A 53,621-nucleotide genomic window follows, 5' to 3' on the forward strand; every position below is an offset into this window, starting at 1 on the left:
TCCCCCCTCCCAATGGCCTAGACTGCATCCATTGCAGTATTTGCGTCCGCTCGCCCAAGGCCTTTGCATGTCCGACCCCCGCTATCAGATCGACGTCAGCGTCGTGACCCGCTACCTCAAAGAACAATCCGACCCGGAAAACAGCCGTTACGCCTTTGCCTACACCATTACGGTGCAGAACAATGGCTCCCTCAAAGCCAAGCTCCTGTCCCGCCACTGGCTGATCACCAACGGTGATGGCGAAGTCGAGGAGGTGCGTGGCGATGGTGTCGTCGGCCAGCAGCCGACCCTGGAGCCCGGCAAGAGCCACACCTACAGCAGTGGCGCGGTGATCGCCACCCGAGTGGGCACCATGCAGGGCAGCTACCAGATGCTTGCCGAAGACGGCAAACGCTTCGACGCCGAGATCACCCCGTTCCGCCTGGCCGTGCCGGGGGCCCTGCACTGATGGCCAGCTACGCCGTCGGCGACCTGCAGGGTTGCCTGCAGCCGCTCAAGTGCCTGCTCGAGCGGGTCGCCTTCGACCCGGCGGTGGATCGCCTGTGGCTGGTCGGCGACCTGGTGAACCGCGGCCCGGAGTCGCTGGAAACCCTGCGTTATCTCTATTCGATACGCCACTCACTGGTCTGCGTACTGGGCAACCACGACCTGCACCTGCTGGCCGCCTGGCACAACGTCGAGCGGCTGAAGAAAAGCGACACCCTGCGCGAGATTCTCGAAGCCCCCGATGCCGCCGATCTGCTCGACTGGCTGCGCCAGCAGAAGCTGCTGCATTACGACGAGCCACGCGGCGTGGCCATGGTGCATGCCGGCATCCCACCGCAATGGACCCTGGGCAAGGCCCTGGAGCTGGCGGCCGAGGTCGAGCAGGTATTGCGCGACGACAGCCGCCTGCAGCTGTACCTCGCCGGCATGTACGGCAACGAGCCGAACAAGTGGAGCAACAAGCTCAGTGGTGTCGAGCGCCTGCGGGTGATCACCAACTGCCTCACGCGCATGCGCTTCTGCACCGAGGACGGCAAGCTCGACCTCAAGAGCAAGGAAGGCCTGGGCACCGCGCCCAAGGGCTACAAGCCGTGGTTCGCGCACAAGGGCCGGCGCTCGCGGCACGTGAAGATCATCTTCGGCCACTGGGCGGCGCTCGAAGGCAAGGTCCGCGAGCCCGGCATCGTCGCCCTGGACACCGGCTGCGTCTGGGGCGGTGCCATGACCCTGTACAACATCGACAGCGGCGAATATCACCGCTGCGCGTGCAGCGACGACGGCCACGTTCGCCCGCCCGCAGCATCGGCTAAACTCAACGACCAACCCTGAAGGAAAGCCACACCCATGAGCGAGTTCAAGCGCATCCCTCCCGAACAGGCCCTGGCCCTGCGGGCGCAAGGTGCGGTCGTCGTCGATATTCGCGACCCGCAGGCTTTCGCCGCCGGCCATATCACCGGTGCCCAGCATCTGGATAACCACTCGGTCGCCGAGTTCATCCGCAACGCCGACCTCGACGCCCCGACCCTGGTGGTGTGCTACCACGGCAACTCCAGCCAGAGCGCGGCCGCGTACTTGGTTGGCCAGGGCTTTTCCGACGTATACAGCGTCGATGGCGGCTTCGAGCTGTGGCGCGCCACCTACCCGGCGGAAACCGCCCAAGGCAGCGCCGAGTAATTTTTTCATTTTTACTGCAGCCCGCGTCCCACGCGGGTTCGCGCCGCACCTGACGAACGGTAGTGGGCAACTTCTGCCTCCGTCGCCCTTGACCTTGCGTATTACCAACTATCCTTAAGCCCAGGCCATCCAAAAAAGGGGAGAGCCGGTACACCGGCGTGCGGGTCATCGGTAGCGTTTCAGGGTGTTCTGGGGGGTATACAGCAATCGGCGAACCCGGTTGCATGCCAGCATCAGCTGACTGATCCGGCGTCGTCTCCACGTATCGAGCGAGGTGACGTCATGAGCATTTTTAGCCACTTCCAACAACGTTTCGAATCAACCCGCCAAGAAGAACTATCGCTGCAAGAGTACCTCGAGCTGTGCAAAGAGGATCGCAGTGCCTATGCATCGGCGGCTGAACGGCTGTTGCTGGCCATCGGTGAGCCGGAGCTGATCGACACCTCCACCAACTCCAGACTGTCGCGGATCTTCTCCAACAAGGTAATCCGCCGTTATCCGGCCTTTGCCGACTTCCATGGCATGGAAGAGTGCATCGACCAGATCGTCTCGTACTTCCGCCACGCCGCCCAAGGCCTGGAAGAAAAGAAACAGATCCTCTACCTGCTGGGCCCGGTAGGCGGCGGTAAATCGTCGCTGGCCGAGAAACTCAAGCAGCTGATGGAAAGGGTACCGTTCTACGCCATCAAGGACTCGCCGGTGTTCGAGTCCCCACTGGGGCTGTTCAACGCCACCGAAGACGGGGCCATTCTCGAGGAAGAGTACGGCATCCCGCGGCGCTACCTGAACACCATCATGTCGCCCTGGGCCACCAAGCGCCTGCAGGAGTTCGGCGGTGACATCAGCAAGTTCAAGGTGGTCAAGCTCTACCCGTCCATTCTCAACCAGATCGCCATCGCCAAGACCGAACCGGGCGACGAGAACAACCAGGACATCTCCGCCCTGGTGGGTAAAGTGGATATTCGCAAGCTCGAGGAATTCCCGCAGAACGACGCCGACGCCTACAGCTACTCGGGCGCGCTGTGCCGGGCCAACCAGGGCCTGATGGAATTCGTCGAGATGTTCAAGGCGCCGATCAAGGTCCTGCACCCGTTGCTCACCGCCACCCAGGAAGGCAACTACAACAGCACCGAAGGCCTCGGGGCGATCCCCTACTCCGGGATCCTGCTGGCCCACTCCAACGAATCGGAATGGCACACCTTCCGCAACAACAAGAACAACGAGGCGTTCATCGACCGGATCTACATCGTCAAGGTCCCGTACTGCCTGCGCGTCAGCGACGAGATCAAGATCTACGACAAGCTGCTGGTCAACAGTTCGCTGGCCAAGGCGCACTGCGCACCGGACACGCTGAAGATGCTCGCCCAGTTCACCGTGCTGTCGCGCCTCAAGGAGCCGGAAAACTCCAACATCTATTCGAAGATGCGCGTGTACGACGGCGAAAACCTCAAGGACACCGATCCGAAGGCCAAGTCCATCCAGGAATACCGCGACTCTGCCGGCGTCGACGAAGGCATGAACGGCCTGTCGACCCGCTTCGCCTTCAAGATCCTGTCCAAGGTGTTCAACTTCGACCCACACGAAGTCGCTGCCAACCCGGTACACCTGCTGTACGTGCTGGAGCAGCAGATCGAACAGGAGCAATTCCCGGCCGAGGTGCGTGAACGCTACCTGCGCTACCTCAAGGAATACCTGGCCCCGCGCTACATCGAGTTCATCGGCAAGGAAATTCAGACCGCCTACCTCGAGTCGTACAGCGAGTATGGGCAGAATATCTTCGACCGCTACGTGCTGTACGCCGACTTCTGGATCCAGGATCAGGAGTACCGCGACCCGGAAACCGGCGAGATCCTCAACCGCATCGCCCTCAACGAAGAGCTGGAGAAGATCGAGAAGCCGGCCGGTATCAGCAATCCGAAGGACTTCCGCAACGAGATCGTCAACTTCGTGCTGCGCGCCCGTGCCAACAACAACGGCAAGAACCCGAGCTGGCTGAGCTACGAGAAGCTGCGGGTGGTGATCGAGAAGAAGATGTTCTCCAACACCGAAGACCTGCTGCCGGTCATCAGCTTCAACGCCAAGGCCAGCAAGGAGGACCAACAGAAACACAACGACTTCGTCACGCGGATGGTGGAGCGTGGCTACACCGACAAACAGGTGCGCCTGCTGTCGGAATGGTACCTGCGGGTCAGGAAATCGCAATAAGGCGGCAAGCTACACGCCGCGCGCCCAACGCTGGCCTGCCAGCCGCGGGCGGCGGCAGCTGCTTTGCTGCTTCAATGTGCAGCAGTTCGTAGCTTGAAGCGTGCAGCTGTTCCCAGCTACCGGAGGGGTCATGAGCTACGTAATCGACCGACGCCTGAACGGCAAGAACAAGAGCACGGTCAACCGCCAGCGCTTCTTGCGGCGTTACCGTGAACACATCAAGAAAGCTGTCGAGGAGGCCGTGAGCCGCCGCTCCATCATGGACATGGAGCATGGCGAGCAGATCAGCATCCCTGGACGCGACATCGACGAACCGGTGCTGCACCACGGCCGTGGTGGCAAGCAGACCATCGTGCACCCCGGCAACAAGGAATTCACCGCCGGTGAGCACATCGCCAGGCCGCAAGGCGGCGGGGGCGGCGGCGGGCGCGGCAAGGCCGGCAACTCCGGCGAGGGCATGGATGACTTCGTCTTCCAGATCACCCAGGAGGAGTTCCTCGAGTTCATGTTCGAGGACCTCGAACTGCCCAACCTGGTCAAGCGCCACCTGACCGGCGCCGACACCTTCAAGACCGTGCGTGCGGGCATCGCCAACGAGGGCAACCCCTCGCGCATCAACATCGTTCGCACCCTGCGCTCGGCCCATGCCCGGCGCATCGCCCTGACCGGCAGCAGCCGCGCACTGCTGCGCGAAGCGCAAAAGGAGCTGGCGCGGCTGAAGGTCGAGGAACCGGACAACTTCACCGACATCCAGGAAACCGAGCAGGAAATCGAACGGCTCAAGGCACGCATCAACCGCCTGCCGTTCCTCGACACCTTCGACCTCAAGTACAACCTGCTGGTCAAGCAACCCAACCCCAGCTCCAAGGCGGTGATGTTCTGCCTGATGGACGTGTCCGGCTCCATGACCCAGGCCACCAAGGACATCGCCAAGCGCTTCTTCATCCTCCTGTACCTGTTCCTCAAGCGGAACTACGACCGCATCGAAGTGGTGTTCATCCGTCACCACACCAGCGCCCGGGAAGTGGACGAGGAAGAGTTCTTCTATTCGCGGGAAACCGGCGGCACCATCGTCTCCAGCGCGCTGAAAATGATGCAAGAGATCATGGCCGAACGCTATCCGGCCAGCGACTGGAACATCTATGCCGCGCAGGCCTCCGACGGCGACAACTGGAACGACGACTCGCCGATCTGCCGCGAGATCCTCTCCAAGCAGATCATGCCGCACGTGCAGTACTACACTTACGTTGAGATCACACCCCGCGAGCACCAGGCGCTCTGGTACGAATACGAGCGTATCGGCGAGGCCTTCCCCGACACATTCGCCCAGCAGCAGTTGGTTTCGGCCGGTGATATCTACCCGGTCTTCCGTGAACTCTTCCAGCGCAGGTTAGCCACATGACCGCCAGAGCACAGAGACGCCAACCCATTTCCACCGGGTCCGAGTGGACGTTCGAGCTGATCCAGACCTACGACCGGGAAATCAGTCGCCTGGCCGAACGCTACGCCCTGGACACCTACCCCAACCAGATCGAGGTGATCACCGCCGAGCAGATGATGGACGCCTACGCCTCCGTCGGCATGCCGCTCGGTTATCACCATTGGTCCTACGGCAAGCAGTTCCTCAGCACCGAGAAGTCATACAGCCGAGGCCAGATGGGCCTGGCCTATGAAATCGTGATCAACTCCGATCCGTGCATCGCCTACCTGATGGAAGAGAACACCATGTGCATGCAGGCACTGGTGATCGCCCACGCCTGCTATGGCCACAACAGCTTCTTCAAGGGCAACTACCTGTTCCGCACCTGGACCGACGCCACGTCGATCATCGATTACCTGGTGTTCGCCAAGCAGTACATCGCCCAGTGCGAGGAGCGCCATGGCATCGACGCGGTAGAGGACCTGATCGACTCCTGCCATGCCCTGATGAACTACGGTGTCGATCGCTACAAGCGCCCCTACCCTATTTCCGCCGAAGAAGAGCGTCGGCGGCAGAAAGACCGCGAAGAACACCTGCAACGGCAGATCAACGACCTCTGGCGGACCATTCCCAAGGGTGCCGAGAAAGGCGGCGAGCGCGACGATGCACGCTTCCCCGCCGAGCCACAGGAGAACATTCTCTACTTCATCGAGAAGAACGCACCACTGCTCGAGCCCTGGCAGCGCGAAGTGGTGCGGATCGTGCGCAAGATCGCCCAGTATTTCTACCCGCAGCGCCAGACCCAGGTGATGAACGAAGGCTGGGCGACCTTCTGGCACTACACGCTGATGAACGACCTGTATGACGAAGGCCTCATCACCGAAGGCTTCATGATGGAGTTCCTGCAGTCGCACACCAGCGTGGTGTTCCAACCGGGCTTCGACAGCCCGTACTACAGCGGCATCAACCCCTATGCACTGGGCTTTGCGATGTATACCGACATCCGCCGCATGTGCGAAAACCCCACCGAGGAGGATCGCCGCTGGTTCCCCGACATTGCCGGCAGTGATTGGCTTTCTACCATCAAGTTCGCCATGAGCAGCTTCAAGGACGAAAGCTTCATCCTGCAGTACCTGTCACCCAAGGTCATTCGCGATCTCAAGCTGTTCAGCATCCTCGACGACGATCAGCGCGAAGACCTGCTGGTGCCGGCCATCCATGACGAGGACGGCTACCGGACCATCCGCGAGCAACTGGCGGCCCAGTACAACCTGGGTAACCGGGAACCGAACGTGCAGATCTGGAGCATCGACCGGCGTGGCGACCGCTCCCTGACCCTGCGTCACCAGCAGCACAACCGCAAGCCCCTGGGCGACTCCACCGAGGAGGTTCTCAAGCACTTGCACCGCCTGTGGGGCTTCGATATCCACCTGGAAACCGTCCAGGGCGACCAAGTGGTCAAGACCCACCACATGCCACCGCGTGGCGAACACGGCGAAAGCGGCGACTATGGCCGCATGGACCTGGCCGTCATTCACCACCTCTAGCATCCAGCCAACGCCGTTACTGCCGACAGGGTATCCTGTGGGCAGTAATGGAGGCTGCACATGCAAATCTACAAAGTTGGCGGCGCGGTGCGTGACCGCCTGCTCGGGCGCCCAGTCAGCGATATCGACTGGCTGGTGGTCGGGGCCACGGTCGAAGACATGCACGCCAAGGGCTATCGGCCGGTCGGCGCTGATTTCCCCGTCTTCCTGCATCCGAAGACCGGTGAGGAATATGCCCTGGCGCGCACCGAGCGCAAGAGCGGGCGGGGTTACGGCGGCTTCACCTTCCACGCCAGCCCCGACGTGACCCTGGAAGAAGACCTGGTGCGCCGCGACCTGACCATCAATGCGATGGCCGAGGATGAACAGGGCACGGTGTATGACCCCTACAACGGCCAGGAAGACCTCAGCCAGCGAATTTTACGCCACGTTTCCCCCGCGTTCGCAGAAGATCCCTTGCGGGTACTGCGCGTCGCTCGCTTTGCTGCACGCTATGCGGCACTGGGTTTTCAGGTTGCCGATGAAACGCTGGCGTTGATGCGCCAGATCAGCGCGTCAGGCGAACTGCACGCACTGACGGCCGAACGCAGCTGGAAAGAAATCGAACGTGCCCTGATGGAGGACCAACCTCAGGTCTTCATCCAGGTATTGCGCGCGTGCGGCGCGTTGCCCGAGTTGATGCCCGAGCTCGAAGACGGCGCCGATACCCTGCCGGCGCTGCAGCAGGCTGCCGCGCACCATCAGCCGCTACACGTGCGCTGGGCCTGCTTGCTGCGCGGCTTGGAGCCGACCGCGATCAAAGCGCTGAACCAGCGATTCAAGGCGCCACGGGAGTGCCAGGAACTGGCCCTGCTGGTAGGGGAGTTTGCCGAACGGGCCGACCAGGCCATGGCGCTGGACGCGACAAGCCTGCTGGAGATGCTGCAGAAGTTCGATGTGTATCGGCGGCCGCAGCGCTTCGAGGATTTCATTGCGGCGTGCGAGATGGCCGTATCTGGAGATTACCCACAGGCCGATTATCTTCGCGGAGCTGCGGCGGCGGCACGGGCGGTTGACGTGAAGCCACTGGTCGAAGCGGGACTGACTGGCCAAGGTCTGGGCGAGGCGCTCAAAGGTGAGCGACTGAAAGCGCTCGAGGCTTACAAGCTCAATTGAACATACCGGCCCTTTCGCGGCTAAAGCCGCTCCTACAGGTTCCACACCCCCTGTAGGAGCGGCTTTAGCCGCGAAAGGGCCAGTACAGGCTCAACCCGGGGTCAGCTGCAACCCACGCCACTCGAAGGCAACCGGTGCCAACACCTGCTCGATCCGCGCTTCCTGCCACAACTGCGCCATGCTTTTCCCCACCCCCGGATGCACCAGCTTCGGCGCCAATAGCGACAACGGCCACAGCACGAAGGCATTCTTCAGGATCTCGGCCCTGGGCAACACCAGCCCATTGAAGGTGCCGTGCAGGTCGTCGTACATGAGTACGTCGATATCCAGCGGCAAGCCCTTGCGTTCAGGCGCATAGCGGCCATTGTCCGCCTCGATGAACTTGAGCCGACGGTCCAGCTCCATCAGCGGCAGCTCGGTAGTACCCGTCACCACGAAGTTGATGAACGGCCCGCTCTTGATACCCACCGCCTGGCTCTCGAACGCCGGAGAGCAGCGCATGTCGCCCAGAATCGCCGCCAGGGCATCGAGCCCGGCGCACAGGTGCGCATGGCGGTCGATATTGCTGCCAAGACCCAGGTAAACCCTGCTCAGAGACATCCGCGCTCGATCTCCACGCCAACACCGCCACGGGCCGCCGGCACGGCGCCTGGCTTGGTCAGTTTCAGCCGCACCCAGGGGATCTGGAACTCGGCCATCAGTACCGCGACCAGGCGCTCGGCGAAGGTTTCCACCAGCTCGAAGCGCGCCTGCTCGGCAAATGCCTGGACCCGCGCCGAGACACTGGCGTAGTCCAGCGCCAGGCTCAGGTCGTCACCGGCCGCGGCTGGGCGGTTGTCCCAGGCGAAACTCAGGTCCAGGCGCAGGCACTGGCGAATATCCCGCTCCCAGTCATAGGCACCGATGACGGTATCGACTTCCAGGCCTTCGATGAACACTCTGTCCAAGCACTTCTCTCCACAGCACGACAAGGGCGACTGGCGCCGTTAGAATCAGGGCGTCCTCGCCCGGAATAGTTAGCATGTTTTGGTTATTGGCGCTGCTCGCCTACCTGCTCGGCTCGCTGTCCTTCGCCATCCTCCTCAGCCGCCTGTCAGGCAGCCCGGACCCGCGTTCCAGCGGCTCGGGCAACGCCGGCGCCACCAACATGCTACGCCTGGCCGGTCGCAAACTGGCGATCCTGACCCTGCTTGGCGACCTGTGCAAGGGGTTGCTGCCCGTCCTGCTTGCCCGCGCCGCCGGCCTCGACCTGCAGGAGCAGGCCTGGGTGGGCGTATGCGCGGTACTCGGCCACCTGCTACCACTGTACTTTCGCTTCCAGGGCGGCAAGGGTGTCGCCACCGCCGCCGGCATGCTCATGGGCCTGTACTTCCCGGCCGCCCTGCTCGCCATCGCTGCCTGGCTGCTGACCTTCTACCTGACCCGCACCAGCTCCCTCGCCGCGCTGATCGCAACGCCGCTGACCCTGCCCCTGCTGGCGTGGCGCCAACCTGAAGCGCTGCTGCCGATCGCCGTGCTCACGGTGATGATCGTATGGCGCCACCGCAACAATCTGCGCGATCTGTTTGCCGGGCGTGAAAGGCATTTCTGACGCGCCCGGCGCAAATCAGACCGGCGGCAGCTGCTCCATCGGCCAGCGCGCCTGCACGCTGATCGCCAGGTCCTGGCGCTGCCCGGCCAACAGACGCTGGCAGCCGGCATAGGCGATCATCGCGCCGTTGTCGGTACAAAACTGCGGTCGAGCGTAGTAAACGTTGCCCTTGATACTGGCCAGCATATCTTCCAACGAGGCGCGCAGGGCCTTGTTGGCGCTGACGCCACCGGCAATCACCAGGCGCTTGAGGCCGGTCTGCTTGAGAGCACGCTTGCACTTGATGGTGAGAGTCTCCACCACCGCCTGCTGGAACGCCAGGGACAGGTCGCAACGGGTTTGCTCGCTGTCGTCACCGGCATTGCGGCACTGCTGCCAGGTGTTCAAGGCGAAGGTCTTCAGGCCGCTGAAGCTGAACTCCAGGCCCGGACGATCGGTCATCGGCCGTGGGAACACGAAGCGCCCCGGGGTCCCCTGCTCGGCCAGGCGAGCGATTTCCGGACCGCCTGGGTAATTCAGGCCGATCAGCTTGGCGGTCTTGTCGAAGGCCTCGCCGGCGGCGTCGTCCAGGCTCTCGCCGAGCAACTCGTACTGGCCGATGCCATCGACGCGCACCAGTTGGGTATGCCCACCCGACACCAACAAAGCGACGAACGGAAACTCAGGCGGGTTTTCCTCCAGCATCGGCGCCAGAAGATGGCCTTCCATGTGGTGCACGCCGATCGCCGGGATGTCCCAGGCAAAGGCCAGCGCCTGGGCGCACGAGGCACCCACCAGCAGCGCGCCAACCAGGCCGGGGCCGGCGGTGTAGGCAATGGCGTCGATCTCGGTCGCGACACAGCCGGCCTCGTCCAGCACCTGGCGGATCAGCGGCAGCATGCGCTTGACGTGATCCCGCGAGGCGAGCTCGGGCACCACGCCGCCGAATACGCGGTGCAGGTCGATCTGGCTGAACAGCGCGTCGGCCAACAAACCGCGCTCGCTGTCGTATAATGCGACGCCGGTTTCGTCGCAGGATGTTTCCAATCCCAGTACTAGCATGGGCTCGTCCCTTGTGGGGGCTGAATTCGAAGCCGCGCATGATAGTCCCCGTGCCGGGTGCCGACCAGCGGTTTTCGATCAGAGGCTTTGCATTCCGGCTTGCTAAGGGTTAACATCCGCAACCCTTGAAAACCGACGTTCTCCAGCACACCTTTTGTTTTGCCAGGAGCACGTCTACCCCGGTAATGAATTAAGGTAGCCCTGGATGCCAGCCGTCAAAGTTAAAGAGAACGAACCCTTCGACGTAGCTCTGCGTCGTTTCAAGCGCTCCTGCGAAAAAGCCGGTGTACTGGCTGAAGTTCGTAGCCGCGAGTTTTACGAGAAGCCGACCGCCGAGCGCAAGCGCAAAGCAGCTGCCGCTGTTAAGCGTCACGCCAAGAAAGTTCAGCGCGAACAGCGCCGCGCCGTTCGTCTGTACTAATACAGACGTTCTACGCAAAGCTTCTGCCCCGCCCGGCTCTGCGCCGGGCCGATGGCAGCGGTTGCTTCAAAATGCTTCAAACCTTGAGCAGCTAGCCCAAGGCGCCCTTTGCCAGTGCTTCTGCACCTGCAAGGCGGCATACGCCTGAAACGTCAGAGCTGGTCCAAGACCAGTCGTGCACGTCCTGTCTGACGAGCCCCTGTGGCTGGCGACGAGCACACTCCCTCGCACTTTCCTGTTTACAGCACTCGCCCCTACCTTCGCGTTAGCGTTTAGACTTGCCAGCTGCCAGATGACGAGACTGCCATGGCCGGGCTGATTCCCCAGAGTTTCATCGATGACCTGATCAACCGCCTCGACATCGTCGACGTGGTGAGTTCGCGCGTCCAGCTGAAAAAGACCGGCAAGAACTACTCCGCCTGCTGCCCGTTCCACAAGGAGAAGACCCCCTCCTTCACCGTCAGCCCCGACAAGCAGTTCTACTACTGCTTCGGCTGTGGTGCCGGCGGCAACGCCCTCGGCTTCGTCATGGACCACGACAACCTGGATTTCCCCCAGGCCGTCGAGGAACTGGCCCGCGCCGCTGGCATGGAGGTACCCCGCGAAGAGGGCCGGCGCAGCCAGAAGCCACGCCAGCCGACCGACTCGCCGCTGTACCCGTTGCTCGAGGCGGCTGCCGAGTTCTATCGCCAGGCCTTGCGCAGCCATCCGACCCGCAAGTCGGCGGTCGAATACCTCAAGGGCCGAGGCCTGTCCGGCGAGATCGCCCGCGACTTCGGCCTGGGCTTCGCCCCTCCGGGCTGGGACAACTTGCTCAAGCACCTGGGCGCCGACAGCCTGCAGCAGAAGGTGATGATCGACGCCGGCCTGCTGATCGAGAACGCCGAGAGCGGCAAGCGCTACGATCGCTTCCGCGACCGGGTGATGTTCCCCATCCGCGACAGCCGCGGGCGCGTCATCGCCTTCGGCGGCCGGGTACTGGGCGACGACAAGCCCAAGTACCTGAACAGCCCGGAAACCCCGGTGTTCCACAAGGGCCAGGAGCTGTACGGGCTGTACGAGGCGCGCAAGCACAACCGCAATCTCGACGAGATCATCGTCGTCGAAGGCTACATGGACGTCATTGCCCTGGCCCAGCAGGGCCTGCGCAACGCCGTCGCCACGCTCGGCACGGCCACCAGCGAGGAACACCTCAAGCGACTGTTTCGTGTGGTGCCCAGCGTGCTGTTCTGCTTCGACGGCGACCAGGCTGGGCGCAAGGCCGCCTGGCGCGCCCTGGAGTCGACCCTGTCGGCCCTGCAGGATGGGCGCCGCGCGCGCTTCCTGTTCCTGCCCGAAGGCGAAGACCCGGACAGCCTGGTGCGCGCCGAGGGCACCGACGCCTTCAGGGCCCGCATCAACCAGCACGCCCAGCCACTCGCCGATTACTTCTTCGAGCAACTGAGCGCCGAGGCCGACCCGCGTTCGCTGGAAGGCAAGGCGCACATGGCGACCCTGGCCGCACCGTTGATCGAAAAGATCCCCGGCGCCAATCTGCGTCAGTTGATGCGCAATCGCCTGAAGGAAATCACCGGTCTCGACCCGCAGCAGGTCGAGCAACTGGCCCAGCAGGCGCCCGTCACCAGCAGCGTGCCGGACTACGACCCGGGCTACGACTACGATGCGATGGCCAGCTATACCCCCGACTACGGCGACATGCCGCAGCCGGACTACGCCCCGGTACACCAGGAGCCACAGTGGCAACCGAAACAGGGCGGCGGCAAGAAGCCGTGGAGTGACAAGCCCTGGGACAAGAACCGCAAAGGCGGCAAGCCCTGGCAGCAACGCGACGAAGCCCCTCCGCGGGTGCCGGCGCCGGTCGAGCCGCCTACCCTGGCCGCCCTGCGCACCCTGCTGCACCACCCGCTGCTCGCCGGCAAGGTCGAGGACGCCAGCCACTTCGCCGACGAAGAGCACCTGTACAGCCAGCTGCTGGTGGCGCTGATCGAGGCCGCGCAGAAAAATCCTGGTCTAAGCTCTATGCAGCTGATCGCACGCTGGCACGGCACCGAACAAGGCCGCCTGTTGCGGGCCCTGGCGGAAAAGGAATGGCTGATCGTGGCGGACAACCTTGAACAACAGTTTTTCGACACCATAACTAGCTTGTCTGCCCGCCAACGCGAGCGCAGCCTGGAACAACTGCTCAGGAAATCACGTCAAAGCGAATTGACCAGCGAGGAAAAATCCCAGCTCCTCGCCCTGCTGAGCCGGAATGTTCCCGCACAAACGCCGACCTCATCTGGCGCGTGAGGCCCATGCTCGGGTATAATCCTCGGCTTGTTTTTTGCCCGCCAAGACCTTCAGTGGATAGGGTGTTATGTCCGGAAAAGCGCAACAGCAGTCTCGTATCAAAGAGTTGATCACCCGCGGTCGTGAGCAGGGCTACCTGACTTACGCGGAGGTCAACGACCACCTGCCTGAGGATATTTCAGATCCGGAACAGGTGGAAGACATCATCCGCATGATCAACGACATGGGGATCAACGTATTCGAGAGTGCTCCGGATGCGGATGCCCTTCTGTTGGCGGAAGCCGACACCGACGAAGCCGCGGCCGAAGAAGCCGCTGCTGCGTTGGCGGCAGTTGAAACCGATATCGGCCGCACGACCGACCCGGTGCGCATGTACATGCGCGAAATGGGTACCGTCGAGCTGCTGACCCGCGAAGGCGAGATCGAAATCGCCAAGCGTATCGAGGAAGGCATCCGTGAAGTCATGGGCGCCATCGCCCACTTCCCGGGCACTGTCGACTACATTCTCGGCGAATACGACCGCGTCACCACCGAAGGTGGCCGCCTGTCCGATGTTCTCAGCGGTTACATCGACCCTGACGACAACATCGCCGCCCCGACCGACGAAGTACCGGTGCCAGGCGCCAAGGCCCCTGCGGCCAAGGAAGAGTCGGACGACGAAGAAGAAGAAAGCGAAGGCAGCGACGACGAGGAAGAGACCGAAAGTGGTCCTGACCCGGTCGTTGCAGCCCAGCGTTTCGGCGCCGTTGCCGATCAGCTCCAGGCCACTACCAAGGTCCTGAAGAAGAACGGCCGTGACGTCAAGGAAAGCATCGAGGCCCTCCAGGCCCTGGCTGACCTGTTCATGCCGATCAAGTTGGTGCCGAAGCAGTTCGAAGTCCTGGTCGAGCGTGTCCGTGATGCCCTGAGCCGCCTGCGTCAGCAAGAGCGCGCGATCATGCAGCTGTGCGTCCGTGACGCACGCATGCCTCGTGCCGACTTCCTGCGCCTGTTCCCGAGCAACGAGACCGACCAGACCTGGTCCGGCGACCTGGCCAAGCGCAACACCAAATGGGCTGCCGCCCTGGGTGAAAAGGACGCCGCCATCGTCGCCTGCCAGCAGAAGCTGATCGACCTCGAGACCGAGACCGGCCTGACCGTCGCTGAAATCAAGGAAATCAACCGTCGCATGTCCATCGGCGAGGCCAAGGCCCGCCGCGCCAAGAAGGAAATGGTCGAGGCGAACCTGCGTCTGGTGATCTCCATCGCCAAGAAGTACACCAACCGTGGCCTGCAGTTCCTCGACCTGATCCAGGAAGGCAACATCGGCTTGATGAAGGCGGTAGACAAGTTCGAATACCGTCGCGGCTACAAGTTCTCGACCTACGCCACCTGGTGGATCCGCCAGGCGATCACCCGTTCGATCGCCGACCAGGCGCGCACCATCCGGATTCCGGTGCACATGATCGAGACGATCAACAAGCTCAACCGTATTTCCCGCCAGATGCTGCAGGAAATGGGCCGTGAACCGACCCCGGAAGAGCTGGGTGAACGCATGGAAATGCCTGAGGACAAGATCCGCAAGGTATTGAAGATCGCCAAGGAGCCGATCTCCATGGAAACCCCGATCGGTGACGACGAAGATTCGCACCTGGGCGACTTCATCGAGGACTCGACCATGCAGTCGCCGATCGACGTGGCCACGGTCGAAAGCCTCAAGGAAGCCACCCGCGACGTGCTTTCGGGCCTGACCGCGCGCGAAGCCAAGGTGCTGCGCATGCGTTTCGGCATCGACATGAACACCGACCACACCCTCGAAGAGGTGGGCAAGCAGTTCGACGTGACCCGTGAGCGGATCCGTCAGATCGAAGCGAAGGCGTTGCGCAAATTGCGCCACCCGACTCGCAGCGAGCACCTGCGCTCCTTCCTCGACGAGTGATGACGAACCCCGGCCCAGGCCGGGGTTTTTCTTTTCCGTGACCGGGCGATTTAGCCCTGACACAGGGGCCGATGCGCGACTACACTCGATTCAGACTACCTGAATGCGAGGCCGCTATGCCGCCAATGCCGGCCATCCTGTTGCTGATCCTGCTCCTGTGGAACACAACGGCCGGCGCCCTGACCCTGACAGACGAGGAAAAAGCCTGGCTCGCGGCCCATCCGCAACTGAGCCTGGGCGTCGATGCCTCCTGGCCACCGTTCGAGTTCCGCGACCAGGAGGGCCGATACCAGGGATTGGCCGCCGATTACATCGCCTTGCTGCAGCAGCGCCTGGGCGTTGCGCTGACGCCGGTAGAGCCGAAAAGCTGGACCGAGGTACTGGAGCAGGCGCGCAACCATCGCATCGACCTGCTGCCAGGCATCATGTCGACCCCCGAACGCCAGGCCTACCTGGCGTTCACCCGCCCCTACCTGGACTTTCCCATCGTCATCCTCGCCCACGAGGGCGGCGCGCAACCGCGCACCCTGAACGACCTCTACGGCTTGAAGATCGCGGTGGTGGAAAACTACGCGCCCCACGAACTGCTGCGCACCCACCATCCCGACCTCAACCTGGTAGCCATGCCCAACGTCAGCTCGGCCCTGCAGGCCCTGGCTACCGATGCCGTGGACGCGGTGGTGGGCGACCTCGCCTCGAGCATCTGGAGCCTGCGCCAGCTCAAGCTCGACGGCCTGTACGTCAGTGGCGAGACGCCCTACCGCTACCAGTTGGCCATGGCCACGCCGCGTGACAATCCAATGCTGGTCGGCATCCTCGACAAGGCCATGGCCGACCTCGGTGAAAGCGAGGTCAACCAGCTCCAGCAACGCTGGGTCGGCAATGTGGTCGACAAACGCACGTTCTGGCACGACTTGCTGCTCTATGGCCTGCCTGCGGTGCTGGTGCTGTTGGCCATGCTCGCCGCGGTGATGCGTATCAATCGGCGCCTGAGCTCGGAAATTTCCCGGCGCATCTCCCTGGAACAGGAGCTGCGCAGCAGCGAATACCATTACCGCAGCTTGATCGAAAGCCTGTCGGCGATCGCCTGGGAAGCGGACGCCAACGACTTCACCTACAGCTACGTCTCGCCCCATGCCGAGGACCTGCTCGGCTATCCCATCCAGAGCTGGCTGCGCCCCGGCTTCTGGCGCAGCATCCTGCACCCGGAGGACGCACTCTGGGCCCAGGCCTATTGCGAGAGCGAAACCGCCGCCGGCCGCGACCACAGCCTCGACTACCGGGTGATCCGCGCCGATGGTCAGCCCCTGTGGGTACGCAACATCGTCAGCATGATCGAGCATGGCCACCGCCCGGTGATGCGTGGCCTGATGATCGACATCAGCGAGACCAAGCGCACCGAGGACGCCCTGCGCCTGTCGGAGCAAAAGTTCGCCTCGGTGTTCCAGCAGTGCCCGGACATCCTGCTGATCGCCCGGCACAGCGACGGCGTGCTGCTGGAGGTCAACGAAGCCTTCGAGGAGCAGATCGGCCTGACCCCGGGCCAGGTGATCGGTCGCACCGCAACGCAACTGGGCCTGTGGGGCGTCAGCGGGAGTGGCCCGGCGCTGCTCGAGCGCCTGCACCGGGGCGGCATCCGCAACCTCGAGATGACCTTCCGGCGCAGCAACGGCCAGTTGTTCACTGGCCTGACCTCGGCGGAAACCTTCGAGCTCGATGGCGTCCTCGCGCTGGTGGTGGCTGTGCGCGACATCAGCCAGCTCAAGGAAACCCAGGAACAACTGCAAACCTCCGAAGAGAAATTCGCCAAGGCCTTCCACGCGTCCCCTGACGGCCTGTTGCTGTCGCGCCAAAGCGACGGCCTGCTGATGGAGGTGAACGAAGGCTTCTGTCGCCTGACCGGCTACGACCTCAACCCGTCCATCGACCAGACCTCCTTCGACCTGGGCATCTGGGTAGACCTCAACGAGCGCAAGCGCCTGATCGAGCAACTCAGCCGTGACGGCTTCGTGCGTGACTTCAGTTGCCACCTGCGGCGCAGCGACGGGCAGATCCGCCTGTGCGAGCTGGCCGCCCGGCCGTTGCCGATCGGTGGCGTCGATTGCATGCTGACCATCGCCCGCGACATCACCGAACGTCACCTGATGCAGGAAAAACTCCAGCTGGCGGCAACCGTGTTCGAGAACACCGCCGAGGGTGTGCTGATCACCGATACCGACCAACGCATCAGTGCAGTCAACCGGGCCTTCAGCGAGATCACCGGCTACAGCGAAATCGAGTCCCTGGGCCAGACCCCGCGTCTGCTCGCCTCCGGCCAGCACGACAGCGCCTTCTACGCCGCCATGTGGCACCAACTCACCGACGAAGGCCACTGGCAGGGCGAGATCTGCAACAAACGCAAGAACGGTGAGCTGTACCCCAGCTGGTTGACCATCAGCGCGGTGCGCAACCTGGAGCGCGAGGTCACCCACTTCGTCGCCGTGTTCGCCGACATCTCCAGCCTCAAGCATGCCCAGGCCAAACTCGACTATCAGGCCCACCATGATCCGCTCACCGGCCTGCCCAACCGAGCTTTGTTCGAAAGCCGTCTGCAGAACGTACTCACCTGCCCCCAGGTGTCGAGCCGCCAGGGCGCCGTACTGTTCCTCGACCTCGACCGTTTCAAGCATATCAACGATAGCCTCGGGCACCCGGTGGGCGATCTGCTGCTCAAGGGCATCGCCCAGCGCCTCAAGGAGCAAGTGCGTGACGTCGACACCGTGGCCCGCCTGGGTGGCGACGAGTTCATCATCCTTCTGCCCGGCCTGCACCGCCCCAGCGACGCCAGCACCATCGCCAACAAGCTGCTGGCGTGTTTCAACGCCCCATTCCAGGCAGGCGAACACGAGTTCTTCACCAGCGCCAGCATCGGTATCAGCCTCTACCCCCAGGACGGCTCCGACGTCGCGTCGCTGATCCGCAACGCCGACGCCGCGATGTACCGCTCCAAGGCCAAGGGGCGCAACCGTGTCGAAGTCTACACCCGCGACCTCACCGCCCAGGCCAGCGAACGCGTCGCCCTGGAACACGAGCTACGTCGCGCCATCGAACGTAACGAACTGAGCCTGAACTACCAGCCCAAGCTCAGCCTCAAGACCCAGCGACTGGTCGGCGCCGAGGCGCTGATCCGCTGGTGCCATCCCAGCCTGGGCGAAGTGCCGCCGGAGCACTTCATCCACCTGGCCGAAGAGAATGGCACCATCCTGCAACTGGGCGACTGGGTGCTGGAACAGGCCTGCATGCAGATGCACGCCTGGAAGAAGCGCTACCAGGCGTTCGGCCCGCTCTCGATCAACCTGGCGGGCGCGCAGCTGCGCCACCCCAAGCTGGCCAAGCGCATCGAACACCTGCTCAAGACCTATCAGCTCAAGGCCGGCGACCTGCAGTTGGAGATCACCGAGAACTTCATCATGAGCCAGGCCGAGGAGGCCCTGGCGGTGCTGCACGAACTCAAGCAGCTGGGCGTGCAGTTGGCCATCGATGACTTCGGTACCGGCTATTCGTCACTGAGCTACCTCAAGCGCCTGCCGCTGGACATCCTCAAGATCGACAAGTCATTCATCCGCGGCCTGCCCGACGACCCGCACGACGCCGCCATCGCTCGGGCCATCATTGCCCTTGGCCGCAGCATGCAACTGACGATCATCGCTGAAGGCGTGGAGAACCAGGCACAACAGCGCTTCCTGACCAACGAGGGCTGCGAGCAGATCCAGGGCTACATCGTCAGCCTGCCGCTATCACCGGACGAATTCGCCGCGTCCTTTCTTCGTATAGCACTGTCCGATCTTTCGGATGGCACCCTTTCAAAACCCTCGTTATAATCCGGCCTCCTGCTGAGGGCCTATAGCTCAGTCGGTTAGAGCAGAGGACTCATAATCCTTTGGTCCACGGTTCGAGTCCGTGTGGGCCCACCAAGTACAAAAGCCGCGCATTGCGCGGCTTTTGCGTTTATGGCGGGATCGCCTCAGATACGGAATGCTCATTTGCAACTCGTAAACCCGCGTGCGATCCGGGTCCTTTCCTCATCCGTTTTTGTGGGGCTGGCATCGCCTACGCCGCCCGGCCTGACGTTCGCTCGACGACTATTCGCACCCAATCTACTCGTCAGCCGGCTCGAAGCGCTCGCCACGAAACACCCGACGTGGATTGCCACGCTCGATGCGGTGATGGAACAAGCGCCGCTCCGCGCGCAGTTCGCTGTCGACCTGCTCTGCCTGTTGCGCCAGGCGTTGACCGATGAGCAGCAGCGCCAAGCGCTTGTTGGCGTGCTGGCTACGCTCGCTCTGTACCTTGACGCTGACGCCGCTGGCCAGGTGCGTGGCGCGCACTGCCGAGTCGGTGGTGTTGACATGCTGACCACCCGGCCCGGACGAACGCAAGGTCTCGAAGTGGATCTCGCTCGCCAATTCCGGTGCCGGTGGCGCAAACCGTGCGCCCCCAAAGAACCAGTTCTTACGCGCATGCCCCGGCCGGTACGGACTGCTGCACGTCCATTGCAGCGAGCCCGTCCAGTGATCCGCCAGGCGCTCGGCCTGCTCGCCATCCAGTGCCAGCAACACCGAGCGCAAGGTACCGCGCCGCAGCCCCGGCTCTTCTTCGAGTATCCGTACCGCCACGGCCTGAGCATCCGCTTCGGCCTGCAGCCTGAGCAATGCTTTGGCCACTGCCAGGGCACATTCTTCCGGCCCCTGAGCCGCCGAGAGTTGCAGTAGGATCATCAGCAGCACCCCCCGCGTGTCTTGTAGGTGAGTACCGGTTTCAGTCGCGCCAGCACGCGAACCAATCCCGCTTCACGCAAGGCACCCACCACCGAGTCGATAGCCTTGTAGGCCTGCGGCGCTTCCTCGTAGATCAGCGCCCGGTCGGCGCAGATCACGCGGCTGCCTAGTGCCGTACGACTCAGTTGCTCGACGCTGTAGCGCGAGGCGAGGCGGTCCTTGCACTCGCCGCGCATCCATTTGCGCCCGGCGCCATGGGCCAGGGACAACAGGCTGCGCTCGTCGGCGATCGGCTGTACCAAGTAGCTGTAGTCGCCGCGCGAACCAGGGATCACCACCGCCCCCTGATCCGCCGGTGTGGCGCCTTTGCGATGCAGCCAACCATCGAGCCCGTCGACCTGCGCTGGCGACACCAGGTTGTGGTTGATGTCGAGCAGTACATCGCCATCGGCACGCAAGCGTTCGAGCATGCGCCGGGCAATCAACTGACGGTTGGCTTCGGCAAAACGCAGCGCGCCGTCGTGCCGGCCCAGATAATGAGTGCTGGCCTCGCTGCCCGCCTCCAGTCCGTGATGACCGAACAGGTCGACCTGCTCACGCAAGATCGCCTCGCCCAATCCACGCGAGCCGCTGTGCACCAGCAACAGCAGGTGTTTGCGCTCGATGCCCAAGGCTGCCAGGGCCGCATCGTCGTAGTTTTCATCGAGTTGCTGCAGCTCGGCGAAGTGGTTACCACCACCAATGGTGCCTAGAGAACGCTCGTGCCCCGTAGCAGGCAAACCGAAGCTGGCGACGGCCTCCTGCCACGTCTCGTCGAGCGGCAGTTCGAGGCTGCCAAGGCGTTTCTCCAGCTTGTCCAGCTGCAGCTTCGCGGTCGGGATATCCGTGCGCCACAGCGCCATGCCACAGCCGATGTCATTACCGACCAGCGCCGGGTACAAACGCCCCACGGAAAAGAATGCCGCGCCGACCGGATAGCCACGCCCCGGATGCAGGTCCGGCATGCCGGCCACCCGATGCATGCCCCCTAGGCGAGCGGTGGTTTCGAGTTGTTGGATCGCTTTTCCTTCGATCCAGGTGTCGTCCGCGGCGACCAATACGGCGCCGTCGGACAAATTGCGGATGCAAGTGCCCATAGTCCAATCCTGATGGGTTGAAACAAAAAGATGTTCGGATTGGCAGGCCAGAGGCCGGGCGTTGCGGTACCGCTAACCAGTAACGGCGAATGCGATCAAGCCAGGCGCGACCTGCAAAGGGTGATCAACTGTTGCATGATGTACCTCCTTTGCTGTCGGGTGAGAGAAGGCGGGCATGTTAGGTGTGTAAGTGCCACCTTGCAACAACCTTGATCACATTTTTACCAGGAGAACAACGTCATGGCCGAAAAACCTGACCGCTCCGCGGTACAAAAAACAATACACTGGCGGTACAGTGCCCAGCTTCCACCCATTTCGCCAAATTATGCTAAACACCAGTAACTACGCTACGTCCAGCTAACTATGCCTACGCACGGTTTTACTGGGTTTGCAGCGTCTCCAGGCAATTAATAATCCTTTGGTCCACGGTTCGAGTCCGTGTGGGGCCCACCAGATACGAAAGCCGCGCCTTGAGCGCGGCTTTGTCATTTCAAGAAAGGGGAATTGAGCGCTGATAGCAATGCAAATCCTCCTCCCGATAATCCAGGTGCCTGGGCCGCCCCCACCACCTTGGCATGTGGCCACGGCAAAGCAACGCCCGCCAGGTGCAACGCCCGGCTGTCAATTAACGCCGCCCAAGGGGGTAGCTGGTTCGCCAGCGATGAAGCCAGCCCAGGCGAAACTTGGCATCCATGCAGAGGCCTTGGTGCCCGTGTAGGAGCGGCGGTTCGCCGCTGCGATTTACCCGCGAAGAGGCCCACTCGGACACCGCAAGCTTCAGCTCAATGCAACGCTCGTGGATTTGCCGGCATCTGTATCTGCACCAACGCCGAATCAATCAGCGTTTCCAGCGCTTCAAGCTCATGCATCGAGGCCCTCATCAGCAGCGTGACCGGTGAGCGAGGCTGCAACAGAATGGCCTGTTGCATGACGGCTTTGGCACAGAGGGCATTGTCTGCGGTTTTCTGGAGGGTGTCTTCGAGGGAAGTGATGTTCTGCGGTGGGTCAGGAACGATATCAAGCATCTCATGCATCCGTTAGTGGTGCGGCCACCAAACTGCTGTCAAACAGTCAGGTGGCAGCTGTACATGGGTTGACAGACCGGCGGATACATGAAGCTCCGGCGCACGCGAGCGTGCCCCATGCACAGCCACCATAACGGCAGAGCTGCATAGCAAATGTATCTCGTCGCGGCCTGTCAAAGCCGTGTCGTCGATGTGTGACGACAGCCTGAGACTAGAGCGCGGGTGCGTAGGACCGCAACGGACAATGGCTGTGGGAATTATCTTTGGGAAATGGAGCGCATGTAAGGGGACAAGTCTGATGAGCGACTGACAACCGCATGGGAACGCTCTGCTGCATGGCAGCCGCCTTCAAACGAATTGTTACAAAGACTTAAATATTGTTTTACACACTGCTCGATTTATTTCAGAGCCCACGCGCCCTTAAACTTCAAATCGCGCCAAGCCCCTGCCTCCAGGCCTTGATATAGAACATATCTGCAGCTTCCTTTGAGCCGTTCGTAACAAAGAGAGCGTGCTGACCTGCCGTCAGCGTCAACGCCATGCCAACTCTCACGCTGATGCCCAAGACTGTCGTTTGCCCTCGGCGAACACGCGCAGCGAGTTCCTCTACCCAAACGCCTGGAAGGCCCATTCCAGGCAGGCTAGGCGCGCCCTGAAGGACCAGCCCTGCATTCACCAAAAGAGCTTAAACACCCATGACGGATGAAACGTGTTCCAAACCTGACAGGCGCTCATTGAGTAGTGCCGCGCGCGTACTTTTTTCGCTGCTCGTCATTATCGTGGCGGTGGCATTGATCTACGGCGGTGGCAAACTTCTGGCACTTGGCGGGTCAAGTTACTACTTGCTTGCGGGGTTGGCCTACGCCGCACTTGCAGTGCTCGTATTCCTGCGCAAACGCATCAGTATTGCCCTGTCGGTGCTGATATTCCTGGCGACCTGCGCCTGGGCATTCTATGAAGTCGGGCAGTTCAGCTACTGGCAACTGCTGCCTCGCCTGGTCGTTCCGGCCATCATCCTGACCCTCAGCCTGTGGGTCGGCGCAGCGCTGCCGGGCACCCGCGCAAGCACGCGCAAAACCGCCAATCGATTCGGCTTTGCCGTGTTCCTGGCATTGATCGCGACATTCGTCGCCGCGTTCTTCCCGCATGGCGGGATATCCAACCCCATCGCGGCGAGCGGCCCGGCGAATCCCGACGCTACGTCCGCCGCCCCGCAAGACTGGGAATTCTTCGGGCGCAACGCGTCGGGCACACGATTCGCGCCTTACACCCAGATCACCCCCGATAACGTCAAGGACCTGCAAGTCGCCTGGACCTACCGCACGGGCCGCAGAACCACCGGCCCAGGTGCTGGCGTGGATGAGAACACGCCCCTGCAGATCGGCAGCACCCTGTACTCCTGCACGCCGGAAAACCTGATCACCGCGATCGATGGCGATACCGGCAAGCCCCTCTGGAAGTTCGACCCCCACGCGAAAAGTGCAGAGCATGTCACCTGCCGCGGTGTCGGTTACTACGACATCGACAAGGACGACAGCCTGAGCGCTGATGCCAAGGCTTCGTATGCCAACCAGCAGCAATGCCGCCAGCGCATCCTGGTGTCGTCGGTCGATGCCCGCCTGTTCGCCTTGGACGCGCACACTGGTGAACTGTGCGCCAGCTTCGGCGAAAACGGCTATGTGGACCTCAAGAAAGGCATGGGCCCAACGGAAAACAGCAAGCGCTACCACCCGACCTCGCTGCCCGTGGTCATGGGGCATCTCACCGTGGTCGGTGGCTGGGTACGCGATATCGTTGCAGGCGAGCCTTCCGGTGCCGTGCGCGCATTCGATGTGCTGACCGGCTCGCTGGTGTGGGCCTGGGACGTTGGCGCGCCGGATGGCGCCGATACCGCTGCAGCAGATCATCAGTTCGCCCTGGAAACGCCCAACGTCTGGACCGTGCCGACCTACGACAAGGAACTCAACCTGGTCTACCTGCCAACCGGCAATGGTCCACCCGACTACTGGGGCGGTGACCGTAACCAGGCGAAGGAGAAGTACGGCACTGCGGTGGTCGCGGTCGACGCCTCGACCGGCAAGGTCAAGTGGGTGTACCAGACCGTTCACCATGACGTGTGGGACTACGACCTGCCCTCGCAGCCGGTGCTGTACGACCTCAAGAATGCGCAAGGGGAAAAGACCCCGGTCCTGATTCAGACCACCAAGACCGGCAACATCTTCGTACTGGATCGCCGCACTGGCCAGCCAGTGACCGAAGTCCAGGAGCGCCCTGTACCCACTTCGCCAGCGGCAGAGGGCGAACACCTGTCGCCGACTCAACCTTACTCGGCAGGCATGCCGGTGATCGGCGCGGAACCCTTGACCGAACAGTCGATGTGGGGCGTGTCCACCTTCGACCAGCTTTACTGCCGGATCATGTTCAAGGATTCGGTCTACGTCGGCCCGTTCACGCCGCCCACCGAAAAGCCCTACATCGAATGGCCGGGGCTGCTGGGCGGCATGAACTGGGGTGGCATTTCCATCGATGAGAACACCGGCACGATGTTCGTCAACGACATGCGCATGCCGTTGCGGATGTCGCTGGTCACCCAGGAGAACACCCGCAAGTACAAGGTGTCGACTGACGAAGTGCCCGGCTTCATGGGCACCATTCGCCCGCAGGTCGCAGGCATCTATGGCGGCGTCAAGATCGACATTCTGCAGTCGCCCCTGGGCGTGCCCTGCAACACGCCGCCGTTTGGCAGCATGAGCGCAATCGACCTGAACACCCAGAAACTGATGTGGCAGGTGCCGCTGGGCACGGTGCAGGATACCGGCCCGCTCGGGATCAAGACGCACCTGCAGATCCCGCTGGGCATGCCGACCCTCGGTGGCCCGACCTCGACGGCCTCCGGCCTGGTGTTCTTCGCCGGTACCCAGGACTACTACCTGCGTGCCCTCGACTCGGCAACCGGCAAGGAAGTCTGGAAGGCCCGCTTGCCGGTGGGCGCCGTCGCGGCACCGCTGATCTACACGTCCCCCGCGACCGGCAAGCAATACGTGGTCATCTCCGCCGGTGGCATGAGCCACTCGCCGGATGTCGGTGACTACATCATTGCCTACGCCCTGCCGGACAGCAGCAAACCGTAACCGCTCGCCAATGCCCGACAAACAATCCCCGCTCGCGGGGATTGTTTGCCCCTCCAGTTCAGCAGACCACACGAAAGCCCGCACCGCCCGATGGCTTTTCGTGCAAGGGAGCAACCCACCATGCCATCAACGCTTCGCACCCTGCTGACCAGCAGCCTGTGCAGCGGCCTGTCCTTATGCGTGCTGCCAACCCCCAGCGCGCTGGCGGATACGTCCGACCTGCTGACCCGCCCCACGCTCACCGGTGACTGGGGCGGACAGCGCCAGCAACTGGCGGACCAAGGCGTCAAGCTGACCGGGGACTACATCTCCGAGACCGTTTCCAACCTGCATGGCGGTATCAAGCGCGGCACGCGCTATGCGCAGCAAATACGCCTGGGCGCGCAGTTCGACCTGAGCAAGCTGCTCGGCATCGCAGATGCCGGGCGCATACAGATTCTGCTCAACGACCGGCGCGGTCACAGCGCCACGGAAGATCTGCTCGGCAACCGGATGTCCGCCCAGGAGATCTACGCCGGCGAGTACACGCGCCTGACCGAGTTGAGCTACCAGCGCAACCTGTTTTCGCCCGACCTGTCGACCAAGGTCGGTTACATGGTCATGGGCACCGAGTTCGGCGGCATGCCAATCCTGGCCAACTTCATGAGCGCCGGCTTCTGCGCGCACCCATTGACCATGTCCAGCGGCAGCGGCTGGGGTAACTACCCGACCGCACACTGGGGCGGTGAACTGCGCTACGACGTCAACCCGTCGCTGTCGTTGCAAACCGCCGTGTTCCAGGTCAACCCGGACTACAACGCGCGCGAGTCCAAGGCCTTCGCCATGCCCAGCAATGGCACGACGGGCGCGATCCTGCCCCTGGAGGCGATCATCAACAACCTGGCGTTTCTCGATGGGCAATACAAGGTCGGCTGGTACTACGACACGTCCGACTACCCCAAGATCGGCGGCACCGGCAAAAGCAGCAGCCGCACGGGCGCCTACCTGCTGGTGGACCAGGCGATCTGGCGCGATGAACAGGACCCGGCAAGTGCGCTACGCCTGTTTGCGCAGGCCGCAACCAGCAATGCCGCCACCTCGCCCATGCGCCGCTGGTACTCGGTGGGCCTGGTCAGGCAGAAACCTTTCGCCAGCCGCCCCCACGATGTCATTGCCTTCGGCTATGGCCGCGCCGTGATCAACTCGCGTACGCGGGAGGTGCAGGAAGCGGGCGCGCTGACGCCTGATGACGCCGCCATGATCGCCGACCTCGACAGCGGCGAGCAGGTGCTGGAACTCAACTACGGTGCCCAGGTGACGCCGTGGCTGCTGCTGCGCCCTGGCCTGCAGTACTACATCGAACCCGGCGCGTTTTCCGCTGAGCAACGCAGCAACGCGCTGGCTGCCGGGCTGCAGGTCAAGATGACCTTCTAGCAGGCTCGCTCTCCATCGCCTCATCAGGAACCAGCCGCGCGATCGCGCGGCTTTTCCTGCCCAGGATCAACCTGTTGCCGCTGCCGGGTCAGGCCCTTATTTTCGAGGGTAGCGCCTTACGCCTGGCACCTTCGTGTTCACCGGACCTTCTTGTCTTTGGCTTCCCGGCGTGGAGGGCATCCCATCCCTTCATGGCAAGCGCGACTGTGCGCGGTACCGGTTTCTCACCGCTTCGGTAGTAAGCGAGCATTCGCCGGCTCAGCCCCAACTCCTGGGCTGCCCGGTCCAATGTCAGTTCATTCCTGGCCATCCAGTTCCAGAGACGCTCGTGAGAACACTCACCTGTCTGTTCGACTGCGAGCGCTCGGAGGTTGTCGGCGGCCAGTTCCAGGTTGTCATCGTCGGCCCAGATGACAGTGTCTTTCCACTCCCCGATCGCCGCGCTCGCGAAGACCTCGGGGTCGGTAAGCCGATGCAACGTAGGCTGCCGGGTGATGATCTCGTCCAGACTCACGGAAAATTGCTCGCCGTCTGCGAACGTCAGCAATAAAGAACTTGGGCCTGTTACAGCAAGGTCGTGCAGCAGGAAATGCTTGTTCGTCATTGATTCAACTCCTTCCACTTGGCAAGCAGTTGAGGTCCATTCTGCGAAGCCCATTCAATCGCTTCACTGAGCTCTCGCTTGGAGACGCGAGAACCACCAAAGCCCGTCAGGACCGAAAAATCCCCAATTGCTATCAATGCCTGACGGCCATCACTTAACCTCACATGAAAATGAGGCGGCGCATGATCGTTCGCGTACATGCAAATCGAACAGGTCGGTAACCGATGGAGCGTGGGCATAGGAGGAGTATAGAGTGCAATGATTGCACCGCAAAATATCATTCGGTCCCAAACTGTTCATCCTGAAAGATGTAAACGGTCCTTACTGAACATTACAAGCCCCGATACCTGATCCCCCTGTCCAGACTAGGTCTTGCCGCGGGGCCTGTCGTCTGGCTAGGCTAAAAGCCCACCGACCGAGACTCGCCATGCCAGACTCCCGCACCATCACCCTCGACGAAATCGACCGCCAGCTCATCGCCCTGCTGCAGATCAACGCCCGCGAAAGCGTCGCCACTCTGGCTCGCCAGCTGGGCATCGCCCGCACCACGGTGAACTCGCGCCTGGCGCGGCTGGAGAAGGGCAAGGTCATCACCGGCTATGGTGTGCGCCTGGGCCAGCGTCTGGTCGACGGTGGCCTGCAAGCCTATGTCGGCATCAAGGTCCAACCCCGCTCGGGCAAGGAAGTGGTCCGCCGCCTGAGCGCCATGGGGCAGGTGCAGCAGCTATGCACGGTGAGCGGCGAGTTCGATTATGTGGCCTGGCTGCGCAGCGATTCGCCGGAGCAACTCGACGAGCTGCTCGACCAGATCGGCAACGTCGAGGGTGTGGAGAAAACCACCACGTCGATCATTCTCAGCAGCAAGGTCGACCGGGGTCAGCCGAGCTAAAGCCATAAAACGCCTGACACCCCTGACTTGATCGTCAAAACAAACTCACCCCTCGTCATTACGACGAAACAAAATACATTCCGCCATCACTCTGCATCTTAATTACGAACACCCCGCTTCATAAAATGACCCTCAGCCATCTCCTATACTCAGGCTCCGCCCTCCGCGCAGCCGCTCTGGCAAGGTCATTTCATGAACAAGAACAACCGCCACCCCGCCGACGGCAAGAAGCCCATCACCATCTTCGGCCCGGATTTCCCCTTCGCCTTCGACGATTGGCTGGAGCACCCGGCCGGGCTGGGTAGCATCCCGGTCGAGCGACACGGCGAGGAAGTCGCCATCGTCGGTGCCGGCATCGCCGGCCTGGTGGCGGCCTACGAGCTGATGAAACTGGGGCTCAAGCCGGTGGTGTACGAGGCTTCGAAACTCGGGGGCCGCCTGCGCTCGCAAGCCTTCAATGGCACCGATGGGGTCATCGCCGAACTCGGCGGCATGCGCTTTCCGGTGTCTTCCACGGCCTTCTACCACTACGTCGACAAGCTCGGCCTGGAAACCAAGCCGTTCCCCAACCCGCTCACCCCGGCCTCCGGCAGCACCGTGATCGACCTCGAAGGCCAGACCTACTACGCCGAGCATGCCAAGGACCTGCCACAGCTGTTCCACGAAGTGGCCGAAGCCTGGGCCGACGCGCTGGAAAGCGGCGCCCAGTTCGCCGAGATCCAGCAGGCGATCCGCGAGCGTGACGTGGTGCGCCTGAAAAACCTGTGGAACCAGCTGGTTCCGTTGTGGGACGACCGCACCTTCTATGACTTCGTCGCCTCGTCCCAGGCCTTCGCCAAGCTGACGTTCCGCCACCGCGAAGTGTTCGGCCAGGTCGGCTTCGGCACCGGCGGCTGGGACTCGGACTTCCCCAACTCGATGCTGGAAATCTTCCGCGTGGTGATGACCAACTGCGACGACCACCAGCACCTGGTCGTCGGTGGCGTCGAGCAAGTGCCACAAGGCATCTGGCGCCACATACCGGAACGCTGCGCGCACTGGCCCACCGGCACCAGCCTGAGCGCGCTGCATGGCGGCGCCCCACGCACCGGGGTCAAGCGCATCGCCCGCGCCGCCGATGGGCGCCTGGCGGTGACCGACACCTGGGGCGATACCCGCCACTACGGCGCTGTGCTCGCCACCTGCCAGAGCTGGCTGCTGACCACCCAGATCGACTGCGAGGAGTCGCTGTTCTCGCAGAAGATGTGGATGGCCCTGGACCGCACGCGCTACATGCAGTCGTCGAAAACCTTCGTGATGGTCGACCGACCGTTCTGGAAGGACAAGGACCCGCAGACCGGCCGCGACCTGCTGAGCATGACCCTGACCGATCGCCTGACCCGCGGCACCTACCTGTTCGACAACGGCGATGACAAGCCCGGGGTGATCTGCCTGTCCTACGCCTGGATGAGCGATGCGCTGAAGATGCTGCCGCACCCGGTGGAAAAACGCGTGCAGCTGGCGCTGGACGCACTGAAGAAGATCTACCCCCGGACAGACATCGCCGGCCATATCATCGGCGACCCGATCACCATTTCCTGGGAGGCCGACCCGCACTTCCTCGGCGCCTTCAAGGGTGCACTGCCCGGCCACTACCGCTACAACCAGCGCATGTACGCGCACTTCATGCAGCAGGACATGCCGGCCGAACAACGCGGCATGTTCATCGCCGGCGACGACGTGTCGTGGACGCCCGCCTGGGTGGAAGGCGCGGTGCAGACTTCGCTGAATGCGGTGTGGGGTATCATCAATCACTTCGGTGGCAAGACCCACCCGGACAACCCAGGCCCGGGCGATGTGTTCGACACCCTCGGGCCGATCGCCCTGCCGGACTGATACAAAGGAGAAGCGATGCGCATCGCCCTGTTCCAAGGTGAACCCAACCCGCTCGACGTGGCCGGCAACCTGCGACGCCTGCAGCAGCAGGCCCAGGCCGCAGCCGAGCGTGGCGCGCGGTTGCTGGTGTGCCCAGAGATGTTCCTCAGCGGCTATAACATCGGCCTCGCCCAGGTGCAGCGGCTGGCCGAGGCAGAGGATGGGCCATCGGCTGCGGCCGTGCGGGCGATCGCCCAGGGCCAGGGCATCGCCATCGCCTACGGCTACCCGGAGCGTGCCGACGACGGGGCGATCTACAACAGCGTGCAACTGATCGACGCCCAGGGCCGCCGCCTGTGCAACTACCGCAAGACCCACCTGTTCGGGGCGCTGGACCGCTCGATGTTCAGCGCCGGTGCCGATCATTTCCCGGTGGTCGAGCTGGACGGCTGGAAGGTCGGGCTGCTGATCTGCTACGACATCGAGTTTCCGGAGAACGCCCGGCGCCTGGCGCTCGATGGCGCCGAGTTGATCCTGGTGCCGACGGCCAACATGACGCCCTACGACTTCGTTTGCCAGGTGACCGTGCGCTCACGCGCGCAAGAGAACCAGTGCTACCTGGTGTATGCCAACTATTGCGGCGCCGAGGGGCAGATCCAGTATTGCGGACAGAGCAGCATCATCGGGCCGGATGGCAGCCTGTTGGCCATGGCTGGGCGCGAGGAGTGCCAACTGCTCGCGGATATCGATTATGAGCGGGTGGTACAGGGGCGCGAGGCGTTTCCGTACCTAGCGGACCTGCGTCAGGAGTTGCATCGGCTCAAAGGCTGACCGGGGCCGCTCTGCGGCCCATTCGCGGGCAAGCCCGCTCCCACAGGCCCCGCAAAGAGGCGGGGCCTGCCAAATGGGTTAGCATGAACACCTGCCCCGGAGTTCCCATGCCTGACGCCACCCGCCACCTCACCCTCGCCAACGGCCTGCAACTGACCCTGCGCCATGCCCCGCGCCTCAAGCGCTCGGCCGCCGCCCTGCGGGTGCATGCCGGCAGCCACGACGCACCGGCGCAGTGGCCGGGCCTGGCCCACTTCCTCGAGCACCTGTTGTTTCTCGGCACCGAGCGCTTCCCATTGCCTGATGGCCTGATGCGCTACGTGCAGGCCCTCGGTGGCCAGGTCAACGCCAGCACCCGCGAGCGCACCACCGACTTCTTCTTCGAGGTACCTCCCAGTGCGCTTGACGGCGCGCTGGAGCGCCTCTGCCAGATGCTCGCCGAACCGGAGCTGGGCATCGCTCGCCAGGGCAACGAGCGCGAGGTGATCCATGCCGAGTTCATCGCCTGGTCGCGCAACCCGCAGGCACAACGACAATTCGCCCTGTTGCAGGCGGCAGCGCCTGGGCACCCGTTGGCCGGCTTCCACGCCGGAAACCGCTACACCCTGGCGTTGCAGGACCCGGCCTTCCAACAGGCGCTGAAGCACTATCACCAACGCTTCTACCAGGGCGGCCAGATCACCTTGAGCCTGTGCGGGCCACAATCGCTGGCTCAACTCGAACACCTGGGCCGCCAGTTCGCCAGCCTGTTCCCGGCAAGCGGCCGTTCGCCGCATCCGCATCCCCCCGCCCTGCCGAAAAGCAACCAGCCGCTGGTGTTCGCCCACGATGGCCTGCCCGCCGGCAGCGAGCACGCGCTGGCACTGTTGCTCGCCTGGCTCGACGACAGCCGCCCAGGTGGCTGGCTGGCTGAACTGCGCCAGCGCGGCTGGCTGCGATCCTGCAAGGCACAGGCGCTGTATGCCCACGCCGGGCAACTGTTGTGGCAGGTCGACCTGCAACTCGGCGATGCGACCTGCATCGATGAGGCCCAGCGCCTGCTGCACGGCTGGTTCGGTTTCATGCGCCAGGCCGACCCCGAACAACTCAACGCTGGCTTCGCGGTATTGGAGCAACGTCGCGAGCACGCCGCCAGCGCACTCGAATTGGCGCGCCGAGACAGCACCGGCAGGCCCTTCGCGGCGCTCGACGCACAAGGCCTGCTAGCGCTTCGCGCGCTGCTCGATGACCTGCCCGGCAACGCAAGCGGACCCTGGCACTTGCCTGCCAGCGATCCCTTGCTGTGCAACGAACTGCCCACCGCGCCCGACACCTCGCTGCCCCCGGCCATGACCGTCAGCAGCGCCCTGCCCGCAACGCGCCAGCATGCCGAGGTGAACCTGCGCTGGCAGATCCGCTCGCCCTTGCGCCAGCGCTTGCATGCCGTGCTCGAGCAGGCCTTGACGCCGCTGCGCGAGAGGGCCGAACACGCGTCCCTGCAACTGGACTTCAACCTGGTGGGCGAGTACTGGCATCTGCGCTGCGCAGGCCTGCCAGGCGCAGTGCTGCGCGCCAGCGCAGAGGCATTCGGGGTACTGCGTAGCATTGCCGACGAATCGCTCGCCAGCGTGCCACCCCAGGCACCGCCATCGATCCCGATCCGCGCGCTGCTCAAGCACCTGCCAGACGCCTTGCACGGCCTGGCCGCCGAGCCCCTGCCCGCGTGCACCCTGGATGCGAGCCAACTGCAGCGGATCTGGCAGCACGCGCCCTGGCACGGTCTGGCCACGGGCTTCGGTGCCGCCGGCCTGAGCGTCCTGGCCGATGTCCTGCAGCAATGCCCAGGCCAGGCTTGCAGCGCCAGGCCGTTGCCACCGCCCCCGGCGCGCCGCTGGCAGCAAGCAGCAATGGCCGGCAGCGAGCAGGCGCTGGTGCTGTTCTACCCGCTGACCACCACCCCGCAGGGCGCCGGCCGCCTGCTTGGGCATCTGCTGCAAGGCCCGGTGTATCAACGCCTGCGTGTGGAACTGCAACTGGGCTACGCCGTTTTCAGCACCTTCCGTCAGGTCGAAGGCATCGCCGGCCTGCTGTTCGGCGTGCAATCCCCCCATGCCAGCCACCGCGAAATCATCGGCCATCTCCACGACGTGCTACGCCAGGGCGTGACCCTCGAGTCCAGCGCGCACCAGACCCTGGCCGCACAAGTCGTCGAGACGGCCATGACCAACGACGATGTGGCGCACTGGGCGTGGCAGGCCTACCTGGGGCGGCAAACGGATGAGCTGCCCGCCGTACAGCGGTCTATCCTGAATACGCAGCAAGCGGACCTGGACGCCTTGCTGCGGGAAATGCTCGCCGCCGACGCGCCCTGGCTATGCCTGGCCAACGCAGCGGCAGCGATGGACGAATGGCCCTGAAACCGGCGCGATTGTTACGTCGCCTGCAAGGGCGCATTTCAAATAATTAACCTTTTGGTACAGTTATTTCTTGTAAGATAGCGCAATCCCAGTCTATGGAACCTCCTTGTCGAGGGGGCGCCAAAGATACTGGCTGGAACCCAACCCCCTATCCGGAAGGAGCTAATCCATGTGGACCAAACCTGCTTACACTGACCTGCGTATCGGCTTCGAAGTGACCATGTACTTCGCCAACCGCTAAGCCCTGCTTGCACCTCGACGCCTCGGCCCGCCGAGGCGTCGTCGTTTTCTGCATAAGGGTCTTCGGATAAAGGAGTGGCCATGTACATCCAGATTCTCGGTTCCGCCGCTGGCGGTGGGTTCCCCCAATGGAACTGCAACTGCGTCAACTGCAAGGGCTTTCGCGATGGCAGCCTGCGCGCCACGGCACGCACCCAGTCCTCGATCGCCTTGTCCGACGACGGTGAGCACTGGATCCTGTGCAACGCCTCGCCCGACATCCGCGCCCAGTTGCAGGCCTTCGCGCCGATGCAACCGGCCCGCGCCCTGCGTGATACCGGCATCGATGCGATCGTGTTGCTCGACAGCCAGATCGACCACACCACCGGCCTGCTCAGCCTGCGCGAAGGCTGCCCGCACAAGGTCTGGTGCACCGACATGGTCCACCAGGACCTGACCACCGGCTTCCCGCTGTTCAACATGCTCAGCCACTGGAACGGTGGCCTGCAGTGGAACCGCATCGAACTCGAAGGCAGCTTCGTCATCGACGCCTGCCCCAACCTCAGGTTCACACCCTTCCCGCTGCGCAGCGCCGCGCCGCCCTACTCGCCGCACCGTTTCGACCCGCACCCGGGCGACAACCTCGGCCTGCTGGTCGAGGACACACGCACCGGCGGCAAGCTGTTCTATGCCCCGGGCCTGGGCCAGGTCGACGACAAGCTGCTGGCGATGATGCACGGCGCCGACTGCCTGCTGGTCGACGGCACCCTGTGGGAAGACGACGAGATGCAGCGCCGTGGTGTCGGCACCCGCACCGGTCGCGAGATGGGCCACCTGGCACAGAACGGCCCCGGCGGCATGCTCGAAGTGCTCGATGGCTTCCCACGCCAGCGCAAGGTGCTCATCCACATCAACAACACCAACCCGATCCTCGATGAAGACTCCGCCGAACGTGCCGAGGTCCAGCGCCGTGGCGTTGAAGTGGCCTACGATGGCATGAGTATCGAGTTGTAGGAGGCCCGATGAGCGAAGCATTGCCGATGTCCCCTGCCGAATTCGAGCAGGCCCTGCGCGCCAAGGGCGCCTACTACCACATCCATCACCCCTACCACGTGGCGATGTATGAAGGCCGCGCCAGTCGCGAGCAGATCCAGGGTTGGGTGGCCAACCGTTTCTACTACCAGGTCAACATCCCGATGAAGGATGCCGCGATCCTGGCCAACTGTCCCGACCGCGAGATCCGCCGCGAGTGGATCCAGCGCCTGCTCGACCACGACGGCGCGCCCGGCGAGGACGGCGGCATCGAGGCCTGGCTGCGCCTGGGCCAGGCTGTTGGCCTGGACCCAGACCAAGTGCGCTCCCAGGAGCTGGTGCTGCCAGGCGTGCGCTTCGCCGTCGATGCCTATGTCAACTTCGCCCGCCGCGCCAGTTGGCAGGAAGCCGCCAGCAGCTCGCTGACCGAGCTGTTCGCGCCGCAGATCCACCAATCGCGCCTGGACAGCTGGCCGCAGCACTACCCGTGGATCGACCCGGCCGGCTACGAATACTTCCGCACCCGCCTGGGCCAGGCCCGACGCGACGTGGAGCACGGCCTGGCGATTACCCTGCAGCACTACACCACCCGGGCCGGCCAGGAGCGTATGCTGGAGATCCTGCAGTTCAAGCTGGATATCCTGTGGAGCATGCTCGACGCCATGAGCATGGCCTATGAACTGAACCGCCCGCCCTACCACAGCGTCACCGGCGAGCGCGTCTGGCACAAGGGGATCGCCCTGTGAGTTTCGACCGTAACCAAGTACCGGCCTGGCGCCCAGGCTATCGTTTCCAGTACGAGCCAGCGCAGCAGGGCCACGTTCTGCTGTACCCCGAAGGCATGATCAAGCTCAACGACAGCGCCGGCCTGATCGGCGGGTTGGTCGATGGCCAGCGCAGCGTCGCTGCCATCATCGCCGAGCTCACCGAGCAATTCCCCGATGTGCCCGAGGTCGCCGACGACATCGAGCAGTTCATGGAGGTGGCCCGTGCCGAACACTGGATCACCCTCGCCTGAGGTCCCGGTCGGCCTGCCGCTGTGGCTGCTGGCCGAGCTGACCTACCGCTGCCCGCTGCAGTGCCCATACTGTTCCAACCCGCTGGATTTCGCCCAGCAAGGCAAGGAACTGGACACCGCGCAGTGGTTCAAGGTGATGGCCGAAGCGCGTGAAATGGGCGCGGCTCAGATCGGTTTTTCCGGGGGCGAGCCATTGGTGCGCCAGGATCTTGCCGAACTGATCGGCGAAGCCCGCAGGCTGGGCTACTACACCAACCTGATCACCTCCGGCATCGGCCTCACCGAGCAGCGCATCGCCGCGTTCAAGCAAGCCGGCCTCGACCATATCCAGATCAGCTTCCAGGCCAGCGACGAGCAGGTCAACAACCTGCTGGCCGGCTCGAAGAAGGCCTTCGCGCAGAAGCTGGAGATGGCCCGGGCGGTGAAGGCCCACGGCTACCCGATGGTGCTCAACTTCGTCACCCATCGGCACAACATCGACAAGATCGACCGCATCATCGAGCTGTGCATCGCCCTCGAGGCGGACTTCGTCGAGCTCGCCACCTGCCAGTTCTACGGCTGGGCCCACCTCAACCGCCTGGGCTTGCTGCCAACCCGTGAACAACTGGAGCGGGCCGAGCGCATCACCAACGAATACCGCGACAAGCTCAAGGCCGAAGGCAACCCCTGCAAGCTGATCTTCGTCACCCCCGATTACTACGAGGAGCGCCCCAAGGCCTGCATGAACGGCTGGGGCAGCCTGTTCCTCACCATCACCCCGGACGGCACCGCCCTGCCCTGCCATGGCGCCCGCCAGCTGCCGGTGCAGTTCCCCAACGTGCGCGACCACGACCTGCGGCATATCTGGTACGACTCGTTCGGCTTCAACCGTTTCCGCGGCTACGACTGGATGCCCGAGCCCTGCCGCTCGTGCGACGAGAAGGAAAAGGACTTCGGCGGCTGCCGCTGCCAGGCCTTCATGCTCACCGGCGATGCCAGCAAGGCCGACCCGGTATGCGCCAAGTCGGCCGACCACGGCATCATCCTCAAGGCTCGCGAGGAAGCGCAAACCGCGCAACTCGCCATTGAACAGATGACCTTCCGCAATGAACGAAACTCCCGCGTCATCGCCCGCGGCTGAATTCACTGCCGAGCAGGCCGTGGCCGCCGGTACCGACTTCGCCGAACTCAAGGTCGGCCCGGACGGCTTGTTCTGGGTCGAGTTCCGCCCGGCCGACGGCGCCTGCCGCATCTGGCACTGGCTCTACCACCAGGCACGCTGCCTGACGCCCGCGGGCTTCAGCGTGCGTAGCCGGGTGTACGAGTATGGCGGTGGCAGCTTCTGCCTGGGCGGCGACGGGGTGCTGTTCGTCAACGAGCAGGACCAGCAGGTCTACAGCCAGGCGCTCGATGGCTCGACGCCCCAGGCGCTGACCGCAGCCAGCGATTGCCGCTACGGTGACCTGCAGTGGCACGCTGGCGTGGTACTGGCGGTCGAGGAGCAACACGCAGCACAGGTCGAGCACCGGCTGGTGGCCCTGAGCGACGGCCGCCGCGAAGTGCTCGCCGAAGGTGCCGACTTCTACGCCTCGCCCACCTTGAGCGCCGATGGTCGGCGCCTGGCCTGGATCGAGTGGGACCGCCCGGCCCAGCCCTGGACCGTAACCCGCCTGATGTGCCGCGAGCGCCAGGCCGATGGCTGGGGCCCGGTGCGGTGCGTGGCCGGCACCGACGAATCACTGCAGCAGCCGCGCTTCGATGCCGACGGCCGCTTGTACTGCCTGTCCGATCGCAACGGCCACTGGCAACCCTGGGGCGAGCAGGACGGACGCTGGCAGGGGCTACCGGCGAGCGCCGCCGACCATGCGGCCGCGCCCTGGCAGCTGGGCGCCAGCACCTGGCTGGCCCTGGGCCCGGACCGCTACCTCGCGACCTGGTTCGACAACGGCTTCGGCCAGTTGGGCCGGTATGACGAAAGCGGCGCAACCGAGCGCTACGCCAGCGCCTACAGCCGCTTTCGCAGCCTGGCGCTGGACGATGAACAGATATACGCCATCGCCGCCTCACCGATCAGCCCGCCGGCGGTAATCGCCATCGACCGGCGCAGCCACGAGGTGCAGATCCTCGCCGGCGGCGCCGACGTGCTCCCGGTCGAGCGCATCAGCCAGCCGCAGGCGATCAGCTACCCCAGCGGCGAGGGCCAGGCCCATGGCTTCTTCTACGCCGCCCAGGGCGGAAAAGGCCCGGCACCACTGGTGGTGTTCATCCATGGCGGCCCGACCTCGGCCTGCTACCCGGTGCTGGACCCACGCATCCAGTACTGGACCCAACGCGGCTTCGCCGTCGCCGACCTGAACTACCGCGGCAGCACCGGCTATGGCCGGGCGTATCGGCAGGCACTGCACCTGCGCTGGGGCGAAAGCGATGTGCAGGACGCCTGCGCGGCGGTCGAGCACCTGGCCGGGCGTGGCCTGATAGACCGCGACAAGGCATTCATCCGCGGCGGCAGCGCCGGCGGCTACACCACCCTCTGCGCCCTCGCCTTCCATGACGCGTTCCGCGCTGGCGCCAGCCTGTATGGGGTAAGCGATCCAATCGCCCTGGGCCGGGCCACGCACAAGTTCGAAGGCGACTACCTGGACTGGCTGATCGGCGACCCGCTACGCGATGCCGAACGCTACCGTCAACGCACGCCTCTGCTGCATGCCTCGCAGATCACGGTGCCGGTGATCTTCTTCCAGGGCGAATTGGACGCGGTGGTGGTGCCGGAGCAGACGCGCTCGATGCTGGCGGCCCTGCAGGCCAATGGCATCGAGGCCGAAGGACATTTCTATGCTGGCGAGCGGCATGGGTTCCGCAACGCTGCGAATCTGGCGCATGCGCTGGAGCAAGAGTGGAGGTTTTATTGCCGGGTGTTGAAGCGATGACCCGCGGGGCCGCGTTGCGGCCCCGGCATTCTCAGCGCTTGGCGATGATGTACACCGCATGCACGATCCCCGGGATATACCCCAGCAGCGTCAGCAGGATATTCAACCAGAACGCCCCACCGAAGCCGACCTGGAGAAACACCCCGAGCGGCGGCAGGATAATGGCGATGATGATACGAATGAAGTCCATGGTGGTCTCTCCTTGAGGGGTTTGAACAGAGACTAGCCGCACCCGCCAGAGGTTCCACCGCTTGCACGCCACACAAAAAAATGCCCCGAGCCAATTCGATCGGCCCAGGGCGGTGCGCAGAAACGCAAGACGGTTCGGTTCGATTCGGATCAGGCCGGGACTTCCCGGCGGTTGTGCTGGCTGGCGTGCAAGCGGGCGAAGGCTCGGGCCAGGCGCAGCAGCATTTCGTCGATGTTGCCCCGGCTCACGGTGAGGGCTGGCGAGAAGCGCAGCACATCCGCTTGCGGGGCGTTGAGCAGCAAGCCCTCATGCAAGGCCGCCTGGACCAGCTCCTGGGCGATGCTCTCGCGTAGTTGCAGTGCCCACAGCAAGCCCTGCCCACGCACCTCACCCTGGCCATAACGGCCGGCCAGGCGCGCCAGGCCTTCACGCAGATGGCGGCCGCTGTCCTGCACCTGCTCGAAGAAACCAGCTTCCAGCACGGTGTCGAGTACGGCCAACCCGGCCGCGCTCATCAGGGCATTGCCATGGTGGCTGCCTTCCAGCTCGCCCGGCTCGGCGCAGCAAGCGCTGCCACGGGCCAGCAGGGCGGCCAGCGGCACTCCGCCACCCAGGCCTTTACCCAGGGTGATGATGTCGGCGCGCACGCCGTAGGTCTGCTCGGCGAGCAAGGCACCACAGCGGCCGATGCCGGTCTGCACTTCGTCGAGGATCAACAGGATGCCCAGTTCACGGCACAGCGTCTCCACACCCTTGAGGTACTCACGGGTGGCGGGGATCACCCCGGCCTCGCCCTGTATCGGCTCGAGCATGATCGCCACGGTGCGCGAATCGACCTGCGCATGCAGCGCCGCCAGGTCGTTGAACGGCACCTTGCTGAAGCCTGGCAGGCCAGGTTCGCAGCGGTTGCATGGCAGCGGGTCGGAGGCCGACAGCGCGCCCAGGCTACGGCCATGGCAGGCATGACTGGCGGTGATGATGTGATAGGCGCCGTTGCGGTGCAGCTGGCCCCACTTGCGTGCCAGCTTGATCGCCCCTTCGCAGGCTTCGGCGCCACTGTTGAGCAGGTAGGCCTGGTCGCTGCCGGTGCTCTGGCACAGGCGGTCGACCAGTGCCAGCAAACCGCGGCTGTGGTAGCCCGCGCCGGGGTTGATCAGTGCCTGGGCCTGGTTGCCGAGCGCCTTGGCCAGCGCGCTGGGGCTGTGGCCCAGGCTGTTGACCGCGCCACCCTGGGTGAAATCCAGATAGGCGTGGCCTTGGTCATCCCACAGCCACGAGCCCTGGCCACGCACGAACACCTGCGAGGCGCGCTCGCTGCTGCCCGGCATCAGGCGCTCGCGCGACAACTGCGGGGCATCCGCCTGGGTGACCGGCGCACACTTGGGCTCGGCGACGGCGGCAGGAGCCGATCGGCGCAGGTTGAACAGGTTCATGGGGGCTCCAACCAATCACGGTAACGGGCATTCGGGGCCTGGTCTTGATGCCGGCGCTCGATAATTTTGCCCTGCCTATCAAAAGTGTTTCTCAGCAGCGGTAACAATCAGCCGCTGTCGCGCTGTAACCCGCTGCTATACGGCGATAGACTAGGCTTCCGAGGCGCTTGCGACCATTCCGTTTTTCCAGCTTTTTCGATAAGTATTTCTTATGGATTTTCGCCAACTGCGTTATTTCGTCGCGGTCTATGAAGAAGGCCATGTCGGCCGTGCCGCCGAGCGCCTGTCGCTCTCCCAGCCGGCACTGTCACAGCAGATCCGCCAGCTCGAGCACAGCCTCGACCTGAGCCTGTTCGAGCGCAGCAACAAGCGCTTGCTGCCGACGCTGGCCGCCCACACCTTGTACAACCATGCCCAACCACTGCTCGATGGCTTGCAGCGCGCCCACGACGCCATGCGCAACTTCAAGGGGCAATCGGTACGCACCCTGGCCATCGGCGTGCTGCAGACCGTGCGCCCGGGCCTGGTGCCACAATTGCTCGAACGCGTGCGCAAGGCGCAACCGCATCTGGTGGTGCAGATCTACGAACTGTCGGGGCTGGAGATCGAACGGCGCCTGCTCAACGGCAGCCTGGACATCGGCATCAGCTACCTGCCGCCGCGCCAGCCGGGGCTGCACGGCCTGCTGTTGTACGAAGATGAGTTGCAATTGGTGATCCCGGACACCCATCCACTGAAGGATTTCAAGAAAGTGTCCATCCGCCAGGCGGCAGAACTGCCGATGCTGATGCTCGGCGAGGAGTTCCAGATACGCCAGATCTGGAAGGAACAACTGGCCAACCAGGGGCGTCGGCCGCAGGTGCAGGCGGAGATGAACAACATGGCCGGCATTCTCGACAGCCTGTCGCATACCGCGCTGGCGACCATCCTGCCTGGCCGCGCCAAGGAGGCCGCCGAGGATGACCAGGGCTTGCTGTGGAAGCCGCTGAGCGAGCCGCGGGTGCCGCTCAAGGTCGGCCTGGTGTACCGCGATGCCCAGCGCCAGCAGGCATCGGTTGAGCTGCTGCGGACCTTGCTGGAAGAAGAGGTGCACGGCTGAAAAACACGCACACAAAGAAAACCCCGCCGAAGCGGGGTTTTCCAGACTGTTTCCCTATGACATCCCTATCGCCCCACCTTCCTGGCAGGCATCCTTCGTTGTCCCTGTTCTGTCCTTTGCGCTTCCTGCGCAACGTCCATGTAAGAAAGATTAACCGTGGATCCAATCTCAGAACAGTGGCGAATAGTCACCACGTCACGTAAGAGAAAGCTTACAAAGATCCGCCAAACCCTCAGAACTGCTCGGCATCCAGCAGGAACAACGACTCACTGCCGGCCTTCACCGATGCCACCAGCGAGTCGACCCGCGGCAGCAGGCGGGCGAAGTAGAAGCGCGCCGTGCCCAGCTTGGCCGAGTAGAACGCCTGGTCACCCTCGCCCTGCTCGGCGGTACGCGCCATCAACGCCCACATGTAGGCATATGCCACGTAGCCGAAGGCATGCAGGTATTCCACCGACGCCGCACCGATCTCGTTCGGGTTGCCCTTGGCCTGGTCCAGCAGCCACTCGGTGAGGCCGTCGAGCTGGTCGAGGGCGGCTGCCAGCGGCCGGGTGAACTCGCCGGTTTCACTGCCCGCGTTGGCGATGAACTGGCGAATCTCATCGGAGAACAGGCGGTAGTACGCACCACCGCTGGCCACCACCTTGCGGCCCACCAGGTCCAGCGCCTGGATGCCGTTGGTGCCTTCGTAGATCTGCGTGATGCGCACGTCGCGCACCAGTTGTTCCTGGCCCCACTCGCGGATGTAGCCATGGCCGCCGAACACCTGCTGGCCGTGCACCGCGCACTCCAGGCCAAGGTCGGTGAGAAACGCCTTGGCCACTGGCGTCAGCAACGCCACCAACTCCTCGCTGCGCTTGCGGGCGACCGCGTCTTCGTTGTACTTGGCGCTGTCGAGCTGCATCGCCACGTAGGTGGAAAACGCCCGGCCGCCCTCGATCAACGCCTTCATGGTCAGCAGCATGCGGCGTACGTCGGGGTGGACGATGATCGGGTCGGCGACCTTGTCCTTGGCTTGCGGGCCAGTGGGCGAGCGGCTTTGCAGGCGATCGCGGGCGTATTCCACGGCGTTCTGGTAGGAGCGCTCGGCCGAGGCCAGGCCCTGGATGCCGACCCCCAGGCGCTCGTAGTTCATCATGGTGAACATGGCGGCCAGGCCCTTGTTCGGTTCCCCGACGATATAGCCCACCGCCTCGTCGAAGTTCATCACGCAGGTCGCCGAGGCCTGGATGCCCATCTTGTGCTCGATCGAGCCGCAGGTCGCGGGGTTGCGTGCGCCCAGGCTGCCATCGGCGTTGACCAGGAACTTCGGCACCAGGAACAGCGAGATGCCCTTGGGCCCGGCTGGCGCGTCCGGCAACTTGGCCAGCACCAGGTGGATGATGTTCTCGGTCAGATCGTGCTCGCCGCCGGTGATGAAGATCTTGGTGCCGCTGACCTTGTAGCTGCCATCGGCCTGGGGTTCGGCCTTGGTGCGTATGATGCCCAGGTCGGTACCGGCATGGGGCTCGGTCAGGCACATGGAGCCGGCCCAGACACCGGCATACATGTTCGGCAGGTACTGCTGCTTGAGCGCTTCGCTGGCATGGGCGTTGATCGACAGGCAGGCCCCAGCGGTCAGCATCGGGTACAGGCCGAACGCCAGGCTGGAGGCGTTGACCATTTCCTCGACCTGGGCCGAGATGGTCTTGGGCATGCCCATGCCGCCGAACAGCGGGTCACCGCCCACCCCTACCCAGCCACCTTCGGCATAGGTGTTGTAGGCGTCGATGAAGCCTGCCGGTGTGCGTACGGCGCCGTTGTCCCAATGGCAGCCCTCTTCGTCGGCGGCGCGACTGAGCGGGGCGATGGAGCGCGCGGTGACCTTGCCGGCCTCTTCCAGCACGGCCATGGCGGTGTCGGCGTCCACGGCCTCGGCCAGCGCGGGCAGTTGCGCCCACTGCTCGGCCACGTTGAAGACTTCATTCAGAACGAAGCGCATGTCGCGCAGGGGCGCTTTATAGTCAGCCATGACAACCTCTCGCTGGTGGGGTCGGGCGGTTCGGGCAACCGCAGCACGGATTTGATCCCAGTGTAACCGACAAACTTTTACGAGACATAGGGTCATTACAAGACCGTAAAGTCATTTTCGGTCACGCCATGCGGACCGCTCCGCGCAGCGATTGCTGGCCGTGGATCATGGTGCAGTTACGCCCCGCACCCTTGGCGGCGTACAAGGCCTGGTCAGCGGACTTGAGCACTTCTTCCGGGTTGCGGTGATCTGCCAGGCGCTCGGCCACGCCGATGCTGATGGTGACCGAGACCGTACCGTTGCCATTGCTGCTGCGCCGCTGGCGCCCGGTCGTGTCGTCCTGGGGGCGGTTGCTCTGGTCGCGCAGCTGCATGACGTAGTTGGCGATCATCTCGCGCACTGCCTCCAGGTGCGGCAGGCATTCCTCGGCGGTCTTGCCGGCGAACACCAGGGCGAACTCCTCGCCGCCGTAACGGTAGGCACGCCCGCCACCGGTGACCTTACCCAGACGGCTGGCGACCAGGCGCAGCACCTGGTCGCCGACATCGTGACCATGGGTGTCGTTGAATTTCTTGAAGTGGTCGACGTCGGTCATGGCGATCACGTAGTTACGCCCCAGGCGCTGCATGCGCTCGTTCAGCGCGCGGCGGCCCGGCAGGCCGGTCAACTCGTCGCGGAAGGCCATCTGGTAAGCCTCGTGGGACACCGCCGCAGCGATCATCAGCATGACCTGGCTGCACATGATGTTCAGGGTGAACGGCAGGATGAAGGTCTTGGGCAGCATCCAGAAGATGCCGATCAGGCCGATCAGCTGCGCCGCGTGCAACGGCCGCGGCTCACGCAGGTATTGCACCACCAGCAAGACGAACACCACCAGGAACAGCGGGTAGACCATCTGGATCAGGCTCATCCACTGCCCATGCAGTGCCGGCCAGCGAATCTCTGCCAGCCACGCCAGCAGGGCGTCCGGAAAGCTCTGCTCCAGGGCCAGGGCCACGCTGCCCACGGCGAACAGCACGGCGAACCGTGCCAGCAGGTCCTGGGCCAGGTGGGTGCGTTCCTGCCAGGCGCCAAACAGGCCATACAACGCCGGCAGCAGCAGGCACACCAGATGGAAGATCACCGCCGCGTCCTCGCGGACCCGGCCATTGTCACGGTAGAAATCGGTCTGGGTATCGAGCAGGAAGTAGGCGATGTACACCGTGACCATCAGAAACAGCTCGCGCTGGCGGCGATATACCGCGCAATAGGCGCCGCCCAGCAGCAGCACCAGCGTCGGCAGGACGTTGAACAGGGAGGTGAAGAAGGTGCTCAGGTCCCTTACGTAGGCCGCTGCAAGCCCCGACAGCAATAGCAACAGCGAGGGCAGAAAATGGCTCGCTCGAACAGCGTTTAGACGAAACAAGGGAATCTCCAACCCGGCAGATCAATAATGGCATTGTGCCCTTACTTCATCGGCAGCACACGTGAATAGATGAATACGTTGCTGGGTTAACGGCAGCGAGAGGGGTGGGCTTGAGGTTTTTCTGCACGACCCATGGCGATGGCACACCCTAGAAATGCAAAAACCCGCCTGCCAATAAAGGCAGGCGGGTTTCGCAAAACAGCTGAAACGTTTAGATGGAAAGGCCGAAGTCCTCTTCCTTCATCGCCATCAGGTTGCCCGCGCCCGACAGCATCGCCGCCACATGGGTACGGGTACGCGGCAGAATGCGCTGGAAGTAGAAGCGCGCAGTCTGCAGCTTGGCAGTGTAGAACGCCTCCTCGCTGGTGCCGGCGGCGAGCTTCTCGGCGGCCAGGCGGGCGATGTCGGCCCAGAAGTAGGCCAGGCAGGCATAACCGGAGTACATGAGGTAATCCACCGAAGCCGCACCCACTTCCTCGCGGTCCTTCATGGCGGCCATGCCCACTTTCATGGTCAGCTCACCCCATTCCTTGTTCAGCGCCGCCAGCGGCTCGACGAACTCCTTGACCGCCTCGACGCCTTCCTGGGCCTGGCAGAACTTGTGCACGATCTTGGTGAAGCCCTTGAGCGCCTCGCCCTGGGTCATCAGCACCTTGCGCCCGAGCAGGTCGAGGGCCTGGATACCGGTGGTGCCTTCGTACAGCATGGAGATACGGCTGTCGCGCACATTCTGCTCCATGCCCCACTCGGCGATGAAGCCGTGGCCGCCGTAGATCTGCACGCCGTGGTTGGCCGACTCGAAGCCCACCTCGGTCATGAACGCCTTGGCGATCGGGGTCATGAAGGCCAGCAACGCGTCGGCTTTCTTGCGTTCTTCTTCGTCCTGGCTGTACTTGACGATGTCGACCTGCTTGGCCGTGAAGTAGACCATGGCGCGGTTGCCTTCGGCGAACGCCTTCATGGTCAGCAGCATGCGCCGTACGTCCGGGTGGACGATGATCGGGTCAGCGGCTTTTTCAGGGGCCTTGGGGCCGGTCAGCGAACGCATCTGCAGGCGCTCGCGGGCGTACTTCAGGCCACCCTGGAAGGCCACTTCGGCATGGGCCAGGCCCTGCAGGGCGGTGCCCAGGCGCGCAGTGTTCATGAACGTGAACATGCAGTTCAGGCCTTTGTTGGCCGGGCCGATCAGGAAGCCGGTGGCACCGTCGAAGTTCATCACGCAGGTGGCGTTGCCGTGGATGCCCATCTTGTGCTCGAGCGAACCGCAGCTGACGGCGTTGCGCTCACCGACGCCGCCTTCGGCGTTGGGCAGGAATTTCGGCACGATGAACAGCGAGATACCCTTGGTACCGGCAGGTGCATCCGGCAGGCGGGCCAGGACGATGTGCACGATGTTGTCGGCCATGTCGTGCTCACCGGCCGAGATGAAGATCTTGGTTCCGGAAACCTTGTAGGAGCCGTCTGCCTGAGGCTCGGCCTTGGTGCGCAGCATGCCCAGGTCGGTTCCGCAGTGGGGTTCGGTCAGGCACATGGTGCCGGTCCACTCGCCGGTCACCAGCTTGCTCAGGTAGGTGTTCTGCTGCTCGGCGGTGCCATGGGCCGACAAGGTGTTCATCGCGCCATGGGACAGGCCTGGGTACATGCCCCACGACCAGTTCGCCTCACCGACCATCTCGCTGATGGCCAGGCCCAGCGATTCCGGCAGGCCCTGGCCGCCGTGCTCGACATCGTGGGCCAGGCTCGGCCAGCCACCTTCGACGAACTGCTGGTAGGCCTGCTTGAAGCCGGTTGGCGTGGTGACGCCCGACTCGCTCCAGGTGCAGCCTTCGAGATCGCCGACACGGTTCAGCGGCGCCAGCACCTGCTCGCAGAACTTCGCACCTTCTTCGAGGATCGCGTCGACCATGTCTGGCGTGGCGTCCTGGCAACCCGGCAGGCTCTGATAGTGCGCCTCATAGCCGAGCAGCTCGTCGCGAACGAAGCGAATATCACGCAAGGGGGCTTTGTAATCAGGCATTGCGATGAACCTCTGTAATGAGTCCGGTGGGGAGACCGCAGGTACCGAACAGCGCTTGCCGGCTTTCGGTCAAACAGTTGTTTGAAACTTACGTTTAGCTCCGTGCGATGTCAAGCCGGGACGATGGTGCCATTTATGCCGGGGAAGATGTCATTGTTGCCATCGGCTGGAGAAACACCGTGAAACGACTGTAGGAGCGGGTTTACCCGCGAATGGGCCCTCCCAGACAAACAGTGGTGTCTGAACTGACGCATTCGCGGGTGAACCCGCTCCTACAGGGGGGCGCGATGATTTTTAAGATCAGGCGTAGGTATCGATGAACTGGCCGAGCATTTCGTCGGAGGCCTTGGCGACGTTCACGCCGGCTTCGACCTGCTGCTTGCCCAGGGCCATTTGCACCATGTCGGTGGCCAGGTCCAGCTGCTGGCTGCGGTCGACCGAACGCAGGCGCTCGGCCTGATAGTCGCTGGATTGGCTGGTGGCGGAGCGCTCGACCGTGGTGTTGGCGATGTTGCTGGCCGCCTGGTCGACGCGCTGCTGGCCATTCTGGATGGCGCTGAGGCCGGCGTAGTAGGCAGTGCTGCCGGTGATTTCCATGTCAGGACTCCAATGACGCTGGATGTGAACAATGGCAATTAAAGCAGCCTGCGGATGAAAAGGCTTGTTTAAAACCCTAATGGCTCAGTGCCAGCTGATAGGGTGTGGGTATTCCTGTCGCGGCCCTTTCGCGGGTAAACCCGCTCCTACAGGAGCTTCGCAGGCTCTGTAGGAGCGGGTTTACCCGCGAAAGGGCCCGTACAGGAACCCGCTAATCCAGCAGGTCCAACTGCAAATGCTCGGCCACCGAATCGGCACTGGCCTGCTTGAGCTTGGGCACCCGCCCCAGGCAAGGCGCCGGGAGGCGTTCGGCCAGGCTGGCGAGGTTCTCTTCCAGCCGTGAGGTACGCGGCTCGATGATGTTCGCCACCCACCCGGCCAACTGCAGCCCATCCCGCTCGATCGCCTCGGCGCTCAGCAGGGCATGGCTGATACATCCCAGACGAACCCCCACCACCAGGATCACCGGCAGCTGCAAGGCAACCGCCAGGTCGGACAGGTTCTCCAGCCCCGACAACGGCACCCGCCAGCCTCCGGCCCCCTCGATCAAGGTGAACTCGGCATTTTGTTGCAGCACGTTGCGCATCGCCGCCAACAAGGCTGGCACGGCAAGTGTCACCCCGGCCTCGCGCGCCGCCACGTGCGGCGCAATGGCGGGCTCGAAGGCAAACGGGTTGACCTGCTCGTAGGGCAGCTTGATCGAACTTTCATCGATCAGCGCCTGGGCATCGCTGTTGCGCAGCCCTTTGGCCGTCATCGTGCAACCCGAAGCCACCGGCTTGGCACCCAGGGTACTCAAGCCCTGCAAACGCGCCGCATGCAGCAGCCCGGCGGCGATGGTGGTCTTGCCGACATCGGTATCGGTGCCGGCGATGAAATAGGCTTTTCTCATCTCGCTCCCCTTACGCCTGTGGCTTGCGCAACACACCATAGACCACCTGGTAGGTGGCCGGCAGCCCTTGCGCCTGGCGAAACGCCTCATATGCCTGCAGCAGCCCCTGCATGCGGGCACGCCCGGTGAGCCCGGAGGGCCGGCCCGGGTTGAGGTTGTGCGCGCCCAGGGCTTTCAGTTCGTGGGTCAGGCTGCGCACGTCCGGGTAATACAGCACATGCGCGCGCCGCTGCAGCTCGAGCTGTTCCAGGCCACTGGTGGCGCACAGCTGCTGGTAGTCCTCGAAGCGGCGAAAACGGTTGACGTGCACCAGCCCGTCCACTGCTTGCCAACTGGCCCGCAGCTCGTCGAGGGTGCCAACGCACAAGCTGCTGAACGCCAGCACACCACCAGGGCGCAGGACCCGTCGGGCTTCGGCCAGCACGCTGGCGAACTGGCTGCACCATTGCACGGCCAAGCTGCTGAACACCAGGTCGACACTGCCATCGCGCAGCGGCAGGCGCTCGGCATCGCCCGCCACATGGTAGCGGGCGCCACCTCGCACGCCCCGGGCGTGACGCAGCATGCCTTCGGCGATGTCCACTGCCAGGCCACTGCCTTGCGTGAAACGCTGGGCCAACACCCGGCTGAAATGCCCCGTGCCACTGCCCAGGTCGAGCCAGCGGGACGGTTGCAGGTCTTCAGGCAATTGCCCGAGCAGGCTCACACCGACCGCGCGCTGCAAGGCCGCCACGCTGTCGTAGCTGCCCGCTGCGCGTGAAAAAGAAGCCGCCACCTGGCGCTTGTCCGGCAGGGTGCCGGGCAGGGTCGGACGGGAAAGGTCAGTCATCGCCACTCTCATGCAGGAAACTCTTGATACCCGTCGCCAGCTCCTGTGGGTATTCCAGCAGGAAGGCGTGGGAACTGTCTTCGACCAGGCCGACCTCGACATCTGGCAACAACTCGCTCAACGCCTTGGCGGCGTCGGGCGGCACCAACGCGTCGCTACCGGCGAACAGGTGCAGTTGCGGGCCGGCATAGCCCTCCAGTGCCGCCCGCGTGTCGAGCTTGGCCAGCACTTGCAGGCCGCTGGCCAGGTACAGCGGATCGGTGTCTGGCACCCCCACGCCCAGTTGCCGCAGCAAGGTGCGCGGCTGCTGCGCGCCATCGCTGCACAGGGTGCGGAAGCGCTTGAGGGTCACCGACGTGTGGCTGCGGCAACCATCGAGGAAGGTGCCGAAGGTGTCTTCGGCCATGCCGTACGGCCAGTCGGGCCGCGCCACGAAGCTGGGGTTGCTGGCCAGGGTCAGCAGGCCGCAGCAATGGTCGCCGCGCTTGCGCGCCAGTTCGCTGGCGAGCATGCCGCCGAACGACCAACCGCCCAGCCAGGCATCGGTTGGCAAACGGCGGTCGAGGTGGTCGACCCAGGCCTGCACGTCGGCCTCGGCCAGTTCCGGCAACGCTACCAGGTCGACCCGCAGGCGGGCGTCCTGGGCCCGCAGGCTCGCAGCCAGCGGCTCCAGGGAGGCAGTGCCCAGGCCCCAGCCGGGCAGAAGAATCACTCGGTTACGCATCGGCGGACTCCAACTGTGGATAGCACTCGGCCAATGCATTCAACAATAGCTGCACCTGCGCATCGCTGTGCGCGGCAGTCAGTGTGACGCGCAGCCGCGCACCGCCTGCGGGTACGGTCGGCGGGCGGATCGCGGTCACCAGCAGGCCGCGCTCGCGCAGCATCTGCGACAGGCGCAACGCCTGGGCGCTGCCGCCAATCAGGATTGGCTGGATCGGCGTGGGGCTGTCCATCAGTTGCAGGCCAATTTGCGAGGCACCCTCGCGGAACTGGCGTATCAGCGCGGCGAGGTGTTCGCGGCGCCAGCTTTCTGCGCGCAACAACTGCAGGCTTTTCAAGGTGGCGCAAGCGAGTGCCGGCGGCTGGCTGGTGGTGTAGATGTAGGGCCGGGCGAACTGCACCAGCGCCTCGATCAGTTCCTCGCTGCCCGCCACGAATGCACCTGCGGTGCCACACGCCTTGCCCAGGGTGCCGATCAGCACCGGCACCTGGTCCACACCCAAGCCGAAATGCTCGACGATGCCGCCACCGTGGGCGCCCAAGGTGCCCAGCCCATGGGCGTCGTCGACCATCATCCAGGCGCCGTGGGCCTGTGCCACCGTGGCCAGCGCCGGCAACTCGGCCAGGTCGCCGTCCATGCTGAACACACCATCGGTCACCACCAGGGTATTGCCGGTGGCCTTGGCCAGGCGGTTTTCCAGGCTGGCCGGGTCGTTATGCAGGTAGCGGCTGAAGCGCGCGCCGCTGAGCAACCCGCCGTCGAGCAGCGAGGCATGGTTGAGGCGGTCTTGCAGCACGGTGTCGCCCTGGCCCACCAGTGCGGTGATGGCGCCGAGGTTGGCCATGTAGCCGGTGGAGAACAGCAGCGCCCGCGGCCGCCCGGTCAACTCGGCCAGCGCCTCCTCGACCTCATGGTGCGGGGTGCTGTGGCCGATCACCAGGTGCGAGGCACCACCGCCCACGCCCCAGCGCTCGGCGCCGGCCTGCCAGGCGGCGATCACCTCGGGGTGGTTGGCCAGGCCCAGGTAGTCGTTGCTGCAGAAGGCCAACAGCGGCTGGCCGTCGACGACCACCTGCGGCCCCTGCGGGCTCTGCAGCAGCGGCCGCTGCCGGTACAGGTCTGCGGCGCGCCGTTCGGCCAGGCGCGCCGCCAGGTCGAAGGCCATGTCAGGCGCTGGCTGCGTCGTAGAACAGCTCGCTGCTGCGTTGCTCGACCAGGGCCTGCTCGATGGCGGCCTGGTGCACTTCGTCGGCGTGCTCTTCACGCGCCTCGGGCTTGATGCCAAGGCGGGCGAACAGCTGCATGTCCTTGTCGGCCTGCGGGTTGGCGGTGGTCAGCAGCTTCTCGCCATAGAAGATCGAGTTGGCCCCGGCCATGAACGCCAATGCCTGCATCTGCTCGTTCATCTGCTCGCGGCCGGCGGACAGGCGCACGTGGGACTTTGGCATGAGGATACGGGCCACCGCCAGCATGCGGATGAAGTCGAACGGGTCGACATCTTCTTCTTCGGCCAGCGGCGTGCCGGCGACCTTGACCAGCATGTTGATCGGCACCGACTCCGGGTGCTCGGGCAGGTTGGCCAGCTGGATCAGCAGGCCGGCGCGATCGTCCAGCGACTCGCCCATGCCGAGGATGCCGCCGGAGCAGATCTTCATCCCGGCATCGCGTACGTAGGCCAGGGTCTGCAGGCGTTCGCCGTAGGTGCGGGTGGTGATGATGCTGCCGTAGAACTCCGGCGAGGTATCGAGGTTGTGGTTGTAGTAGTCGAGCCCGGCCTGGGCCAGGGCGACGGTCTGCTCCTGGTCGAGCTTGCCGAGGGTCATGCAGGTTTCCAGGCCCAGGGCCTTGACCCCTTTGACCATCTCCAGCACGTAGGGCATGTCCTTGGCCGATGGGTGCTTCCAGGCTGCGCCCATGCAGAAGCGGGTCGAGCCGATGGCCTTGGCCCGGGCGGCCTCTTCCAGCACCTTCTGCACTTCCATCAGCTTCTGTTTTTCCAGCCCGGTGTTGTAGTGGCCGGACTGCGGACAATATTTGCAATCTTCCGGGCAGGCGCCGGTCTTGATCGACAGCAGCGTCGAGACCTGTACGCGGTTCGCGTCGAAGTGCGCGCGATGCACGGTCTGCGCCTGGAACAGCAGGTCGTTGAACGGTTGCTGGAACAGCGCCTTGACCTCGGCCAGGGACCAGTCGTGACATGTTGTTGCAGTTGTGCTGGCGCTCATCGGCGTTTCCTTTGTCTAGGCTGTAGCTGGCGCCGGTAGAGAAAGCCCGCCAGCGCATCACGGATAGCTCGCATAGTCATGGAAGGCCTATGAACTGTCAACCTAACCTTAAACGCCAGGTTTACAAGTGGATAAATATTAACCATCCATGCTTGCTCTGCGACGAATGTGCCGAGCAGCCCTACCCGCTCTGCGTCGCCTGCGAGCAGGAACTGCCCTGGTTGGATGAACACTGCCTGCGCTGCGCCTTGCCCCTGCCGATGGCCGGTTTGATCTGCGCCGAATGCAGCCGCCGACCACCTGCCTTCGACCAGGTCGTGGCGCCCTGGCACTATGGTTTTCCGCTGGATACCCTGATCAGCCGCTTCAAGCACGAAAGCCGCTGGCCGTTGGGGCGCTTGCTGGCCGAACTGCTCGGCCATGCGCTGCGCGACCGCTTCGCCGAAGGCTTGCCGCGCCCACAACTGCTGGTGCCCGTGCCATTGGCCAGGCGCAGGCTGCGCAAACGCGGTTTCAACCAGGCGGCGATGCTGGCGCACTGGCTGTCGAGCCAACTGTCGATCCGCTGCGAAGCGGGCGCGCTGATACGCACCCGCGATACCCCTGCGCAGCAGGGCCTGGATGCCAGGGGCCGGCAGGGCAACCTGCGCGAGGCGTTCGCCCTGGCGCCTGGCCACAGGCTGGTGGATGCGCACGTTGCCCTGGTCGACGACGTCATGACCACGGGGGCGACGGCCCGGGCCATTGCCGAAGTGCTGCGCCGGGCCGGAGCGCGTAGGGTCGATGTGTATTGCCTGGCGCGTACGGCCAAGCCTGGGCATGTATGATCCTTCATCGAACCCTTGACCCGTGTCGACCATGTCCCTGCCCAGCCTGCTTACCCAACATATCGCCCGACGCCCGCAGCGCATCGCCCTGCTCCAGCACATCGCCGAGCAAGGCTCGATCACCCGTGCCGCCAAAGCCGCCGGCATCAGCTACAAGGCCGCCTGGGACGCCATCGACGAGCTGAACAACCTCGCCAGCCGCCCCTTGGTGGAGCGCAGTACCGGTGGCCGCGGCGGCGGTGGCGCGCAGCTGTCGGCGGAGGGCGAGCGGGTGCTGCGCCTGTACCAGCGCTTGCAGTCCCTGCAAACGCTGATGCTCGAAGCCGCCGAAGAGTCTGCCGACCTCGATCTGCTTGGCCGCCTGATGCTGCGCACCAGCGCGCGCAACCAGTTGCAAGGCCAGGTCAGTGGCTTGCGCCGTGAAGGCCGGCATGATCGGGTGAGCCTGGCCTTGGCCGGAGGCGTGGAGATAGAGGCACTGATTACCCACGACAGCACTGCGCGCCTGGAGCTGACCCTGGGGACCACCGTGGTCGCCTTGCTCAAGGCCGGGTGGGTGCAGTTGCTGGGGGGTGGCGAACCGGCCGAGGCGGGAAGCAATGTGCTGGAGGCCACGGTCGAGCAGGTGTTGCCGGATGCCCAGGGGCCCAGCGAGGTGCGGCTGGAGTTGGGCAATGGGCAAACGTTGTGTGCGTTTGCCGAAGGGGAATGGCTGGTGGATCGGTCGATAGCCGAGGGAAGCCAGGTTCGCGCTCAGTTTCATCCGTCCTACGTGCTGCTGGGGGTGCCGGCGTAGGATGGCCGCGCGTTGCGCGGTTCGCGGGCGGTGCGCAGGCCTGTAGGAGCGGGTTTACCCGCGAATAGGCGAGGGTGTCAGAAATTTTGTGTTCGGGCATAACATGAGTAAGAGGTGCA

General features: G+C 63.9%; 46 protein-coding genes and 1 tRNA gene. 28 read left to right on the forward strand and 19 right to left on the reverse strand.

Going from position 1 to position 53,621, the window contains the following annotated elements; translation table 11 throughout:
• Window positions 1-67: 67 nt before the first annotated feature.
• The 7 genes from apaG to IAE37_RS22775 all read left to right on the forward strand — a co-directional run bounded on the left by apaG (window position 68) and on the right by IAE37_RS22775 (window position 7,986).
• Window positions 68-448, forward strand: a complete 381-nt coding sequence (apaG, locus tag IAE37_RS22745; protein WP_201177180.1) for a Co2+/Mg2+ efflux protein ApaG — start codon at window positions 68-70, stop codon at window positions 446-448.
• Window positions 448-1,314, forward strand: coding sequence for a symmetrical bis(5'-nucleosyl)-tetraphosphatase (locus IAE37_RS22750; RefSeq protein ID WP_201177181.1), 867 nt, complete (start codon window positions 448-450; stop codon window positions 1,312-1,314). Before apaG ends, IAE37_RS22750 begins: the two co-directional genes overlap by 1 nt.
• Before the next feature lie 15 nt (window positions 1,315-1,329).
• Window positions 1,330-1,659, forward strand: a complete 330-nt coding sequence (gene glpE / locus IAE37_RS22755) for a thiosulfate sulfurtransferase GlpE (RefSeq protein ID WP_201177182.1) — start codon at window positions 1,330-1,332, stop codon at window positions 1,657-1,659.
• A gap of 282 nt (window positions 1,660-1,941) precedes the next feature.
• The gene (locus IAE37_RS22760) at window positions 1,942-3,864 is read left to right on the forward strand and encodes a PrkA family serine protein kinase (protein WP_201177183.1); all 1,923 of its coding nucleotides are present in this window, start codon (window positions 1,942-1,944) and stop codon (window positions 3,862-3,864) included.
• Window positions 3,865-3,994: 130 nt separating this feature from the next.
• Window positions 3,995-5,266, forward strand: a complete 1,272-nt coding sequence (locus IAE37_RS22765; protein ID WP_201177184.1) for a YeaH/YhbH family protein — start codon at window positions 3,995-3,997, stop codon at window positions 5,264-5,266.
• Window positions 5,263-6,831: a SpoVR family protein gene (locus IAE37_RS22770; RefSeq protein WP_201177186.1), complete on the forward strand. Its 1,569-nt coding sequence runs from the start codon at window positions 5,263-5,265 to the stop codon at window positions 6,829-6,831. Before IAE37_RS22765 ends, IAE37_RS22770 begins: the two co-directional genes overlap by 4 nt.
• Before the next feature lie 60 nt (window positions 6,832-6,891).
• Complete coding sequence (locus IAE37_RS22775) at window positions 6,892-7,986, forward strand: multifunctional CCA addition/repair protein (protein ID WP_201177188.1); 1,095 nt, start codon at window positions 6,892-6,894, stop codon at window positions 7,984-7,986.
• A gap of 90 nt (window positions 7,987-8,076) precedes the next feature.
• On the opposite strand, the gene folK is transcribed toward IAE37_RS22775, so the two are convergent.
• A complete protein-coding gene (gene folK, locus IAE37_RS22780) occupies window positions 8,077-8,586 on the reverse strand; it encodes a 2-amino-4-hydroxy-6-hydroxymethyldihydropteridine diphosphokinase (RefSeq protein WP_201177190.1) in 510 nt (169 codons plus the stop codon).
• Window positions 8,577-8,933 (reverse strand): dihydroneopterin aldolase, encoded by a 357-nt coding sequence (folB, locus tag IAE37_RS22785; protein WP_201177191.1) that lies wholly within the window; start codon window positions 8,931-8,933, stop codon window positions 8,577-8,579. The genes folK and folB overlap by 10 nt, the downstream gene beginning before the upstream one ends.
• 74 nt (window positions 8,934-9,007) lie before the next feature.
• On the opposite strand from folB, the gene plsY reads away from it, so the two are divergent.
• The gene (gene plsY, locus IAE37_RS22790) at window positions 9,008-9,577 is read left to right on the forward strand and encodes a glycerol-3-phosphate 1-O-acyltransferase PlsY (RefSeq protein WP_201177194.1); all 570 of its coding nucleotides are present in this window, start codon (window positions 9,008-9,010) and stop codon (window positions 9,575-9,577) included.
• Between the two features lie 15 nt (window positions 9,578-9,592).
• Here plsY and tsaD read toward each other — a convergent pair whose 3' ends face one another.
• Window positions 9,593-10,618: a tRNA (adenosine(37)-N6)-threonylcarbamoyltransferase complex transferase subunit TsaD gene (gene tsaD, locus IAE37_RS22795; RefSeq protein WP_201177195.1), complete on the reverse strand. Its 1,026-nt coding sequence runs from the start codon at window positions 10,616-10,618 to the stop codon at window positions 9,593-9,595.
• Window positions 10,619-10,823: 205 nt separating this feature from the next.
• Between tsaD and rpsU the strand changes: the two genes are divergently transcribed.
• From rpsU to IAE37_RS22820, 5 genes are all read left to right on the forward strand, one after another.
• Complete coding sequence (gene rpsU / locus IAE37_RS22800) at window positions 10,824-11,039, forward strand: 30S ribosomal protein S21 (protein WP_003255575.1); 216 nt, start codon at window positions 10,824-10,826, stop codon at window positions 11,037-11,039.
• A 306-nt stretch (window positions 11,040-11,345) separates the two neighbouring features.
• Window positions 11,346-13,328 (forward strand): DNA primase, encoded by a 1,983-nt coding sequence (dnaG, locus tag IAE37_RS22805; protein WP_201177197.1) that lies wholly within the window; start codon window positions 11,346-11,348, stop codon window positions 13,326-13,328.
• Window positions 13,329-13,395: 67 nt separating this feature from the next.
• Window positions 13,396-15,246, forward strand: a complete 1,851-nt coding sequence (gene rpoD, locus IAE37_RS22810; protein WP_201177198.1) for an RNA polymerase sigma factor RpoD — start codon at window positions 13,396-13,398, stop codon at window positions 15,244-15,246.
• 116 nt (window positions 15,247-15,362) lie between these two features.
• The gene (locus IAE37_RS22815; RefSeq protein ID WP_201177199.1) at window positions 15,363-19,106 is read left to right on the forward strand and encodes an EAL domain-containing protein; all 3,744 of its coding nucleotides are present in this window, start codon (window positions 15,363-15,365) and stop codon (window positions 19,104-19,106) included.
• Between the two features lie 16 nt (window positions 19,107-19,122).
• Window positions 19,123-19,199 (forward strand) — tRNA-Ile (locus tag IAE37_RS22820).
• 183 nt (window positions 19,200-19,382) lie between these two features.
• Here the strand turns inward: IAE37_RS22820 and prfH are convergent.
• The 3 genes from prfH to IAE37_RS22835 form a co-directional block, all read right to left on the reverse strand.
• The gene (gene prfH / locus IAE37_RS22825; protein ID WP_201177201.1) at window positions 19,383-20,003 is read right to left on the reverse strand and encodes a peptide chain release factor H; all 621 of its coding nucleotides are present in this window, start codon (window positions 20,001-20,003) and stop codon (window positions 19,383-19,385) included.
• Window positions 20,003-21,139, reverse strand: a complete 1,137-nt coding sequence (locus IAE37_RS22830; RefSeq protein WP_201177203.1) for an RNA ligase RtcB family protein — start codon at window positions 21,137-21,139, stop codon at window positions 20,003-20,005. The genes prfH and IAE37_RS22830 overlap by 1 nt, the downstream gene beginning before the upstream one ends.
• Before the next feature lie 782 nt (window positions 21,140-21,921).
• Complete coding sequence (locus IAE37_RS22835) at window positions 21,922-22,164, reverse strand: hypothetical protein (protein ID WP_201177205.1); 243 nt, start codon at window positions 22,162-22,164, stop codon at window positions 21,922-21,924.
• 695 nt (window positions 22,165-22,859) lie between these two features.
• Here IAE37_RS22835 and IAE37_RS22840 point away from each other — a divergent pair.
• Both IAE37_RS22840 and IAE37_RS22845 read left to right on the forward strand, forming a co-directional pair.
• Window positions 22,860-25,295, forward strand: coding sequence for a membrane-bound PQQ-dependent dehydrogenase, glucose/quinate/shikimate family (locus tag IAE37_RS22840; RefSeq protein WP_236410109.1), 2,436 nt, complete (start codon window positions 22,860-22,862; stop codon window positions 25,293-25,295).
• Between the two features lie 120 nt (window positions 25,296-25,415).
• Window positions 25,416-26,708, forward strand: a complete 1,293-nt coding sequence (locus tag IAE37_RS22845) for a carbohydrate porin (protein ID WP_201177209.1) — start codon at window positions 25,416-25,418, stop codon at window positions 26,706-26,708.
• A gap of 88 nt (window positions 26,709-26,796) precedes the next feature.
• On the opposite strand, the gene IAE37_RS22850 is transcribed toward IAE37_RS22845, so the two are convergent.
• Entirely contained in the window at window positions 26,797-27,312 is a 516-nt protein-coding gene (locus tag IAE37_RS22850; RefSeq protein WP_201177211.1) for a DUF2442 domain-containing protein, read from the reverse strand.
• Window positions 27,309-27,593 carry a DUF4160 domain-containing protein gene (locus IAE37_RS22855; protein WP_328822769.1) on the reverse strand — a complete coding sequence of 95 codons (285 nt, stop codon included), beginning with the start codon at window positions 27,591-27,593 and terminating at the stop codon, window positions 27,309-27,311. The genes IAE37_RS22850 and IAE37_RS22855 overlap by 4 nt, the downstream gene beginning before the upstream one ends.
• 146 nt (window positions 27,594-27,739) lie before the next feature.
• Here IAE37_RS22855 and IAE37_RS22860 point away from each other — a divergent pair, with 146 nt between their 5' ends.
• The 10 genes from IAE37_RS22860 to IAE37_RS22905 all read left to right on the forward strand — a co-directional run bounded on the left by IAE37_RS22860 (window position 27,740) and on the right by IAE37_RS22905 (window position 38,457).
• On the forward strand, window positions 27,740-28,201 hold the full coding sequence (locus tag IAE37_RS22860; protein WP_201177214.1) for an Lrp/AsnC family transcriptional regulator: 462 nt from the start codon (window positions 27,740-27,742) through the stop codon (window positions 28,199-28,201).
• Window positions 28,202-28,393: 192 nt separating this feature from the next.
• Window positions 28,394-30,076, forward strand: a complete 1,683-nt coding sequence (locus tag IAE37_RS22865; protein ID WP_201177216.1) for a flavin monoamine oxidase family protein — start codon at window positions 28,394-28,396, stop codon at window positions 30,074-30,076.
• 15 nt (window positions 30,077-30,091) lie between these two features.
• The gene (locus tag IAE37_RS22870; protein ID WP_201177218.1) at window positions 30,092-30,886 is read left to right on the forward strand and encodes a carbon-nitrogen hydrolase family protein; all 795 of its coding nucleotides are present in this window, start codon (window positions 30,092-30,094) and stop codon (window positions 30,884-30,886) included.
• 107 nt (window positions 30,887-30,993) lie between these two features.
• Window positions 30,994-33,282 carry a pyrroloquinoline quinone biosynthesis protein PqqF gene (pqqF, locus tag IAE37_RS22875; protein ID WP_201177220.1) on the forward strand — a complete coding sequence of 763 codons (2,289 nt, stop codon included), beginning with the start codon at window positions 30,994-30,996 and terminating at the stop codon, window positions 33,280-33,282.
• A 169-nt stretch (window positions 33,283-33,451) separates the two neighbouring features.
• Window positions 33,452-33,523 carry a pyrroloquinoline quinone precursor peptide PqqA gene (pqqA, locus tag IAE37_RS22880; protein ID WP_003243383.1) on the forward strand — a complete coding sequence of 24 codons (72 nt, stop codon included), beginning with the start codon at window positions 33,452-33,454 and terminating at the stop codon, window positions 33,521-33,523.
• Window positions 33,524-33,603: 80 nt separating this feature from the next.
• The gene (pqqB, locus tag IAE37_RS22885; RefSeq protein ID WP_201177222.1) at window positions 33,604-34,515 is read left to right on the forward strand and encodes a pyrroloquinoline quinone biosynthesis protein PqqB; all 912 of its coding nucleotides are present in this window, start codon (window positions 33,604-33,606) and stop codon (window positions 34,513-34,515) included.
• Window positions 34,516-34,523: 8 nt separating this feature from the next.
• The gene (gene pqqC / locus IAE37_RS22890) at window positions 34,524-35,279 is read left to right on the forward strand and encodes a pyrroloquinoline-quinone synthase PqqC (protein WP_201177224.1); all 756 of its coding nucleotides are present in this window, start codon (window positions 34,524-34,526) and stop codon (window positions 35,277-35,279) included.
• A complete protein-coding gene (gene pqqD, locus IAE37_RS22895) occupies window positions 35,276-35,551 on the forward strand; it encodes a pyrroloquinoline quinone biosynthesis peptide chaperone PqqD (RefSeq protein WP_201177226.1) in 276 nt (91 codons plus the stop codon). Before pqqC ends, pqqD begins: the two co-directional genes overlap by 4 nt.
• Window positions 35,523-36,671, forward strand: a complete 1,149-nt coding sequence (gene pqqE, locus IAE37_RS22900; protein ID WP_201177228.1) for a pyrroloquinoline quinone biosynthesis protein PqqE — start codon at window positions 35,523-35,525, stop codon at window positions 36,669-36,671. The genes pqqD and pqqE overlap by 29 nt, the downstream gene beginning before the upstream one ends.
• Complete coding sequence (locus IAE37_RS22905) at window positions 36,637-38,457, forward strand: S9 family peptidase (RefSeq protein ID WP_201177230.1); 1,821 nt, start codon at window positions 36,637-36,639, stop codon at window positions 38,455-38,457. Before pqqE ends, IAE37_RS22905 begins: the two co-directional genes overlap by 35 nt.
• A 31-nt stretch (window positions 38,458-38,488) precedes the next feature.
• On the opposite strand, the gene IAE37_RS22910 is transcribed toward IAE37_RS22905, so the two are convergent.
• A complete protein-coding gene (locus tag IAE37_RS22910; RefSeq protein WP_009681539.1) occupies window positions 38,489-38,647 on the reverse strand; it encodes a YqaE/Pmp3 family membrane protein in 159 nt (52 codons plus the stop codon).
• A gap of 149 nt (window positions 38,648-38,796) precedes the next feature.
• Window positions 38,797-40,080 (reverse strand): aspartate aminotransferase family protein, encoded by a 1,284-nt coding sequence (locus tag IAE37_RS22915; RefSeq protein ID WP_201177231.1) that lies wholly within the window; start codon window positions 40,078-40,080, stop codon window positions 38,797-38,799.
• 211 nt (window positions 40,081-40,291) lie between these two features.
• On the opposite strand from IAE37_RS22915, the gene IAE37_RS22920 reads away from it, so the two are divergent.
• On the forward strand, window positions 40,292-41,179 hold the full coding sequence (locus tag IAE37_RS22920) for a LysR family transcriptional regulator (RefSeq protein ID WP_201177232.1): 888 nt from the start codon (window positions 40,292-40,294) through the stop codon (window positions 41,177-41,179).
• A 232-nt stretch (window positions 41,180-41,411) separates the two neighbouring features.
• Here IAE37_RS22920 and IAE37_RS22925 read toward each other — a convergent pair whose 3' ends face one another.
• The 9 genes from IAE37_RS22925 to bioB form a co-directional block, all read right to left on the reverse strand.
• Window positions 41,412-43,190, reverse strand: coding sequence for an acyl-CoA dehydrogenase C-terminal domain-containing protein (locus IAE37_RS22925; RefSeq protein ID WP_201177233.1), 1,779 nt, complete (start codon window positions 43,188-43,190; stop codon window positions 41,412-41,414).
• A 121-nt stretch (window positions 43,191-43,311) separates the two neighbouring features.
• The gene (locus tag IAE37_RS22930) at window positions 43,312-44,595 is read right to left on the reverse strand and encodes a GGDEF domain-containing protein (RefSeq protein ID WP_201177234.1); all 1,284 of its coding nucleotides are present in this window, start codon (window positions 44,593-44,595) and stop codon (window positions 43,312-43,314) included.
• A gap of 211 nt (window positions 44,596-44,806) precedes the next feature.
• Window positions 44,807-46,612, reverse strand: a complete 1,806-nt coding sequence (locus IAE37_RS22935) for a phenylacyl-CoA dehydrogenase (RefSeq protein WP_201177235.1) — start codon at window positions 46,610-46,612, stop codon at window positions 44,807-44,809.
• Between the two features lie 300 nt (window positions 46,613-46,912).
• Window positions 46,913-47,209, reverse strand: a complete 297-nt coding sequence (locus IAE37_RS22940; protein WP_201177236.1) for a pyrroloquinoline quinone biosynthesis protein PqqE — start codon at window positions 47,207-47,209, stop codon at window positions 46,913-46,915.
• Window positions 47,210-47,420: 211 nt separating this feature from the next.
• Window positions 47,421-48,101 carry a dethiobiotin synthase gene (gene bioD, locus IAE37_RS22945; RefSeq protein ID WP_201177238.1) on the reverse strand — a complete coding sequence of 227 codons (681 nt, stop codon included), beginning with the start codon at window positions 48,099-48,101 and terminating at the stop codon, window positions 47,421-47,423.
• Between the two features lie 10 nt (window positions 48,102-48,111).
• Window positions 48,112-48,930 (reverse strand): malonyl-ACP O-methyltransferase BioC, encoded by an 819-nt coding sequence (bioC, locus tag IAE37_RS22950; RefSeq protein WP_201177239.1) that lies wholly within the window; start codon window positions 48,928-48,930, stop codon window positions 48,112-48,114.
• Complete coding sequence (locus IAE37_RS22955; protein ID WP_201177240.1) at window positions 48,923-49,654, reverse strand: alpha/beta fold hydrolase; 732 nt, start codon at window positions 49,652-49,654, stop codon at window positions 48,923-48,925. Before IAE37_RS22955 ends, bioC begins: the two co-directional genes overlap by 8 nt.
• Window positions 49,647-50,819, reverse strand: coding sequence for an 8-amino-7-oxononanoate synthase (gene bioF, locus IAE37_RS22960; RefSeq protein WP_201177241.1), 1,173 nt, complete (start codon window positions 50,817-50,819; stop codon window positions 49,647-49,649). Before bioF ends, IAE37_RS22955 begins: the two co-directional genes overlap by 8 nt.
• 1 nt (window position 50,820) lies before the next feature.
• Window positions 50,821-51,879: a biotin synthase BioB gene (bioB, locus tag IAE37_RS22965; RefSeq protein WP_201177242.1), complete on the reverse strand. Its 1,059-nt coding sequence runs from the start codon at window positions 51,877-51,879 to the stop codon at window positions 50,821-50,823.
• A gap of 89 nt (window positions 51,880-51,968) precedes the next feature.
• Here bioB and IAE37_RS22970 point away from each other — a divergent pair, with 89 nt between their 5' ends.
• Together IAE37_RS22970 and IAE37_RS22975 are read left to right on the forward strand one after the other, a co-directional pair.
• On the forward strand, window positions 51,969-52,706 hold the full coding sequence (locus tag IAE37_RS22970; RefSeq protein ID WP_201177243.1) for a ComF family protein: 738 nt from the start codon (window positions 51,969-51,971) through the stop codon (window positions 52,704-52,706).
• Window positions 52,707-52,737: 31 nt separating this feature from the next.
• Window positions 52,738-53,502, forward strand: a complete 765-nt coding sequence (locus tag IAE37_RS22975; protein ID WP_201177244.1) for a TOBE domain-containing protein — start codon at window positions 52,738-52,740, stop codon at window positions 53,500-53,502.
• Window positions 53,503-53,621 lie beyond the last annotated feature (119 nt).

Origin of the sequence: Pseudomonas sp. S31, from assembly GCF_016648105.1 — a bacterium.
Lineage (GTDB): Bacteria > Pseudomonadota > Gammaproteobacteria > Pseudomonadales > Pseudomonadaceae > Aquipseudomonas.

Excerpts from the sequence above, each read along its gene's own strand:
- apaG (WP_201177180.1), top strand. The coding sequence starts at position 68 with ATGTCCGACCCCCGCTATCAGATCGACGTCAGCGTCGTGACCCGCTAC.
- IAE37_RS22750 (WP_201177181.1), top strand. The coding sequence starts at position 448 with ATGGCCAGCTACGCCGTCGGCGACCTGCAGGGTTGCCTGCAGCCGCTC.
- glpE (WP_201177182.1), top strand. The coding sequence starts at position 1,330 with ATGAGCGAGTTCAAGCGCATCCCTCCCGAACAGGCCCTGGCCCTGCGG.
- IAE37_RS22760 (WP_201177183.1), top strand. The coding sequence starts at position 1,942 with ATGAGCATTTTTAGCCACTTCCAACAACGTTTCGAATCAACCCGCCAA.
- IAE37_RS22765 (WP_201177184.1), top strand. The coding sequence starts at position 3,995 with ATGAGCTACGTAATCGACCGACGCCTGAACGGCAAGAACAAGAGCACG.
- IAE37_RS22770 (WP_201177186.1), top strand. The coding sequence starts at position 5,263 with ATGACCGCCAGAGCACAGAGACGCCAACCCATTTCCACCGGGTCCGAG.
- IAE37_RS22775 (WP_201177188.1), top strand. The coding sequence starts at position 6,892 with ATGCAAATCTACAAAGTTGGCGGCGCGGTGCGTGACCGCCTGCTCGGG.
- folK (WP_201177190.1), bottom strand. The coding sequence starts at position 8,586 with ATGTCTCTGAGCAGGGTTTACCTGGGTCTTGGCAGCAATATCGACCGC.
- plsY (WP_201177194.1), top strand. The coding sequence starts at position 9,008 with ATGTTTTGGTTATTGGCGCTGCTCGCCTACCTGCTCGGCTCGCTGTCC.
- tsaD (WP_201177195.1), bottom strand. The coding sequence starts at position 10,618 with ATGCTAGTACTGGGATTGGAAACATCCTGCGACGAAACCGGCGTCGCA.
- rpsU (WP_003255575.1), top strand. The coding sequence starts at position 10,824 with ATGCCAGCCGTCAAAGTTAAAGAGAACGAACCCTTCGACGTAGCTCTG.
- dnaG (WP_201177197.1), top strand. The coding sequence starts at position 11,346 with ATGGCCGGGCTGATTCCCCAGAGTTTCATCGATGACCTGATCAACCGC.
- rpoD (WP_201177198.1), top strand. The coding sequence starts at position 13,396 with ATGTCCGGAAAAGCGCAACAGCAGTCTCGTATCAAAGAGTTGATCACC.
- IAE37_RS22815 (WP_201177199.1), top strand. The coding sequence starts at position 15,363 with ATGCCGCCAATGCCGGCCATCCTGTTGCTGATCCTGCTCCTGTGGAAC.
- prfH (WP_201177201.1), bottom strand. The coding sequence starts at position 20,003 with ATGATCCTACTGCAACTCTCGGCGGCTCAGGGGCCGGAAGAATGTGCC.
- IAE37_RS22830 (WP_201177203.1), bottom strand. The coding sequence starts at position 21,139 with ATGGGCACTTGCATCCGCAATTTGTCCGACGGCGCCGTATTGGTCGCC.
- IAE37_RS22835 (WP_201177205.1), bottom strand. The coding sequence starts at position 22,164 with ATGCTTGATATCGTTCCTGACCCACCGCAGAACATCACTTCCCTCGAA.
- IAE37_RS22840 (WP_236410109.1), top strand. The coding sequence starts at position 22,860 with ATGACGGATGAAACGTGTTCCAAACCTGACAGGCGCTCATTGAGTAGT.
- IAE37_RS22845 (WP_201177209.1), top strand. The coding sequence starts at position 25,416 with ATGCCATCAACGCTTCGCACCCTGCTGACCAGCAGCCTGTGCAGCGGC.
- IAE37_RS22850 (WP_201177211.1), bottom strand. The coding sequence starts at position 27,312 with ATGACGAACAAGCATTTCCTGCTGCACGACCTTGCTGTAACAGGCCCA.
- IAE37_RS22855 (WP_328822769.1), bottom strand. The coding sequence starts at position 27,593 with ATGATATTTTGCGGTGCAATCATTGCACTCTATACTCCTCCTATGCCC.
- IAE37_RS22860 (WP_201177214.1), top strand. The coding sequence starts at position 27,740 with ATGCCAGACTCCCGCACCATCACCCTCGACGAAATCGACCGCCAGCTC.
- IAE37_RS22865 (WP_201177216.1), top strand. The coding sequence starts at position 28,394 with ATGAACAAGAACAACCGCCACCCCGCCGACGGCAAGAAGCCCATCACC.
- IAE37_RS22870 (WP_201177218.1), top strand. The coding sequence starts at position 30,092 with ATGCGCATCGCCCTGTTCCAAGGTGAACCCAACCCGCTCGACGTGGCC.
- pqqF (WP_201177220.1), top strand. The coding sequence starts at position 30,994 with ATGCCTGACGCCACCCGCCACCTCACCCTCGCCAACGGCCTGCAACTG.
- pqqB (WP_201177222.1), top strand. The coding sequence starts at position 33,604 with ATGTACATCCAGATTCTCGGTTCCGCCGCTGGCGGTGGGTTCCCCCAA.
- pqqC (WP_201177224.1), top strand. The coding sequence starts at position 34,524 with ATGAGCGAAGCATTGCCGATGTCCCCTGCCGAATTCGAGCAGGCCCTG.
- IAE37_RS22905 (WP_201177230.1), top strand. The coding sequence starts at position 36,637 with ATGAACGAAACTCCCGCGTCATCGCCCGCGGCTGAATTCACTGCCGAG.
- IAE37_RS22910 (WP_009681539.1), bottom strand. The coding sequence starts at position 38,647 with ATGGACTTCATTCGTATCATCATCGCCATTATCCTGCCGCCGCTCGGG.
- IAE37_RS22915 (WP_201177231.1), bottom strand. The coding sequence starts at position 40,080 with ATGAACCTGTTCAACCTGCGCCGATCGGCTCCTGCCGCCGTCGCCGAG.
- IAE37_RS22920 (WP_201177232.1), top strand. The coding sequence starts at position 40,292 with ATGGATTTTCGCCAACTGCGTTATTTCGTCGCGGTCTATGAAGAAGGC.
- IAE37_RS22925 (WP_201177233.1), bottom strand. The coding sequence starts at position 43,190 with ATGGCTGACTATAAAGCGCCCCTGCGCGACATGCGCTTCGTTCTGAAT.
- IAE37_RS22935 (WP_201177235.1), bottom strand. The coding sequence starts at position 46,612 with ATGCCTGATTACAAAGCCCCCTTGCGTGATATTCGCTTCGTTCGCGAC.
- IAE37_RS22940 (WP_201177236.1), bottom strand. The coding sequence starts at position 47,209 with ATGGAAATCACCGGCAGCACTGCCTACTACGCCGGCCTCAGCGCCATC.
- bioD (WP_201177238.1), bottom strand. The coding sequence starts at position 48,101 with ATGAGAAAAGCCTATTTCATCGCCGGCACCGATACCGATGTCGGCAAG.
- bioC (WP_201177239.1), bottom strand. The coding sequence starts at position 48,930 with ATGACTGACCTTTCCCGTCCGACCCTGCCCGGCACCCTGCCGGACAAG.
- IAE37_RS22955 (WP_201177240.1), bottom strand. The coding sequence starts at position 49,654 with ATGCGTAACCGAGTGATTCTTCTGCCCGGCTGGGGCCTGGGCACTGCC.
- bioF (WP_201177241.1), bottom strand. The coding sequence starts at position 50,819 with ATGGCCTTCGACCTGGCGGCGCGCCTGGCCGAACGGCGCGCCGCAGAC.
- bioB (WP_201177242.1), bottom strand. The coding sequence starts at position 51,879 with ATGAGCGCCAGCACAACTGCAACAACATGTCACGACTGGTCCCTGGCC.
- IAE37_RS22970 (WP_201177243.1), top strand. The coding sequence starts at position 51,969 with ATGAACTGTCAACCTAACCTTAAACGCCAGGTTTACAAGTGGATAAAT.
- IAE37_RS22975 (WP_201177244.1), top strand. The coding sequence starts at position 52,738 with ATGTCCCTGCCCAGCCTGCTTACCCAACATATCGCCCGACGCCCGCAG.